Origin of the sequence: Nocardia kruczakiae NBRC 101016 (assembly GCF_001612965.1) — a bacterium.
Lineage (GTDB): Bacteria > Actinomycetota > Actinomycetes > Mycobacteriales > Mycobacteriaceae > Nocardia > Nocardia kruczakiae.
Genome location: NZ_BDBL01000043.1, coordinates 1 through 56,197, shown reverse-complemented (window position 1 = coordinate 56,197; position 56,197 = coordinate 1). Strand labels below are relative to the sequence as shown.

Below are 56,197 nucleotides of genomic sequence, written 5' to 3'. Positions count from 1 at the left end.
GAGCTGCGGATCACCGTCGAGGACATCGAACACGACTCCGCGCACGAGCTGGGCGTGGATCCCGGGCTCGTGAAAGACGGCGTGGAAGCGCATCTGCAGGAGCTGCTCGCCGAGCACATCGGCACCCTGGGCGACGGCTATACGCTGATCCGGCGCGAATACATGACGGCCATCGGCCCCGTGGACATCCTGTGCCGTGATGCCGGCGGCGCCACCGTGGCGGTGGAGATCAAACGCCGCGGCGAGATCGACGGGGTGGAGCAGCTCACCCGCTATCTGGAACTGCTCAACCGCGATCCGCTGCTGGCGCCGGTGACCGGTGTCTTCGCCGCACAACAGATCAAACCGCAGGCGCGGACCCTGGCCACCGATCGCGGGATCCGCTGCGTCACACTCGATTACGATGCTCTGCGCGGCACCGACAGCACCGAATTCCGGTTGTTCTGAGGGCGCTCGTGCCACGCCGGAAACCTCGTCCGAAATCGTCGCGGCTCCATCGGAATCCGCGACCGATCGGTGACGTCTTCGGGCGCACCGAGGACGGGCCCGGCGGCGCGGAAACCTTTGTGGTGCGCACGATTCCGGGTTCGCGTGCGGTGAAGACCTATCGGTGCCCCGGCTGCGATCACGAGATCCCGCCCGGTACAGCGCATATCGTGGCGTGGCCGGCCGAGGGCGGCGAAAACGACCGCCGGCATTGGCATTCCGGCTGCTGGCGCGGGCGGCACACCCGCACGATCACGCGGCGCTGGTCGTAACCCGCCGGGGGTAGAGAGAAGGCCGCCCCCGCGGTGCGGGAGCGGCCTCGAAACGGGTGGTGAATGTTGTCGCCCTGAGGGGGTGGCGCGTGTTGTCAGCTCGAGACTTCGGCGCTTTCGCGCTCTTCGTCGACGGACTCTTCGTCTTCCGCCTTGACCTCGGGGATGGCCTTCTGCCGGCCGGCTCCGGACTGCTTACCGGACAGCGAACGCTGCTCCGGTGCACCGTCGAGCAGTTCGCTCTCGCGGTTGACCGCGGCCAGCATGGCCGGGACCGAATCGAGCTGGCCGCGAATACCCAACAGCTGGGCCAGCACCCGGCCGCGCAGGACGCGCATTTCCTCTGCCAGTTCCTTGGCGTGCGCGATCTTGCGATCGGCGGACTGGGTGGCGGAGGTGACCAGGCGGTTGGCCTCGTCGGTGGCCTCCTTGATGCGCTGGGCGGCGTCGGAGCGGCTGGATGCCTCCAGCTCCTCCATGGCCTTGGTCAGCTTGGTCCGCTTCTCGGCCATCGTGGCCTCGAAGTCCTGCTGGGCGGCCTTGCGCTTGGCCTCGGCCTCCTTGGTGATGCGGGTGGCATCGGCCTGGGCGGCCTCGACGATCTTGGCCGATTCGGCGCGCGCGTTCGACAGCGTCTGCTCGAATTCGACCTCGAGCGCCTCGCGCTTCTCCTTGGTCTCGGCCAGCAGGGATTCGTACTTGCCACGCATCTCGGTGGCCTGCTGCTCCGCGATGGAGATCATCTCGGCGGCCTCCGCCTGCGCCTGCGCGCGGACCTCGGACGCCTCGTCGGATGCCAATCGCAGCATCCGGGAGATTCGGTCGCTCATGCCTTCCGCGGTGGTGGGCGGAACCGACAGGCGATCGACTTCCTTGCGAAGTTCATCGATCTCGTCGCGGGCGTCCTCCAGCTGGGCGGCCAGGTTACGGGCCTGAGCGGCGGCGGCATCGCGATCTGTTGCGGTGACCCTCAGCTCGGCATCGAAACGGTCGAAGTAATTGCGTACTTCGTCACGGTCGTAGCCTTTACGTACTACCGTGAAAGGCAACGCGACGAAGCGATTGCGATCGGGCTCAGTGGACGACATGCCCCACAAACTACAGCCTGTCGACCCACCATGGTGAGTCGACTGCGAATGTCGTTATGAACTGTTTCCGTGGCCCGATTGCGGTACTAGTGAGTAGGATTCGCGGCCGGTTCGACCAATTCGACGAGCACACCGCCAGCATCCTTGGGGTGGATGAAATTGATGCGCGAGTGGGCCGTTCCGGCGCGCGGAGCGTCGTACAGCAAACGGATGCCGCGGCCTCGCAGGAAGGTAGCTACCGCGTCGATATCGGTCACGCGGTAGGCCAGTTGCTGCAATCCCGGGCCGTTGCGGTCGATGAACTTGGCGATGGTGGATTCCTCGTTCAGCGGCGCCAGCAACTGCAGGGCAGTGGCGTCGTCGCCGGAACCGGGCAGTGACAGCATCGCCTCGTGCACGCCCTGGGCCTCGTTGACCTCACGGTGGGTTTCGACCATGCCGAGATTGTCCGAATACCACGCCACGGCGGTATCGAGATCGGGCACGGCGATGCCGACGTGGTCGACGGCGATGACGTAATCGGCGGGAATGAAAGCGGACGTATCGGTAGTGCTCACTCTACGAAGGTAGCGCGCACCTACCTGGAGCTGCCGGGACGGGAAGGGTTACCGTTGAGTACGAGCGCGGTCCGTCGTCGACTACGAGGGCGGCCCGCCACGTGTACGTGAGCGGATCGCCACCGAGTATGTGAGCGGCTCGCCACCGAATATGTCAGCGGCTCGCCGCTGCGTCCCCGAATGCGAGAAGCGAGGTTCATCGTGGCCACCACCTCTGTCATCGTCTCCGGCGCCCGTACCCCGGTCGGTCGGCTGCTCGGTGGGTTGTCCGGGTTTTCCGGGTCGGATCTGGGTGGTTTCGCCATCAAGGCGGCGCTCGAGCGTGGTGGGGTCGCGCCGGAGCAGGTCGACTACGTGATCATGGGTCAGGTGCTGACCGCGGGCGCGGGTCAGATTCCGGCGCGTCAGGCCGCGGTCGCGGGTGGTATCCCGATGGATGTGCCGGCGTTGACGGTGAACAAGGTGTGTTTGTCGGGTATCAACGCGATCGCGTTGGCGGATCAGCTGATTCGCGCCGGTGAGTACGAGATCGTGGTGGCCGGTGGTCAGGAGTCGATGAGCCGGGCCCCGCACATGCTGGAGAAGTCGCGTGAGGGCTTCAAGTACGGCGATGTCACGTTGCGTGACCACATGGCCTACGACGGGTTGCACGACATCTTCACCGACCAGGCGATGGGCGCGTTGACCGAGTCGCGCAATGCCGGTGACGGGATCGGCCGCGCCGAGCAGGACGCCTTCGCCGCCGCCTCGCATCAGAAGGCCGCCGCGGCGTGGAAGAACGGTGTGTTCACCGATGAGGTGGTGCCGGTGTCGGTGCCGCAGCGCAAGGGCGATCCGATCGTGGTGAGCGAGGACGAGGGCGTGCGCGCGGATACGACGGTGGAGTCGCTGGGCAAGTTGCGTCCGGCCTTCGCCAAGGACGGCACGATCACCGCGGGTTCGGCGTCGCAGATTTCCGACGGTGCGGCGGCGGTGGTGGTGATGAGCAAGGCGAAGGCTCAGGAGCTGGGGTTGAGCTGGATCGCGGAGATCGGGGCCGCGGGTGTGGTGGCCGGTCCGGATTCCACGCTGCAGGACCAGCCGGCGAACGCGATCGCGAAAGCGTGCGCGAAGGAAGGTATTTCGCCGGCGGATCTGGATCTGGTGGAGATCAACGAGGCGTTCGCGGCGGTCGGGATCGCCTCGACCCGCAAGCTGGGTATCGATCCGGAGAAGGTGAACGTCAATGGTGGTGCGATCGCGATCGGTCACCCGCTGGGGATGTCGGGCGCGCGGATCGTGCTGCATCTGGCGCTGGAGCTGAAGCGCCGTGGTGGCGGTGTCGGTGCGGCCGCGCTGTGTGGTGGCGGCGGACAAGGCGACGCCCTCATCGTCCGCGTCTGAGGCCGAATCTCGCTGTGGCATGACCCACACCTACTACGACGCTGCGTAGTCGTTGGGCACAATGGTGGCCATGGGCGAATTCTTCGACGTGAGCACCGTCGCCAAGCGGGTGCGTCTGTTCGGACTGCTGGAAGCGCCGTCGTGGGCGCTGTTGCTGCTCGGTTCGGTGCTCAAGCGGCTGCCCGAACCCATCACCTGGCCGGTGATGGTGTTCGGCATGCTGCACGGCATCATCTTCCTGCTGTACGCGGTGAGCCTGCTGCTGGCCTGGCGCGAATACGAATGGCCCGGCAAGACGATCCTGCTGGGTCTGGTGTCGACGGTAGTGCCGTTCACCTCGGTGTGGTTCGAGCGCTGGGCGATTCGGACCGGACAATTGGGAGAGCTGAGCCCGGCCGCGACCCCGGCGCCCGCCGCGTCGTGACAAACTGGATGTCGTGACTCGACCTGCTGCACGTCGTCCCTCGCCCGCCGCTGCCGCTGCCATGGCCGGAGCGGTGGATCTGTCCGCTCTGAAACAGCCGGCCGCCACGGATGTTCCGGGCGATCACGCTGTCACCGAGGCCGATTTCGAGACCAAGGTGCTGCGGCGATCGCTCGAGGTGCCGGTTGTCGTCGTCCTGTATTCGCAGCGCAGCCCGGGAAGTGTCGAACTGGTCAAGCTGTTCGAGCGGCTGGTCGGCAGCGCCGGGGGCAGCTGGGAACTGGCCACCATCGAGGCCGAGCCGAATATGCGGATCGCCCAGGCCTTCGGAGTGCAGGGCATTCCGACCGTGATCGCGGTGGCCGCCGGGCAGCCGCTGGCCGATTTCCAGGGCTCGCAGCCCGAGGAACAGGTCAAGCAGTGGCTTGCCGCGGTCGTCGACGCGGTGCGGGGCAAACTCCCCGGCGCCGGTGACGATCAAGGTGAGGCGCCCGCGCCGGAGGATCCGCGGTTCGTGGCCGCCGAAGAGGCACTCGATCGCGGTGACATCGCCGGGGCCGAGGCCGCGTACGAGGCGATTCTGGCCGCCGAACCGGGCAACGAGGAGGCCAAGGCGGCGCTGCGGCAGGTGCGATTCTTCGGTCGCGCCCGCGAGCTGCCGGCCGACGCGATCGCGGTGGCCGACGCTGATCCGGGCGATATCGACGCCGCCTTCACCGCCGCCGATGCCGAACTGTTCAACCAGCAGCCCGAGGCCGCCTTCGATCGGCTGATCGGGTTGATCAAGCGGACCGCGGGCGACGACCGCAACCGCGTGCGCACCCGGCTGGTCGAACTGTTCGAGCTGTTCGACACCGCCGATCCGGTGGTGGTCGCGGCCCGGCGCAAGCTGGCGACGGCACTGTACTGAGCCACGACCGATAATCGGCGCAGGCGCCGGCGGAATCCGCCGTCGGCGTGGGGACGGGAGGCCGGTGTGAAGACAACGACGCGTGGACTGATCGGTGCCGCATGCGCTGCGGCAGTGCTGATGCCGGCGAGCAGCGCCGCGGCCCACGATGCGGCCACCCAACTGATCTTCACCCGCACCGAACCCGACCGTTCGCCTCGCACCGTCACCTTGACCTGCGATCCGATCGGCGGCTCACATCCCGACGCCTCCTCGGCCTGCGCGTATCTGGCCGATGCCGAACTGGCGCTACCCGATTCGGATTCCGGAGTTCGCTGCTTCCGGTACTACCCGGTGGAGTTGCGTGCGCACGGTACGGTTCGCGGCACTGCGGTGTCGATCGAGCACACCTATGGGTGCGTGGTCCCGGACCTGCCGGCGCCGTGGAAGTTCTGAGCCCGGATGACCGTGCGAACCGAGCATCCGATCGTCACCGCGGTCCTCGATCGTCACCGCGACGACCTGGGTGACGATCTGACGACATACCGCAATCACGTGCTGCGCTGCCTCAATTACCACCGGGCGCTGCTCGATACCCCGCTGCCCGATGCGGCGGTGCTCGCGTGGGCGGTGCACGACCTCGGCATCTGGACCGCCGGGACTTTCGACTATCTCGCGCCCTCCGCCGCGCTGGCCGAGGAGTACGCGGCCGAGTTCGCAATCTCCGACCAGGAGGCGGTCCTGCGGATGGTGCTCGACCACCACCGGGTACGCGCGGTGGATGATCCGATCGCCGAGAGCTTCCGGATCGCGGACCGTATCGACGTCAGCGGCGGCCTCGTGCGTGGCGGTCTGCCCCGGGCCGAGGTACGTGCCGTCGTCGCCGCGCTGCCGTACCACGGATTTCATCGCTTCCTGGCCGAGAGCGCGGCGCGGTGGGCGCTGCGTCATCCGTTGCGGCCGTTGCCGATGCTGCGGTGGTGATCAGGTGTCAGCCAGACGGCGCTGTTGGGCGCGATGGTGACCTCCGCCGAGTACGGCCGGCCGTGCGCGGGACAGGCCGACGCCGATACCGCGCCGAGATTGCCGGTGCCGCTGCCGCCGTAGGAGGTGGCATCGGTGTTGAGGATTTCGTGCCAGGTGCCGGGAGCCGGCAGGCCGATGCGGTAGTCGCGGTGTTCGAGGCCGGAGAAATTGAAGACGCAGGCCACGACCGAGCCGTCGGTGCCGTAGCGCAGGAAGGCGAGCACGTTGTGCACGTGGTCGTCGGCCTCGATCCAGGCGTAACCGCCGGGCGCGGTGTCCTGCGTCCACAGCGCCGGGTGGGCGCGGTAGACGGCGTTGAGATCGGCGACGAGGGCGCGGATACCGTCGTGCAGCGGGTTGGCGAGTTCGTCCCAGTCCAGCCCGCGGTCGTGTGACCACTCGCGGAACTGGCCGAATTCCTGGCCCATGAACAGCAGTTGTTTGCCCGGATGTGCCCACATGTAGGCCAGGACCGCGCGGACGCCGCAGGCTTTGGCGTAGTCGTCGCCGGGCATGCGGGTCCACAGCGTGCCCTTGCCGTGCACCACCTCGTCGTGGCTGATCGGCAGCAGATAGTTCTCACTCCACGCGTAGACCGCCGAGAACGTGATCTCGTTGTGGTGCCAGCTGCGATGCACCTGATCGCGCCCGAGGTAGCCGAGCGTGTCGTGCATCCAGCCCATATTCCACTTCAGGGTGAAGCCCAGCCCGCCGACCTCCGTGGACCGGGTGACCCCCGGCCAGGTGGTGGATTCCTCGGCGATGGTCACCACGCCGGGATGATCGGCGTGGACGGCGGCGTTCAGTTCGCGCAGGAAGGCGACGGCCTCCAGATTCTCCCGTCCGCCGTGCACATTCGGCTCCCAGCCGCCGGGCGGACGTGAATAGTCGAGGTACAGCATCGAGGCGACGGCGTCGACGCGCAGCCCGTCGATATGGAATTCCTCGAGCCAGAACCGCGCGTTCGCGACCAGGAAGTTGCGCACCTCGTTGCGGCCGTAGTCGAAAATGTAGGTGCCCCACTCCAATTGCTCGCCGCGGCGGGGATCGGGATGTTCGTAGAGGGCGTTGCCGTCGAAGCGGGCCAGGGCCCATTCGTCGCGCGGGAAGTGGCCGGGCACCCAGTCGAGGACGACACCGATGCCGTGGGCATGCAGGTGGTCGACGAACGCGCGGAAATCGTCGGGGGAGCCGAAGCGGGCGGTCGGCGCGTAATAGGAGGTGACCTGGTACCCCCAGGAACCGCCGAAGGGGTGTTCCGCGACGGGCAGCAGTTCGACGTGCGTGAATCCCTGGGCCCGAACGTATTCCGCGAGCTGTTCGGCGGCGCTGCGATAGTCGAGTCCGGGCCGCCACGAGCCGAGATGAACCTCGTAGATGCTCATCGGCTCGCGCGTGGGGTCGCGCCGGGCGCGGGCGGCGCACCAGTCCTGATCCGACCACCGGTAGGTGGTGGCGGCGACGACCGAGGCCGTCGCGGGCGGGGTTTCGGCGGCGAAGGCCAGAGGGTCGGCGTGGTCGACGGTCCGTCCGTCGGCGCCGTGAACGCGATATTTGTATCGCGTGCCGGCCGCGACGCCGGGAACGAACACCTCCCACACCCCGGACGATCCGAGCCGGCGCATCGGCGTACTCGTTCCACCCCAGCTGTCGAAATCGCCGAAGACGGTGACACCGCGCGCATTCGGCGCCCAGACCGCGAACGACGTGCCGGTGACCTCGCCGTCGAGGGTGGTGTAGCGGCGCGGATGGGCGCCGAGTACCTCCCAGAGCCGTCGATGCCGTCCCTCGCCGAGCAGGTGCAGATCGAGTTCGCCGACGGTCGGCAGGAAGCGGTATCCGTCGGCGGTGAGTACGGTCCGGCTGCCCGGATACGCCACGATCAGGCGGTAGTCCCACAGATCCGGGAACCCGACCACGCCCTCGAAGACGCCGTGGCCGATGTGGTGCAGCGGATGATCGACGCCGCCGATGCGGGCCGACACCGAATCGGCGTGGGGCCGAAGGGTTCTGATCACCGTTCCGTCCGGATGTGGATGCGCGCCGAGGACCGTGTGCGGGTCGGTGTGGGTACCGGCGGCCAGCAGCATCAGATCGCGCCGATTCATCGGCGTGGCCGCCGGGCGGTGGTCCGGCCTGCGGTCACCGGAATGTCCTGCGGTAGGCCAATTCGGTGCGCGCGGCCGCGGAAACCGCCGGGAGCGCGAGGATGTGGGCGGGGGCGCGCACGGGATCCAGCCGCACGTAATTGGTTTGCGCCCAGTGATATTCCTCGCCGCTGATCTCGTCGTGGACCGTCGGATGGTCGTGCCATTCCCGCCCGATGGCCGGCATGTCGAGCGAGATCATCCCGTCCTCGGCGCCGAACGGGTTCAGGTTGACCACCACCAGCACCGCATCCCCGGAGCCCGGATCGACCTTCGAGTACGCCAGCAGCGCCTCGTTGTCGACGTGGTGAAAGGCGATGCAGCGCAACTGTTGTAGCGCGGGATGGGCTCGGCGGATCTCGTTCAGCCGGGTGATGAACGGTTCCAGCGATTCTCCGCGTGCCGCGGCCTCGGCGAATCGGCGCGGACGCAGTTGGTATTTCTCCGAATCGAGATATTCCTCGCTGCCGGGCTGCACGGCCTGATGTTCGAAAAGTTCGAAACCGGAATACATTCCCCAGCTCGGCCCCAGCGTGGCCGCGAGCACGGCGCGCACGGCGAACATGCCCGGACCGCCGTGCTGCAGGCTCTCGTGCAGGATGTCGGGGGTGTTGACGAACAGATTGGGCCGGGCCTCATCGGCCTTGGCGGCCAGTTCGCGACCGAATTCGGCCAGTTCGTAGGCCTCGGTGCGCCAGGTGAAATACGTGTAGGACTGGGAGAATCCGCGCCGGGCCAGGCCGTAGAGGCGGGCCGGGCGGGTGAATGCCTCGGACAGGAAGATCACATCGGGATCGGTCCGGCGCACCTGCGCGATCAGCCATTCCCAGAAGTCGGCCGGTTTGGTGTGCGGATTGTCGACCCGGAAAATCTTGACGCCCACAGCGATCCAGTGCCGCACGACGCCCAGGACGGCGGCATACAGCCCGTCCGGATCGTTGTCGAAATCCAGCGGGTAGATGTCCTGATATTTCTTCGGCGGATTCTCCGCGAACGCGATGGTGCCGTCGGGCAGCGTGGTGAACCATTCCGGATGACTGCGTACCCACGGATGATCGGGCGCGCACTGCAGCGCCAGGTCAAGTGCCACCTCGAGACCGAGTTCGCCTGCGGCACGGACGAATTCGGCGAAGTCGGCCTCGGTTCCCAGCAGCGGGTGGACGGCGTCGTGGCCGCCTTCGGCCGATCCGATCGCCCATGGGGAGCCGAAATCGTCGGGCCCGCACGTCAGAGAGTTGTTGGGGCCCTTGCGATTCACCGTGCCGATCGGGTGGATCGGCGGCAGGTAGACGACGTCGAAACCCATGGCCGCGATGCGTGGCAGTTCCTTCGTCGCGGTGGCGAAGGTGCCGTGCACCGGATTGCCGTCGGCGTCCCAGCCGCCGGTGGAGCGGGGGAAGAATTCGTACCACGAACCGACCAGCGCGCGCCGCCGCTCGACCAGCAGGGTGTGGGCCGGACCGCGGGTCACCAGGTCGCGCAGTGGCGTCTCGCGCAGGATCTCGGCCACCTCGGCGCTGAAGGCGGGTGCCACCCGCGCCGGCAGTTGCGCATCGCTGCGCAGCGCGGCCGCGGCGGCGCGTAGTTTCTCCCACTGGCGTTTCGGGACCGCTTGGGCGGCCCGTTCGAACAGCCGGGCGCCGATCTCGAGGTCGTTGGCCAGATCCGCCGCGCTCTGGCCGACGGCGAGTTTCGCCTCGACCGCGGCGCGCCAACCGGTGATCGGATCGCCCCAGCCTTCCACGCGAAAGGTCCACAGCCCCGGTGTATTCGGGGTGAACACCGCATTGAAGACATCGGGTTCGAACTCGGGCGCCATCCGGATCCGCTGGGTGCGGCCGCCGCCCGGTCCGCGCACGGCCAGGGTGGCCGCCACCGCGTCGTGCCCCTCGCGCCACACCACGGCCCGCACCGGGACCACCTCGCCGACGACGGCCTTGGCCGGATATCCGCCCGCGACGGCCGGGGCGGTGTCATCGATGGCGATGCGACCGGTCACGGCACCAACCGTACCGGTAGTTCGGGGGCGACCACGAACACGCGCGACGTGGGCCTGCGCGATTGCGGGCCGGAGAGGGCCGTGGCAAACTTTCCGGGGCGTTGGTTCCGTTTCTGGTGGACGCCGGTGCGGGGCGAACGGCCGGCACGAACGAATTCGCCGGGAGAGCCGAGAGAAAGGGAATCTCGCATGACAGCAGTGCAGGGGCAGACCGTGGAGATCGCGACGCCCGACGGTGTCGCCGACGGGTACGTCACCTATCCCGCGGCGGGTGGGAGATATCCCGGTGTGCTGCTGTACATGGATGCGTTCGGACTGCGTCCGAGTCTGCGCGCGCTGGCCGACGATTTCGCCGCGGCCGGATACACCGTGCTGGTCCCCAACGTCTTCTACCGGCACGGCCGGGCGCCACTGCTCGAGCTGCCGGATTTCATCGACCCCCAGCAGCGTCCGGACCTGTTCGCCACGATCGTCCCGATGCTGCGGGAGCTGACCCCGGATCTCGTGGTCCGCGATGCCGGCGCCTACCTGGACTGGCTCACCGCGTTCGAGCACACGGCCCACGGTCCGGTCGCCACCGCCGGCTACTGCATGGGTGGCCGGTTGGCGGTGTACACGGCCGGCGCGTTCGGTGACCGGATCGCGGCCGCGGCCGGATTCCACACCGGCGGCTTGGTGGTCGAGGGTCCCGACAGCCCGCATCTGGCCGTCGAGAACGCCACGGCCGAGATGTATTTCGGCCATGCCGACCAGGACCGCTCGCTGACGCCGGAACAGATCGAGACGTTCGACAAGGCTCTCGCCGCGGCCGGAGTGCGCTACCGCACCGAGGTCTACCCCGGCGCACACCACGGTTACACCCAGACCGACACGGCGGACTACGACCGCGAAGCCGACGAGCGGCACCGGCGCGAGCTGCTGGCCCTGCTCGATCGGACGCTGCGGGGATAAGACCTTTCGCAGCAGGTCAGCGCACTGGCTCGGCCTCGGCGTGCGGAGGACGGGCCGGTGCTGCCGTGTAGGGTCTACCCGGTGAAGGCATTGCGTCGTTTCACCGTCCGTGCCCATCTGCCGCAGCGGCTGGCCGCCCTCGGTGAGCTGGCCGCCAATCTGCGGTGGTCGTGGCACGGGCCCACTCAGGATGTGTTCGCGCAGCTGGATCCCGAGTTGTGGGTGCGGGTCGGGCGCGATCCGGTGCGGATGCTCGGCGAGGTGGACGCCGACCGGCTCGACGAGTGGGCCGCCGACCCCGATTATCAGGCGGCCGTCGACGCCGCGGAGGCCGACCTGCGGGACTATCTGACCAGACCCCGCTGGTTCGGCGAACATATCGCCGCGGAGCCGGAAAGCCCGGCGCCGCGCGGTATCGCCTATTTCTCCATGGAATTCGGTGTGACCGAGGTGCTGCCGAATTATTCGGGCGGGCTGGGGATTCTGGCCGGGGACCATCTCAAGGCGGCCTCGGATCTGGGGTTGCCGCTGATCGGCGTCGGCCTGCTGTATCGGTCCGGCTATTTCCGGCAGTCGCTCACCGCCGACGGCTGGCAGGCCGAACGCTATCCCGACCTCGATCCGCAAGGCCTGCCGCTGCGGCTACTGGCCGAGGAGGGCGCGCCGGTGCTCGTCCACGTGCCCATGCCCGAGGGCCGGGTCCTGCGCGCCCGGGTGTGGATCGCGCAGGTGGGACGAATTCCGTTGCTGCTGCTCGATTCCGATATCGCCGACAACGATCCGGAACTGCGCGCGGTGACCGACCGGCTCTACGGCGGCGACCAGGATCACCGCATCAAACAGGAGATTCTGGCCGGAATCGGCGGTGTGCGCGCGGTCCGCGCCTACACCCGGGCTCGCGGCCTCCCGGATCCGGATGTGTGGCATATGAACGAGGGCCACGCGGGATTTCTCGGGATCGAGCGGATTCGCGAATATATGTCGGGCGGAATGGATTTCGACTCCGCGCTGGCCGCGGTCCGGGCCGCGACCGTCTTCACCACGCATACTCCGGTGCCCGCGGGCATCGATCGGTTCGCCGCCGGATTGGTCCGCCGTTACTTCGGCGGTGCCCACGGGGAACGGGAATCGCCACTGCTGCCGGGGATTTCGGTGGATCGGATCCTGGCGCTGGGACGTGAGGCCGATCCTTCGGTGTTCAACATGGCCCACCTCGGATTACGACTCGCCCAGCGCGCCAACGGTGTTTCGCGATTGCACGGTGAGGTCAGCCGGGACATGTTCGCGCCGCTGTGGCCCGGATTCGACGCGGCCGAGGTGCCGATCGGTTCGGTGACCAACGGTGTGCACGCCCAGACCTGGGCGGCTCGCGAATGGATCGACACCGCGGCGCGAGCGACGGGCCCGGAGGAGGCAGCGCGCGTAACCACGGAGGGACCCGAACTCGTCGCCGAGGCGCGCGGCTGGGAACAGCTGCGGGCCGTGGATCCGCACGAGCTGTGGGAGACGCGGGCGACGCTGCGTGCGGAACTGGTCGCCGAGGTCCGTCGCCGGCTGCGGGAATCGTGGCTCGAACGCGGCGCGGCGCCGGCCGAATTGGGTTGGGTGGACGAGGTTTTCGATCCCGGTGTGCTGACCGTCGGCTTCGCCCGGCGGGTGCCCACCTACAAGCGGCTGACACTGATGCTGCGCGATCCGGACCGGCTGCGCGCGCTGCTGCTCGATCCGGAGCGACCGCTGCAACTGGTGGTCGCCGGTAAGAGCCATCCCGCCGACGACGGGGGGAAGGCGCTGATCCAGCAGGTGGTGCGGTTCGCCGACGATCCCGCGGTGCGGCACCGCATCGTGTTCCTGCCCGATTACGACATGTCGATGGCCCGGTACCTGTACTGGGGTTGCGATGTGTGGTTGAACAATCCGCTGCGTCCGCTGGAGGCCTGCGGGACCTCCGGGATGAAGGCCGCACTCAACGGCGGGCTCAATCTCTCCATCCGCGACGGCTGGTGGGACGAGATGTACGACGGTGACAACGGCTGGGCCATCCCGACCGCTGACGGCGTCCGCGACGAACATCGGCGCGACGATCTGGAGGCCGCCGCGCTGTACGAGATGCTGCAGCGCTCGGTGCTCCCGCGGTTCTACGAGCGCGACGAATCCGGCCTGCCGGTGCGCTGGATGGAAATGGTGCGCCATACGCTGCGCACCCTCGGTCCGAAGGTGCTCGCCTCGCGCATGGTCCGCGACTACACCATCGGCTACTACCTCCCGGCCGCCGGTTCCTACGCCGCGGTCGCGGCCGGCGACTTCGCCGGGGCGCGGGCACTGGCCGAATACCGCCGCCGCCTCGAGGGGGTGTGGTCGCAGGTGAAGGTCCTTCAGGTCGACAGCTCCGGCCTGCCCGATATTCCGGTGATCGGCGCGGAACTGTCGTTGCGGGCCCGCATCGATCTGGCCGGTCTGTCCACCGGCGACGTGGTGGTGCAGGCGGTTCTGGGCCGGGTCGGTTCCGACGACGAGCTGACCGATACGGAGGTCGTCGACATGGACCACCTCTCGACGGACGCCGGCACCGAGCAGTACGCGGTCACCACGCCGGTACCGCATTCCGGCGCCGTCGGCTACACCGTCCGCGTGCTGCCCAGACACCCGCTGCTGTCGGGCCCGGCGGAACTCGGTCTGGTCGCCGCGGCGCGGCCGTAGACCGTCTGGTCAGCGGGAATATCGGCGAGCGTGATTTGCCACATGTTCGCCGATCTGAATGGCATGGAACGGGCGGAGACGGATACGGTGCCCTCGGCACAGTCGGATCGGTCCGGGGCGAGGGTGGAGAGCAGCAGATGAGCAGTGTCGACGTCCTGTCGCGGTCCAAGGGACGCCTCGATTCCTACTTCGGAATCGCCCGGCTCGGCTCGACCATGAAGCGCGAGCTCATGGCGGGAACCGTCACCTTCCTGGCGATGTCCTATGTGCTCGCGGTCAACCCGGCGGTTCTCGGCGACCACGGTCAGCTCGGATCGCGCGGCATCCCGACCCAGGCGGTATTCACCGCGACCGCGGTGGCCGCGGTGGTGGGCACGCTGGTGATGGGAGTGTGGGCACGCTATCCGATCGCGCTCGCGCCCGGGATGGGGTTGAACGCCTTCTTCGCCTATTCGGTCGTGCTGGGGATGGGGATCGACTGGCAGGTGGCACTGTCGGGCACGCTGCTGTCGGGCATCATCTTCTTCATCCTCGCGGTGACCAAGATCCGCGAGAAGATCATCGACGCGATTCCGCTGCAACTGAAGCTGGCCGTCGGCGCGGGGATCGGCATGTTCGTCGCCTTCCTCGGTCTCAAGAACGCCGGGATCGTGGTCTCCGATGCGGCGACCTTCGTCCACCTGGGTGACTTCACCAAGGGGACCACACTGCTCGCGCTGTTCGGACTGCTGGTGACGGTCGTCTTCCTGGTGCTCGGCTGGCACGGCGCCGTGCTGTACGGCATCGTCTCCACGACGGTTGTCGGCATCGTCAGCGGGCTCGTGCATCTGCCGCATCAGGTGGTGGCGCTGCCGCACGGGCTGGATCAGACCTTCGGCCAGGCCATCGTGAATCTGCCGCACGCCTTCACCGGCCAGATGGCGATCGTCGTGCTGACCATGCTGTTCGTCGACTTCTTCGACGCCTCGGGCACGCTGATCGGCATCGCCAACCAAGCCGGGCTGCTCGGGCCCGACGGGAAACTGCCGCGCGCCGCGCAGGCGCTGGCCGCCGATTCGATCGGCACCGCCGCGGGCGCGATCATCGGAACCTCGACCACCACCGCCTATGTCGAATCCACCGCCGGCGTCAGCGCGGGCGGGCGCACCGGGCTCACCGCCGTCTCGACCGCCGGCTGGTTCCTGGCCGCGATGTTCTTCTTCCCGATCTTCGCGGTGGTCGCCGATGTCCCCGCGGTGACGGCGCCGGCGCTGATCGTGGTGGGCGTGCTGATGTCGCGGGCGCTCGGCGACATCGATTGGGGCAAGCTCGAATACGCGATTCCGGCGTTCATCACCGTGATCATGATGCCGCTGACCTATTCGATCGCCAACGGGATCGCGATGGGGCTGACCTTCTATCCCGTCGTCATGGTCGCGCGGCGGCGCGGGCGTGAGGTGCACCCGGTGATGTGGGTGCTGATGGCGGTATTCCTCGCGTACTTCTTCTTCCTCGCCGACTAGGTTCCTCGCCGATCGGCCGCCCGGCGGCGTTCCGCGAAGCCCTGCGCCGATGAGTTCGGCGCGCATTCCTCGTCTTACCGAACGAGGCCCTACCGAACCAGCGCCACGGAACACGCCGTACGGAATAAGTCGTGAACCGGGTTCGGTTGGTGACCGTGTTATCAATCGGACCGCGGTCCGTTTTGCTTTCGTCAACTAACGAGATGAGGAATCCGACGATCATGACCGCCAATACCGAGCCCCGGACCGCCGCCCGCCCGCTGGAATTCCGGACCGTGGCCGATCCGGCCGCCGCCGATATCGGCCTCCTGCTGTTGCGGCTGGTCTTCGGCGGCCTGCTGTTCGTGCACGGCACTCAGAAGCTCTTCGGCTGGTTCAACGGCCCCGGCCTGTCCGCGACCGCGGCCGGATTCCAGCACATGGATTACGACCCCGGAAAATTCTTCGCCACGCTCGCCGGATTGTGCGAGGCGGTCGGCGGCGGTCTGCTGTTCCTCGGGCTGGTGACGCCCCTGGCCGCCGCGATCGTGCTCGGTACCATGATCAACGCGATGCATGTGACCTGGCCGCACGGGCTAGAGGGATACGAGTCCGCGCTGTTGTTCGCGACGGTCGCGGTGGCGCTGGGCTTCACCGGCCCGGGCCGCTTCTCGGTCGATCACGGGCGGCCGTGGCAGCGGCACGGCATCGTGTGGGGAGTCGGCGCGGTCGTGATCGGTGTGGTGGCCGCGGTGATCACTTTGCTGGTGAAGTAGGTTCGCCGGCCGGGCGATATGAGTGTCCCCACGTCGCGTGCAGGGTTCGCGACGCGGGGACCTCGGATACTCCGATGTGGGAATTGGGGTGCACCGGAAGTATCGCCCGCCAACTTACTTCCGAATAGAAGTAGTTTCACAGCCAATGTGGCAGGTGTCACATAACGGTTCGGTTCAGTTCTCGGCGGCCACGGCCGGATCGGGGGCCGTGGCGGTCAATCGCCGCAGCGCCTTGGCGACGACCTCGGGGTCGGAGGTCTCCCAGTACGGGGGGAGAGAGGTGCGCAGATATCCGCCGTAGCGGGCGGTCACCAGCCGCGGATCCAGAATCGCCACCACGCCGCGGTCGTGCACGCTGCGCAGCAGCCGCCCGGTGCCCTGGGCCAGCAGCAGGGCGGCGTGGTTGGCCGCGATGGTCAGGAAGCCGTTGCCGCCGCGCGCCTGCACGGCCTGCTGCCGGGCGACGAGCAGCGGATCGTCGGGCCGGGGGAAGGGAATGCGGTCGAGAATGACCAGGCTCAGCGACGGTCCGGGAACGTCCACGCCCTGCCACAGCGAGAGCGTGCCGAACAACGAGGTCGCCGGATCTTCGGCGAAGCGCCGGACCAAGGTGCCGGTGGCGTCCTCGCCCTGGCACAGGATCGGCGTGTCCAGGCGTTCGCGCAGGATTTCGCTGGCGGCCTTGGCGGCGCGCATCGAGGAGAACAAACCCAGGGTGCGCCCACCGGCCGCCTCGATCAGCCGCTCGATCTCGTCCAGATAGGCCGGGGCCAGGCCGTCGCGGCCGGGAGCCGGAAGATGTTTGGCGACATAGAGGATGCCGGATTTCGCGTGATCGAACGGCGAGCCCACATCCAGGGAGTTCCAGCGCATGGCCGAGGTGTCGGCGGGAGCTTCGGCTCCGTTCGCCATCGCCGGGTCGATCCGGCGGCTGCCCTGATCCGCGCGCTCGGCGCCGGGGACGTCGGTCCCGGCGCGATCGGGCGTCTGCGGGGGCAGCCCCCACGTGACGGCCAGCCCGTCGAAGGAACCGCCGACCTGCAGCGTGGCCGAGGTGAGAACGACCGTCGCGGTGCCGAACAACCGGCTGCGCAGCAACCCGCCCACCGAGAGCGGTGCCATGTGCAGCGTGCGCCGGGCGACGCCGCGCACCTCGTCCACGGCCAGCCACAGCACATCGCGGCGGGCCGCCGGATCGGGTTCTTCGAACGCCGTCAGCGCGCGTACGGCGGTATCGTGCACCTCCTCGACCGCGGCCACCGCCATGTTGCGGGCGGCGGCGGCCTCCGGATCGCCCTGTGGCGCACCGGAACCGGGAGGCGCGAGGGCGGTGCGGACGGTCCAGGCGGCATCGCGCAGCAGAGCCAGCACCTGATCGCCGCCGGCGGGCAGTTCGTCCCAGCGGCCCGGCGGCAGATCCTCGAGCAGTTCGTGCCATGCCTCCGCCGCACCCTCGAGCCGGTCGAGGTCGGCCTCGTCGACGAGTTTGGTGCAGCGCTTGGCCGCCGCCGTGATGGTCGCGGTGGACAGTTCCGCGGTCGCCACCCCGGTGACCCGGTCCACCAGTTCGTGCGCCTCGTCGATGACGACCACATCGTGTTCGGGCAGCACCTGGATTCCGCTGATGGCATCGATGGCCAGCAGCGCATGGTTGGTGACCACCACATCGGCCTGCCCGGATTCCGCGCGGGCGCGTTCGGCGAAGCAGTCGGTGCCGAACGGGCAGCGCGATTTGCCCAGGCATTCTCGCGCCGAGACGCTGACCTGACGCCAGGCCCGGTCGCTGACGCCGGGGACCAGTTCGTCGCGGTCGCCGGTCTCGGTGTCGGAGGCCCAGTCGTTGAGGCGCTGCACCTCGCGTCCGAGCCGGGAGATCGCGAAGGCGTCGAACAGTTCGGTCTCCGGCGGTTCGTCCGGGATCGCGCTGTTGATCTTGTGCAGGCACAGATAGTTGTTGCGGCCCTTGAGGATCGCGAACCGGGCGCGCCGGCCCAGCGGTTTCTCCAGCGCCTGCGCCAGTCGCGGCAGATCGCGGTCGACCAACTGCCGCTGCAGCGCGATGGTGGCGGTGGACACCACGACCGTCCGCCCGCTCTGCACCGCGTGCCGCAGACTCGGCACCAGATAGGCCAGCGACTTACCGGTGCCGGTTCCGGCCTGGACGGCCAGGTGTTCCTTGGTGTCGATGGAGTGCGCGACCGCGGCCGACATGGTCTGCTGGCCGGTACGCGCCGTACCGCCGAGCGCTTCCACGGCGGTCGCCAGCAAAGTCGGTACGGGCGGGAGTTCGGGCACCCAGGAAGACTAGCGCCCCCTGCCGACAACCGGGACGACCGGCGGCGGTCGCCTGTGGTTGCCCGCGCCCGTCCGAGCGGAGTTGTGCACAGGCCGGCGGTTGTCCACAGGGTGCGTCGCGGGGACGCCGGATCCGGTGGCGGCGTCCGGGACGGTCAGTAGGGTTGGCGGTAATCCGCATCAGGGGGTGCGGTACGGGGAAGGAGACGCGCGTGGAGCCGGATTACCGCACCTGGATCGCCGGGGGATCGCACCTCGAGCTGAGTGGCCACCGGATCTTCCACCGGCAGGACGGCCCGATCGACGGGCGGCCGGTGACGCTGCTGCACGGATATCCGACGTCCTCGCACGATTGGGTCTCGATCCTGCCCGCCCTCACCGAATCCGGCTGCCGGGTAACGACTCTGGATTTCCTCGGCTTCGGCGCCAGCGACAAGCCACGCGGGCACGACTATCGGATGACCGAACAGGCCACGCTGGTCGAACAGCTCTGGCAGCGGCTCGGCATCACCGAGACCGCACTCGTGGCCCACGACTACGGGGTCAGCGTGGCGCAGGAGTTGCTGGCCCGCGACAGTGCTCGGGTGCGGCGGATGGCCTGGCTCAACGGCGGCCTGTACCCGGACCTGTACCGGCCCTTGCCGATTCAGCATCTGATGACCACCCCGATCGGCAAGATACTGAATCCGCTCATGTCGGAGACGACCTTCCGGATGACGTTGCGCCGCATCCTCGGGCGCCCGGTCTCCGACGCCGATCTGCACCAGATGTGGCTGGCGATGACCGACGGCGGCGGTAAGCGCGTGCAATGGGCGCTCAATCGCTACCACGCCGAGCGCCGGGCCAACGCGTCACGCTGGCAGCAGGCGCTCGAAAGTTATTCCGGGCCGGTACTTTTCGTGTGGGGTCCGGCCGATCCGATCAGCGGCGGGCACCTGCTGCCGCGGCTGCGGGAACGGCTGCCGCAGGCCCGGTTCGAGGTATTGGACGCGGCGCCCGCGACGGGGCACTACCCGCAGGTCGAGAACCCCGGGCCGGTAGCCTCCGCGCTCGTGGAATTCCTGGCCGCGGAGTCCTAGCCCGATCTCACGGTCATGGGTTCGTGGGCAGGCTGCCCGCCAACTCCACGCCGGCGGCACGCAGACCGTCCAGTGCGGTGGCGGTCGTCTCCGGTGACACCGCCGCGGTGAGGTTCAGCAGTACCCGGGTGGTCAGACCCGCCGCGCGGGCATCGGCGGCGGTGGCGCGGACGCAGTGGTCGGTGGCGATACCGCAGATGTCCACGGCGTCGACTCCCTTGTCGCGCAACCATGTCGCGAGTTCGACCGCATCATCGGTCGACCCCTCGAATCCGGAATAGGCGGCGCTGTAGGCGCCCTTGGAGAACACCGCGTCGAGAGTGGAGGTGTCGAGATTCGGATGGAAATCCGCACCCGGCGTGCCGGCGCGGCAGTGTGGCGGCCAACTGTCCACGTAATCGGGATGATCGGAGAAATGGGCACCCGGATCGATGTGGAAGTCCCGGGTGGCGGCAATCGCGGCATAGTCGCCGCGGTGTGCGGCCAGGTAGTCGCTGATCTGCCGGGCCACCGCGGCGCCGCCGGCGACGGCCAGCGAGCCGCCCTCGCAGAAATCGTTCTGCACATCGACGACGATGAGCGCTCTACCCATCTCCCGCACCTCGTTTCGCCGGTTGCCCCACGTTCATTGTAGGAACGTGGTCGGAACGGCCGGTTCGCCCGCGGAGAGTTTCAAGCCCTCCCAGGGCAAACTGATCAGACCGCGGGCGACCAGATCCCGGCTGTGCGCCAGATCCGGCGCGTCGGCCGCCGGCTCACCCTTGCGAATCAGCGGAACCAGCAGATCCCGCACGTCGTAACCGTTGCCGGTGGGGCGTTGCGCGGTGGCCGGATACACGATCTCCTCGACGATGGTGCCGGTATCGCGGGACAGTCGCACCGCGCGCTTGGTGCCGCCCCGCGACTGTTTGTGGCTACTGCGCTTGGCCACCGGTACGCCCTCGACCTCCACCAGTTTGTAGACCATTCCGGCGGTCGGCGCGCCCGACCCCGTGACCAGGGAGGTGCCCACGCCGTATACGTCGACAGGTTCGGCGCGCAGTGCGGCGATCGCGTACTCGTCCAGATCGCCGGACACCACGATGCGGGTTTTCTTCGCGCCGAGTGCGTCGAGCTGGTCGCGCACCTGCCGCGCCAGCACGCCCAGGTCGCCGGAATCGATACGCACACCCCCCAATTCGGGCCCGGCGACCTCGATGGCCCGGGCCACCCCGGCGGTGATGTCGAAGGTGTCCACCAGCAGTGTGGTGCCGATGCCGAGCGCGTCGACCTGACTGCGGAAGGCCGCCGCCTCGTGCTGCCCGTCCGGGCCGCTGTGCAGCAGCGTGAAGGCGTGCGCGCTGGTGCCCGCGCCGGGAATGCCGTAGCGCCGCACCGCCTCCAGATTCGAGGTGGCGTCGAACCCGGCGAGATACGCGGCGCGGGCGCAGGCGGGAGCGGCCAGTTCGTGGGTGCGGCGCGAACCCATCTCGATCATCCGGCGGCCCCCGGCCACGCTGACCATCCGCGCCGCCGCGGCGGCGATCGCGCTGTCGTGGTTGAGGATCGACAGAATCAGCGTTTCCAGCACCACGCACTCGGCGAAACTGCCGCGCACCGACAGGATGGGGGAGCCGGGGAAGTAGAGATCACCTTCCAGATAGCCGTCGATGTCGCCGGTGAAGCGGAAATCGCGCAGCCACTCCAGCGTGCGCGCGCCCAGGAATCGCGCCGCGACAGCGAGTTCGGCATCGCCGAAGCGGAAGTCCCGCAACGCGGTGAGCAACCGGTCGGTACCCGCGACGACGCCGTATCGGCGACCGTGTGGCAACCGGCGAGCGAATACCTCGAAGGTGCAGTGCCGCTGTGCCGAACCGTCGGCCAGGGCGGCCGCGAGCATGGTCAGCTCGTACTGGTCGGTCAGCAGGGCGGTGCTCGCGGCGGCGGCCGAAGTGTCCACGCGGCCACTGTAGACATACCGGACGGGCGGCGGGCGCCGCGGTGCGCGCGGCGTCGCGCAAGGCCCTCCGGAGGTGCTCGGCGCGGGTGTTGTTTATCCGGAGCCGCGTCGTACTCTGAGGGTATGGGTCTGTGCATGAGAGACGCCGTCCGGATCGCCGCCGGTCCGGCCGGCGCGAACCAGGCAGCGGCGCCAGCGACGGGCCCGCGGGACACGGCGTGGCGGGAAGGGCCGTGGGCGGGGCGAGACACCCGTGTAGGCGTCGTGGCCGGACGGTTGTCGGCGGCTCAGGCCACACCGGAGACCGTCGAGGTCACCGAGATCCTGGAGGCCGAGGACCGGCCGTGGGTCACGGTGGTCTGGGACGACCCGGTGAACCTGATGCACTACGTCACTTACATCTTCCAAAAGCTGTTCGGTTACAGCAAAGCCAAAGCAACCGAGCTGATGCTGCAGGTACACAACGAGGGCAAGGCGGTGGTGTCGTCGGGATCCCGGGACAGGATGGAGCACGACGTCCAGCGTCTGCACGCCGCCGGGCTCTGGGCGACCATGCAACGTGACCAGTGACCGCGACGGCTACGGTAGCCCCGTGCGCAAGTGGAGCAGGAAGAACTCGCTGAGCGGGCTCAAGCTGCGGTCGGAGATGGACCCCCGGGAGGCGGACGTCCTGCGTTCGCTGGTGGGGGCGGTAACCGGACTGCTCACCGATCGGGCTCGATCCACCCCCGAGGACGATCTCGCGGAGCTGACCGGACTTCGCACCGGCAACAGCGTTCCCCCGGACGATCCGCGGCTGGCGCGGCTGCTGCCCGACTTCCATCGCAAGGAACCCGGTTCTCCGGACGCCGACCGCGCCGATCTCAACAGCGCCCTGCGCAGTCTGCACGAACCCGAGATCATCGACGCGAAGGTGGCCGCGGGCACGGTGGTCCTGGAAACCCTGCCCGAGCGCGGCGGCAAGATCGTGCTCACTCCCGAACAGGCCGACGCCTGGCTGAACGCCCTCAACGACGTGCGGCTGGCGCTGGGCACCGCACTGGGCATCGACGCCGACACGCCCGACCAGCTCGATCCCGACGATCCGCGCGCCCCGCACCTGGACGTCTACCACTGGCTCACCTGGATGCAGGATTCGCTGCTGCACGCCCTCGCGCCCTGACTCCGCCCGCGCTTCGCGGATGCCCACGTCTGCAGGAGGACATGTGACTTCGGTGCCCGGACCTCGGGATTCGATCACGGACGTGGCGGGTGTACTCGTCGGTCACCACCACGAACTCGATCCGGACGCGACGCTCGGCTCCGGCGCCGCGACCGGCTGCACCGTGGTGCGGGTGCCGGGCGGAGCCACCGCGTCGGTCGACGTGCGGGGCGGGGGACCGGGCACCCGTGAGACCGATCTGCTCGATCCCGGCCAGACGGTGCGGCAGGTGAACGCGGTGCTGCTCACCGGCGGCAGCGCCTACGGGCTGGCGGCCGCCGACGGGGTGATGCGCCGGCTGGAGGAGGACGGCGAGGGCATTCCGATGGATCCGGCCGATCCCTCGCGGGTGGTGCCGATCGTTCCCGGTGCGGTGATCTTCGATCTCCCGGTGGGGGCGTGGGATATCCGGCCGACCGCGGAATTCGGTTATCGCGCAACGCAATCGGCGAGCGAGACGTTCGAACGCGGCAGTGTGGGTGCCGGCACCGGGGCGCGAGCCGGTTCCATCAAGGGCGGAATCGGCACGGCCAGTGTGCATTTCACCGCAGGCCCGGCCGCCGGCCACACCGTCGGGGCGCTGGTGGTCGCCAATCCGGTGGGTTCGGTGTTCGATCCGCGTACCGGCCTGCCCTGGGGCGCGGGTACCGACGGACCGGAGCATTTCGGTCTGGCACCCGCCACCGCCGAAGCCCTGGCCCGCGCCAATGCGCTGCCGGTGAAGGGGACGGTGCTCAACACCACCATCGGTGTCGTGGCCACCGATGCCGCGCTGGATCCGGCGGGATGTCGCCGGCTCGCGGTCACCGCGCACGACGGGCTGGCTCGCGCGATCCGGCCCGCCCATTCCCCGCTCGACGGCGACACGTTGTTCGCGCTGGCCACCGGTACGATCACCGCGGAATCGAATATTCCACTGCCACCCGCGTTTCCGGCGGATCTGCTGCTGCTCGACGAACTGTGCACCGCGGCCGCGGTGTGTGTGGAGCGGGCGATCGTGGACGCGATCCTGCGGGCGAACCCGGTGGCCGGCATCCCGGCCTACCGCGAGTTGTTCGGCTGAGCCCCGGCCTGTCCGGATCGAGGCATTCCACGCCGTGTGATGCGCTATATCAGGCCCGCCCGTGCGGTGGGTGGGAATAGCCGAATATCCTCGGCCGTTGACGGCAGCGATACGACCCGCGCGGGCCGGGCGCGTCGCGGGCGTGAGCGGAAGGATTCGAACTGTGCTGGTGATCAGGGCCGATCTCGTGGATGCGATGGTGGCGCACGCCCGCGCCGATCATCCCGACGAGGCCTGCGGTGTGATCGCCGGCGCCGAAGGCTCCGACCGACCGGAGCGATTCGTGGCCATGATCAATGCCGAGCGCTCGCCCACCTTCTACCGGTTCGACTCCGGCGAACAGTTGCGGGTCTGGCGGGAGATGGACGACCGGGACGAGGAGCCGGTGGTGATCTACCACTCGCACACCGCCACCGAGGCCTATCCCAGCCGGACGGACATCTCGTACGCCTCCGAGCCGAACGCCCACTACGTGCTGGTGTCCACCCGTGACCCGCAGCAGCACGAACTGCGCAGCTACCGGATCCTCGACGGTGTGGTCACCGAGGAACCGGTCAAGATCGTGACCGAGTACCCCCGGGCCTGAGCCCGACGCGTCCGCGAACCAGGCGACCAGAAGAAACAGGAGCACCCATGTCGGTAACCGTGTCCATCCCGACCATCATGCGCACCCTCACCGGAGGTGAGAAGCGGGTCCAGGCGACCGGTTCCACCCTCGCCGAGGTGATCGGGGACCTCGAGGCCAACTATCCCGGACTCGAGCAGCGCCTGCTGTCCGACGGCAAGCTCAACCGCTACGTCAACATCTACGTCGACGACGAGGACGTGCGCTTCGCCGGTGGGCTGGAGGCCGAGGTTCCGGCCAACGGCTCGGTCACCATCCTGCCTGCCGTCGCCGGCGGCGCGCTCGGCCGCTGATTTCCGTGGCACGCTACGAATCGCTGATCGAGACCCTCGGCAATACTCCGCTGGTGGGTCTGAAGACGCTGTCGCCCCGATGGGACGGTGACGACCACGTCCGGTTGTGGGCCAAGCTGGAGGACCGCAACCCGACCGGGTCGATCAAGGACCGTCCGGCCTTGCGCATGATCGAGCAGGCCGAGGCCGACGGCACGCTGCGGCCGGGCTGCACGATCCTGGAGCCGACCAGTGGCAACACCGGCATCTCGCTGGCCATGGCCGCCAAGCTCAAGGGGTATCGCCTGGTCTGTGTGATGCCGGAGAACACCTCGGTCGAGCGGCGGCAGTTGCTGACCATGTTCGGTGCCGAGATCATCGACTCTCCGGCCGCCGGTGGCTCCAACCAGGCCGTCGCGAAGGCCAAGCAGATCGCCGCCGAACATCCCGACTGGGTGATGCTGTACCAGTACGGGAATCCGGCCAATGCCGATGCGCACTATCAGGGCACCGGCCCGGAGATCCTGGCGGATCTGCCGGAGATCACCCACTTCGTCGCCGGGCTGGGCACCACCGGGACCCTGATGGGAACCGGCCGCTACCTGCGGGAGAACGTCGCGGAGATCGATATCGTGGCCGCCGAGCCGCGCTACGGCGAACTGGTCTACGGGCTGCGCAACATCGACGAGGGCTTCATCCCGGAGCTCTACGACGAATCGGTGCTGACCTCGCGGTTCTCGGTCGGGCCGTACGACGCGGTGCGGCGCACGCGGGAGCTGGTGCTGGAGGAGGGCATCTTCGCCGGCATCTCCACCGGCGCGATCCTGCACGCCGCCCTCGGCGTGGGCAACAAGGCGTTGCGCGCGGGTAAGCGGGCCGATATCGCGTTCGTGGTGGCCGACGGCGGCTGGAAATACCTGTCGACCGGCGCGTACGACGGCACGCTGGAGGAAGCCGAGGAACGTCTCGAAGGTCAGCTCTGGGCCTAGTAGTTCGGTGGACCGTCGCCTCGCGGCCGCACCGCCGGTCCTCGCCGCAGCGGTACCGTTGAGGGCGAGCGACCGGACGGCCGGTCTCGCGAGGAGGTGATGGCGGTGGCCGAGCAGATGGGTCCGTCGTTCGACCCGGATCGGATTGCCGCGCTGCGGGCCGAACTGCAGAAGTCCGCGGGAACGCCCGCCGGTTCCGTACCGTCCGGTTCGCAGTTTCCCTCGCCCCGGCCCGCCCCCGCAGCGCCGGCGTCGGAGCCCGGACGTACCGCCGCTCTGAAGTTGTTGTGGCAGCGGGCAATTGCGATGACTCTCACGTTCGTGGCGTTGTTGTACGCGGTCGAGGGCGTCGACACCGTCTCGCATCACGACCTCGACGGTGCGGGGGTGAGGCCCCGGACGGCCGAGGGTCTGGAGGGCATCGTCTTCGCCCCCGTACTGCACGCGAACTGGGCGCATCTGATCGGCAACACCCTGCCGGTGATCGTGCTGGGACTGCTGACGCTGCTCACCGGGATCGGTCGCGGACTGGCCGCCACCGCGATCGTCTGGGTCGTGGCCGGGGTCGGCACCTGGCTCACCGGGGCGAGTGGTTCGGTGCACATCGGCGCCTCGGTGCTGGTGTTCGGCTGGCTCACCTATCTGATCTCGCGCGGCCTGTTCACCCGCAACCTGTGGCAGATCCTGGTGGGTGTCGTCGTGGGTCTGTTGTACGGCTCGATTCTGTGGGGTGTGCTGCCCGGCCAGACCGGAATCTCTTGGCAAGGGCATCTTTTCGGTGCGTTGGGTGGACTGCTGGCCGGCTGGGTACTCTCATCGAATGAACGTCGTCATCGTCGCGGGGAGAGTGCCGGCCGCCTCGCATCGTCGGGGTGACTGCGGAACTCGGCCGGCGATTTGGGGGATCCCCAGTTGAGTGAGAATGCAGCGTGGCAGCATGGGGGAATGCGACTCACCGTCCTCGGGTGTTCGGGCAGTGTGTCCGGCCCGGATTCCCCTGCGTCGGGCTATCTGCTGACCGGTCCGGATATGACCCCCACCGTGATCGATTTCGGTCCCGGTGTGCTGGGCGCGTTGCAGCGCTACCTGGACCCCGGCGAGGTCGACATCTTCCTCACCCATCTGCACGCCGATCACTGCCTGGACCTGCCCGGACTGCTGGTGTGGCGGCGGTATCACCCGAACCCGCCGACCGGGAAGGCCATCGTGCAGGGTCCCTCGGATTCGGCGCTGCGGATCGGCAACGCCTCGGCCGAGATCGGCGGCGAATGCGACGACTGGTCCGACGTGATCGATATGCGCCCCTGGCAGGAGGGCGCCGAGGTGCGTTTCGGCCCGGGCCACACGGTGGTCGCCCGCCGGATGTACCACCCGCCGGAGTCCTACGGCCTGCGCATCACCACCGCCGCCGGCCGGACGTTGGTCTACACGGGTGATACCGCCTTGTGCCCCGCGGTGTTCGAACTCGCGGAGGGCGCCGACGTGCTGCTCTCGGAGGCTTCGTGGACCCACGATCCGGCCAATCGCCCACCGGGCATTCACCTTTCGGGTACCGAGGCCGGAATGATCGCCGCCCGTGCGGGTGTCGGCGAACTGCTGCTCACCCACATTCCGCCGTGGACCTCGCGCGAGGACGTCATCGCGGAGGCCAAGGAGCAGTTCAGCGGACCCGTGCACGCGGTCTCGCCGGGTGAGGTCATCGAAATCTGAGCACCTGCCCCGCCGGGTGGAGATGTCGGTCGCCCCGCCGAGGGAGGGGCGTCGTACCCATCCCTTAGGCTGGCGTTGTGTCTAGACGAGCCGATGGCAGAGCGGACGACGAACTCCGCGAGGTAAGGATCACCCGGGGATTCACCACGCATCCGGCGGGTTCGGTACTGGTCGAATTCGGTCAGACGCGGGTGATGTGCACCGCGAGCGTCACCGAGGGGGTGCCCCCGTGGCGGCGTGATTCCGGATTGGGCTGGCTCACAGCCGAATACGCGATGCTACCGGCCGCCACCCACACCCGCAGCGGGCGCGAGTCGGTGAAGGGCAGGGTCGGCGGGCGCACCCAGGAGATCAGCCGTCTGGTCGGCCGGTCCCTGCGCGCATGCATCGACCTGGCCGCGATCGGCGAGAACACCATCGCCCTCGACTGCGACGTCCTGCAGGCCGACGGCGGCACCCGCACCGCCGCGATCACCGGCGCCTATGTGGCGCTGTCGGACGCGATCACCTATCTGGGCGCCGCCGGCCGCCTGGCCGACCCGCAGCCGATCTCGTGCATGATCGCCGCGGTCAGCGTCGGCGTGGTCGACGGGCGGGTGCGCCTGGACCTGCCGTACGAGGAGGATTCGCGCGCCGAGGTCGATATGAACGTGGTCGCGACCGACACCGGCACCCTGGTCGAGATCCAAGGCACCGGCGAGGGCGCCACCTTCCCGCGCTCCACCCTGGACAAGCTGCTGGATTCCGCGCTGGCCGGCTGCGAGCAGCTGTTCGAGGTGCAGAAGCAGGCGCTCGCGCTGCCGTATCCGGGGCAGCTGCCCGAGCCGGGCGAGAAGAAAAAGTAATGGCGCGCCGGGTACTGGTGGCCAGCCGCAACGCCAAGAAGCTCGGCGAATTGCGCCGCATCCTCGACGAGGCGGGAGTCGCGGGTCTCGAGATCGTCGGCCTGGACGAGGTGCCGCCGTTCCCGGAGGCACCCGAAACGGGCGCGACGTTCGAGGAGAACGCTCTCGCCAAGGCGCGCGACGGCGCGGCGGCCACCGGATTGCCTTGTGTGGCAGACGATTCCGGCCTCGCCGTCGACGCGCTCAACGGTATGCCCGGTGTGCTGTCCGCGCGTTGGTCGGGCCGCCACGGTGACGACGCGGCGAACAACGACCTGCTGCTCGCCCAGCTGGGAGATGTCCCCGACGACCGCCGCGGCGCCCGCTTCGTCTCGGCCTGCGCCCTGGTCGCCGACGGCCGCGAGGTCGTTACGATCGGTGAATGGCCGGGCACGATCGCGCGAAAGCCGGTCGGCGACGGCGGTTTCGGCTACGACCCGCTGTTCGTCCCGGACGGCGGAACGGTCTCGGCGGCCCAGCTCACCCCGGCGGACAAGGACGCCGCCTCCCACCGCGGCCGGGCCCTGCGCGCCCTGCTCCCCGCACTGGCGAACCTGGCGAAGTCCTGAAAATGACTCCCGCGCACCCTTGACCGGGTGCGCGGGAATCCATCGAACAGATCTCGGTAACCGCTGATTACGCGAGCACATGGGTAACTCACCGGGTACGGGCTGACTGGCTACCGGACTGACCGCCGGCCGCCAACGCGCGTCTCTCCGCACCCGAGTCTGGCCTGAAGACCCGGAGAGGCGGCTCAGCCTCAGCTCGAGAATTCGGCGCGGACCTGCCGGGTGCGGTAGTGCTCGCAGACGAAGGACAGGAACGGGATGGTGCCGGCCAGGGCGGTGATCACCAGCGTGAGCGGCTTCCAGCGCGTCTTGATGCCCAGGTCGATGGTGAACACCAGGTACAGCATGTAGAAGATGCCGTGGATCTGGCCGACGTAGAACAGCCAGTGCGGCGCCTTGCTGCTGTCATCGAGCAGCAGGTACTTGTACACCATCTCCGCGCACAACAGCAGCAGCCAGACACCGGTGATGTAGGCGAGTACGCGGTAGCGGGTCAGCGCCGAGCGGATGCGGCCGGTGTCGCGGGCCGCGGGGGCCGGTGTGGCGGCCGGTGCCGGTGTGGTGGGGTGGTCGGCGCTCAACCGGCTCTCCTCTCGGTGTCGGGGCCGTCGAGCCCCACGGCGTGCATCCGCTCGCGCACATCCTGTGCGTGCAGATCGGCAAGATACTTGTTGTATTCGGCCAGCACCGGGTCATCGTCGCGTGCGGCGGTCGGCCGTTCCGGCAGGATCCCGGCCGGGATCTCGCGCGGAGCGGCTCGTTTGACCCTCCGCCGAGCCGGGGTCGCGGATTCGGCCGGGCTCGATGGCTCGGTGGTCTCCGGCGCCTCGGTGTGCTGGGCGGCGGTATCGCGCTCGAGCCGCACGAACCGGAAGTAGGCGAAGACCACGAATCCGGCGAACAGCGGCCATTGCAGCGCGTAGCCGAGGTTCTGCGCGGTTCCGGACGAGGATTCGAACCGTCCCCACTGCCACCAGCCCAGCCCCAGGCAGGCCAGCGCGGCCACGACCACCAAGATGATCAGAGCCGGGCGACGATGTGGTGCGGACACGCCTACCACGGTACCCGGTCTACTACACGGCCCGTAGTGTGAGGTGCCCGGCGATCTCCGCTGGTCAGAATTTGTAGGTGACGCCGGTCAGCCGTTCGGATTCCTCCCACAGCCGCCGCTGCAGATCGGTGTTCTTCGACAGCGAGCTCGACGGTGAGGGCCGGACCGGACCGCGGGAACCGAACAGCAGCGTCGGCCCCCAGTAGATGTTCGGATCGGCGTCCGGCACGGTGGCCGCGAAGAGGCTCGACTCGGCGGCCTTGCGCGGTGAGTGCCCGGCCAGGGCGATGAAGGGTTTGGCGACCTTGTCGAGCGGGGTCTCGGTGCGGGTGAACAGATCGGTGGGCGAGACGCCGGGGTGTACGGCGTAGGACCGGGTGGCGGATCCCGATTCGGCCAGGCGTCGCTGCAGTTCCCGGGCGAACATCAGATTCGACAACTTCGACTGGGCGTAGGCGAGGTTGCGCTGGTAGCGGCGGTTCTCGTAGTTGAGATCGTCGATCCACAGCTTCGGGGTCTGCCGATGCGCGATGCTGGCGAGGCTGATCACCCGGTCGCCGATGCGGTCCAGCAGCAGTCCGGTCAGCGCGAAGTGCCCGAGATGGTTGACCCCCCACTGGGTTTCGAATCCGTCCGCGGTGCGCGAGAAGGGGATGTTCATCAGGCCCGCGTTGTTGATCAGCACATCGAATTCCCCGGTGCGCTCGGCGAATTCGCGAATCGATGCGAGGTCGGCCAGATCCAGCGCCGATACCCGGACGTCCCCGTCGATACCGTCGGCGATCTGCTGGGCGGTCGAGGTATTGCGGCAGGCCATGATGACGGTCGCCCCCTTGGCGGCCAGGGCCCGGGTGGTGTGCTTGCCGATACCGCCGTTGGCCCCGGTGATCACGAACGTGCGTCCGTGCTGCGCCGGGATCTCGCTGGGATTCCACGCCATGGTGAGACCTCACTGTTTACCGTTGGGGAAAGGAGCCTCGTCGCATCCTCACCGCCCGACCTTACTCCAGAGTAAGTTCCGGCGGTAGGGTTCTGTCACAGTGTCCTCAGGGTATCGATCGTGGTCTCGGTGCACCCGATTTGAGTGCCGTAGATTTGCGGTGTCGGCGAGCGAGCTGGCGTATTGCCGTGTTGCGCCGACCGAATCGGGCTCAGGGCACATACTGAGCTAATGTCCGGTGTTGCCGCAGTCGCCGAATCGCCCGCACCCGTGAGTCATACCCGCGCCAACGTCGTCTTCATCACCGTGGTGCTGGGGATGTTGATGGCCGCGCTGGATCAGACCATCGTGTCGACCGCGTTGCCCACCATCGTCGCCGATCTGGGCGGCGCCGGGCACATGGCCTGGGTGGTGACGGCATATCTGCTGGCCGAGGCGGTCGCCACCGCGCTGGCCGGCAAATTCGGCGACCTGTTCGGCCGCAAACTGATCTTCCAGCTCAGTGGCCTGATCTTCATCATCGGCTCGATGGTGGCGGGACTCGCTCACGGCATGACGCTGCTGATCGTCGCGCGCGGTATCCAGGGCGTCGGCGCGGGCGGGTTGATGGTGACCTCGATGGCGCTGATCGCCGATGTGATCCCGCTGCGTGACCGGGGCAAATATCAGGGTGCGCTGGGCGCGGTCTTCGGCATCACCACCGTGGTCGGCCCCACGCTGGGCGGGCTGTTCACCGACCATGCCAGCTGGCGCTGGTGCTTCTACGTGAACGTGCCGCTGGCGATTCTGATGATCGTCGTTGCGGCGCGGGCGATTCCGTCGATCCGCGCGGCGGTGCGGCCGGTGGTCGACTATGCCGGCATCGCGCTGGTCGCGATCGGTGTCAGCTGTCTGATCCTGGGACTGGAATGGGGTGGTCAGGAATATCCGTGGGGTTCGGCGACGATCATCGGACTGTTCGCGGCCGCGGTGGTGCTGCTGGCCGCGTTCGTCGTCGTCGAGACGCGCGCGGCCGAGCCGATGCTGCCGATGCATCTGTTCCGCAGCAACGTCTTCACCGTCTGTTCGATCCTCAGCTTCATCGTGGGCTTCGCGATGCTCGGCGCGATGACCTATCTGCCGGCCTATCTGCAGTACGTCAACGGTGTTTCGGCCACCGCGTCCGGACTGCGCACGTTGCCGTTGGTGGTCGGCCTGTTCACCACCTCGATCATCTCCGGGCAGGTGGTCGGCCGGACCGGCTACTACAAGTATTTCCCGGTCGCCGGTACCGCGGTCATGGCGCTGGGGCTGTATCTGATGTCGACCATGGGCCGGACCACGGGCTTCTGGCTGCAATCGCTGTACATGCTGATCCTGGGTCTGGGCATCGGCCTGGCGATGCAGGTGCTGACGATCGTCGTGCAGAACACCGTCCCGTATCAGGACCTGGGCACCGCCACCTCGGGTGTCACCTTCTTCCGGACCGTCGGGTCGACCTTCGGCACCGCGATCTTCGGCACGCTCTACAGCAATCAGCTGGAACCGAATCTGCGTCAGGCGCTCACCGAGGTGCCAGGGGTGCCGCCCGCGGTGGCGCAGAGCCCGCAACTGCTGCACCAGCTTCCGTACGCGCAGGCGATTCCGATCATCGACGCCTATGCCGACACCATCGATTACGTCTTCCGCTGGGTGGTGCCGGTGGCGGTGGTCGGCTTCGTCGTGGCATGGTTTCTCAAACAGGTGCCGTTGCGCGACAGCGTCCGTGCGGAGGCGGCCGATGTGGGCGGCGGCTTCTCGGTGCCCGATTCTCCGGATCGTACTGTCCGCCTGGAACATTCGCTCGCGAACGTGCTACGCAAGTTGCGGGACGACGAGCTGCCCGATCCCCGGATCCTGGCGGCCGCCGACAGCCCGCTCGGCCGGGATCAGGCCTGGGCCATCGGGCAGGTGAAGATGTTGCAGCGCGCCCGCGGATCGGCAGATCTGGCAGCGGTGGCCCGTGCGCACTGGATGCCGCCGGAGGTGCTGGAACCGGTGTACGACAAGGCCATTCGATCCGGCTACATCGAAGTGGACGGCGACCGACTGGAATTGACCGCGAGCGGCCAGGCGGAGTACGACCGCATTCTCGCCGCGTGGCGCAAGTGGCTGTGCCGCTATCTCGACGATTGGGACTGCGCCGACCCGGACGATCGCGCCCTCTTCGACCGGGCGCTGGACAACATCGCGGCGAAACTGCTGGAGGAAGTGGAACGACCGGAGGCGCTGCGGCTGACGGTGTGATCACCGCCGACCGCAGCGCTGCGGCGAATTACCCTCGCTCCCGAACCGATTCGATCACGCGGCGGCGAGTTCGGCGCGCTCGTCGACCGGCGCGTCCCAGTCGATGGTGTAGCTCTGCTCGCGCGCCATGACCTCTTCCATCTTGAAGAGTTTGGTCGCCAGCGGCATGACCAGCGGCATCATCCGGCGCATCACCGGGCCGACGGTCTTCGACTGGTTGATCTTGGCACCGCGGGCCGCGACCTTCTCCACCCGGGGACGGCGGATCCGCTCGTAGGCGGCGAAAGCCGTTGCCGGCGAATCGAAATCGCGCAGACACCGAGCGAGCTGTATCGCGCTCTCGATGGCCAGTGACGCTCCCTGGCCGGTGCTGTTGGACGGCGCGTGCACCGCGTCGCCGACCAGGACCATACGATCGCGATACCAGTGCGGCACCGGCGGCATGATGTGCAGGCCGCCGGTGACGACCAGCTCTACCGGCGGCGTATTGCGTACCAGGTCGGCGCCGGGGGTGTCCTCGGCGTAGATCTCGCGCAGCGTCCGCAACCACTGTTCGGCCGGAACCTCCCGAGCCTCGGTCAGCGAAAGATATTGCTTCTGCGGCAGATTCGCGCCCCAGGCGATCCGGCCGTCGGGCATGGACCAGTACAGATAGTAGGCGTTGCGGCCGTAGGCGAACACCATGGTCTCCGGGGGGACCGGAGCCGAGCATTCGGTGTAGGCGCCGAATCCGAGCATGCCGGTGTAGTCGGCCCCCGGGGCGTTCGGATCGATGAGCGTGCGCACCCGCGATTTGATGCCGTCGGCGCCCACGATGATGTCGGCGGTGGCGGTGGATCCGTCGGCGAACCGAGCGGTCACGCCGTCGCGATGTTCCTCCACGCCGACCAGGCGCTTGGAATATTCGACGGCCACACCGGCATCGACGGCATGATCGTGTAGCACCTGGTGCAGATCGCTGCGATCGATCGCGTGCAGCGGTTCCAGGCCGGCGGCGGTGGGCAGCTCGATGTCCTTGTGCCCCAACGACATCACCATGTGACGGATCGGCAGTGCGACCGCGCGCACGGCATCGCCGGCGCCGATGACGTCCAGCGCGGCCAGGCCGTTGGGGGCGAACCCCAGGGCGCTGCCGATGTTGTAGGCCGGTCCCGGATAGGCCTCGTAGACGGTGGCCTCGATCCCGGCCGCGCGCAGGGCGGTGGCGGCGACGGGGCCGGCGACGCCGCCCCCGATGACGAGGGCGGATGTGACTGCGGACATGGGAATTCTCCTCGAGTGGATGAACCCGATCCGATCCGCGCACGCGCTGCCCAGTTATCCTGAAGTTGCCATACTCGGGCTGGGTTCGCCTGCGTGAATGCGGTTCGAGAGGTAGGTGGATCGGGCTCGGCGCGGTGTTGCCGCACTTCGCCGGGCCCGGTTCGTATCGCGGTTTTCGTCCTGGACTTCAGTCAGCGGTCGGCTGTCGGAACGTCCCTCCTTCCACCATCGCGGCGATCTCGGCGGGCGGAATCTGCTCCGAGTGGGCGCGCCGCCAGAAATCGATGTCGGGGAAGGTGCCGGAGGCGAGTTCGGTGCGCAGTCCGGCGACCCACGCCGCCTCGGCCTCGAGCATCGCCACGCCGAATTCGGCCTCGACCAGGAAGAGCCGGGGCAGAAATCGCGTCTGCTCCTCGATTTCGCGGCGCCGCACGGCGATCTCCGCGGCGAGCAGTCGGGTGCGTTCGTCGAGCAGCGGGATCACCTCGTCCGGCGGCAGCAGGGCCACCACGGACAGGCCCGCCACGAACCGATGGGGTTCGGGTTCCGGGGTCGAGATCAGTTCGCGGATCCAGTCCTCGGCCTCGGCGCGGCCGGCGTCGGTGAGCCGGTAGATCGTCCGCTCGGGCCGGGCGCCGTCGCGCTCGCTGCCGATGACCTCGACGAATCCGTGCTTCTCGAGGTTCTGCACGACGGTGTAGAGCGACCCCCATTTGATGTCCATATCGCGGTCCTTGCCGCGTTCGCGCATCTGGGCCGCGATCTCGTAGCGGTGCATGGGACGTTCGATCAGCGTCGCCAGGACCGCCAGGGCCAGCAGATTGGCGACTTTTCGCTTCGTGGGCATCGCCCGCACCTCCTTACTCGTCTACGAATATACGTCTACGAGTATCGCTGCGGCAAGAGTCTCCGTTGCGTGATGGGGCGTGGGGTGTATACGACGAGCGCCCCGGGAGGTGGCGTGCCGGCGCCGTCCCGGGGCGGTCAAGAGTGTCGAACCGGCCGACCGGCGCCGGGCGGTTATCGTGATCCGTCGTGCGGATCTTTGTGGCGGGCGCTACCGGAGTACTGGGCGCCAGACTGACACCCCTGCTGGTCTCGGCCGGCTTCGAGGTCGCCGGGCTCACGCGCTCGGAGTCGAAGGCGGCGATGCTGACCGAGTTCGGCGCCCGGCCCGTCGTCTGCGATGTCTACGACGCGGCGGCGCTGGAACAGGCGGTGCGCGATTTCGCGCCCGATCTGGTGATGCATCAGCTCACCGACCTGCCCGACGATCCCGCCGATCTGCCCGCCGGCCGGGCGGCGAATTCGCGGATGCGCCGCGAGGGCACCGCCAACCTGCTCGCCGCCGCACAGGCGGCCGGCGCGAAACGTTTTCTCGCCCAGAGCGTGGCGTGGGAGATGACCGGGGAGGGGCAGGCCGCCAAGCAGTTCCTGGAGGATGCGGTGCTCGGCGTCCGCGGCGTCGTCCTGCGCTACGGCCAGTTCTACGGTCCCGGAACCTACTATCCCGAGAACGCGGACCGGCCCGATCCGCCGCGCATCCATATCGCCGAGGCCGCGGCGCGGACCGTGGTCGCGCTGGACCTGGCCTCTGGCATCTATGCGGTGACCGAAGACGGCCGCGTGGATTTCGAACCGGTGCACTAACTTCCGAAGCCCGCCGATCGTCGGCGCCGGATCATCCGGCGCGCTGCCGGAGCACTTCGGCGGTGGACTCGTCGGCGGGCAGGAAGGCCTCGAGGTGCAGTTCCGCCAGCGAGACGTCGGTGGCGGTGGCGAACGAGGTGAGCGTGGTGATCAATCGCAATTCACCGGCCTCGCTGCGCAGTCGCAGCGGCACCGCGAAGCCGAGGTAGCCGGGTCCGGGGTCGGTCTCCGGGAGATAGCTCTCGAATTCGGCGACCAGTTCCTCGGCGCGCGGGTCCGGTGATGTGCGGTTGCGTGTCCGCATGGATTCGGTGACATGCCGGCCCCATTCGGCGAAGTTGACCACTCGCGGCGCCAGACCGTCCGGATGTAATGCCAAGCGGCGCACATTGATCGGCGCGGTGAGCAGTTCGGGCGCACAGCCGTCGGTGAAGACGTCGAATGCGGCGTTCGCCTCGATCAGGTTTCCGTAGCGGTCGGCGATCAGCGCCGGATAGGGCATATGCCCGGACAGGATCGTGCGCAGGGCCTCGCGTACGGGAGCCAACTGCGGTGCGTCGACACCGGATTCGTCGTAGGCGGGGGTGTAGCCCGCCGTCGCCAGCAGCGCATTGCGTTCGCGCAGCGACAGTTCCAGCGACTCGGCCAGCCGCAGCACGATGGCGCGACCCGGCCGGGAACGGCCCTGTTCGAGATAACTGAGATGGCGTTGCGTGGTGTCGGCGCGGATGGCCAGATCGAGCTGGCTCCACCGCCGCAGCCCCCGCCAGCGTCGCAGTTCCTGCGCGAAGGGGCCCGGTTGCGCGACTGTCGTCATGGGATCATCGTCGGCTTCGGAGCGGCGCTCCGCCATACCCTGCGGGGAATCGCGTGAGTGCGCGCCGGCCGACAGACTCGGCGGCATGAGCTACGAACCCACCGATATCGAACTGAAGAATCTGCTCGACCGTTGGATCGGCCAGTGGAACGAGCCCGATGCCGACCGGCGCCGCGAGCTGATCCGCGAGGTCTGGGCAGAGGACGGCTATCAGATCCTGGTCAACCCGCCCGAGGGCATCCGCGGTACCGCCCGCCAGTACGGGGTGTCCGCCCCGGCGATCGAGGTCCGCGGCTACGACGCGATGTTCGCCCGCGTCACCCGGGCGTACGAGATGTTCGTCGCCGATGGTGAGCACTTCTTCGAGGCCGAGGGCGAGCCGGTGCGGCATGCCGGCGCCGCCGTGGCGCTGACCTGGGTGATGCGCTCGCGTGCGGACGGCACGGTCGCCGGCTCCGGACTCGAGGTGCTGACCTTCGATCCCGACGGGAGGGTGCGCACCGACCACGAGTTCGTGAACTGAGCCGGCGTGGACCTGTCGGTGCGCATGTCTAGGGTGCAGGAATGCCTCGCGACCTCGCCGACCTGCCCTATGCCCGGAATCTGACGCCGCTGCTGGAACCGCTCGCCCCCGATACCGAGTACGAGCGGGTTCACCTCGACGCCACCTCCGTCGACGAGGTGTCGGCCGGCGGCTCCTGGTTCAGTGAGTCGGCGCTGACCGGTGTGGTGCTCGGCGGCGGCAGTCTGAACCACTGCCGGTTCGACGACGTCTGGCTGCGCGGGGTGCGGTGGATCGGGATCGATGCCTGCGAAACCCGTTGGCTGGATGCCGAATTCGTCGACTCGGCGTGGTCCGGGGTGATCGCCGTCGACGCGCAGCTGCGCCGCATCCGTTTCGAGGGCTGCAAATTCGAATCGGTGAACTTCCGTGCGGCCACACTGCAGAACGTGACCTTCGCCGAATGCGTCTTCCGCGATACCGACTTCTCCGCCGCCACACTCCGGAAGGTCGATTTCCCCGGATCGCGGCTCGAAGGCGTCGCCCTGCACGGCGCCACCTTCACAGATGTCGATCTGCGGGGTGCGGCGGCGCTGGACCTCGTCGCCGATATCGGAACGCTGAAGGGCACGATCATCACCACACCCCAGCTGATGGAGATGGCGCCCGCCTTCGCGCGAGCGGCGGGAATCATCGTGCGCGACAACTGAATTCGCGACTAGCCGGTGGAAACCCCGGGAATCCGGCCGATACCGTAGGTCACCGCCATGGCCAGCGCGCCACCGATCACCACCCGCAGCACGGCCCGGCGCGGATTGCCACCGCCCAGGCGCGCGCTCACCGACCCGGTCGCGGCCAGCGCCACCAGCACCGCGGCGAAGGTCACCGGGATGCGCCAGGTCGGTGGCGGCAGCAGAATCGCGAGCAGCGGCAGCAGAGCGCCGCAGGTGAACGACACCGCGGAGGAGAACGCGGCCTGCCACGGGTTGGTCAGCTCGTTCGGGTCCAGGCCCAATTCCGCCTCGGCGTGCGCGGCGAAGGCATCGTGGGCGGTCAATTCCCGCGCGACCTGCCGCGCGGTCGCCTCCGTGAGCCCCTTGTGTCGATAGATCTGGGTCAACTCGGCGAGTTCGTAATCGGGGTCTTCGGCGAGCTCCCGCTTCTCCAGCGACAGCAGGGCACGTTCGCTGTCGCGCTGCGTGCTCACCGAGACGTATTCGCCGACCGCCATCGACAGCGCACCCGCGACCAGCCCGGCCACACCCGCGGTGAGGATGGGTGTGGTGGCCGCGGTGGCCGAGGCGACGCCCACCACCAGGCCCGCAGTCGACACGATGCCGTCGTTGGCGCCCAGCACCCCGGCGCGCAACCAGTTCAGCCGGGACGCGAAACCTCCGCCGTGCGGTTCGTGCGGATGTTTCCAGCTCCCGGTGTCGCGCACATTGTCGGAGTCGGCCACGGATGCAGAGTAGGCCGCCGACCGGGCCGGGCGGTGGATCCGCGCCGCAGGCGAGCCGCGCGCGCCGGTGCGGCGTACTCCGGATCGGTAGCATGCGTGGCATGAATTCCCTTGTCACGCGCGCTATGTCCACGGTCGCCGCGCAGCTGGGCAATCCACACGGGGTCCTGGGCAAGGTGGTCGCGCGGATGCTGAACCGGGCCAACCGCTTCGCCATCGACGCCGCGGTCGACGCGGCCGAAGTGCGCGCGGGACAGGCCGCGGCCGATGTCGGTTTCGGCGGCGGTGTGGGACTGTCGATCCTGCTGCGCGAGGTCGGCGAGGCCGGGACCGTGCACGGTGTGGAGATCTCTCCGGATATGTCGGCCCGGGCCCGTGCTCGCTTCGCCCGGGACATCGGCACCGGCCGGCTGCGGATCGTCGAGGGCGGACTCACCGAGTTGCCGCTCGCCTCGGCGAGCCTGGACGCGGTGATCACGGTGAATACCGTCTATTTCGTCGATGATCTGGACCGGGCCTGCGTGGAGCTGGCGCGCGTGCTGCGCCCGGGCGGCCGGGTGGTGGTCGGTATCGGGGATCCGGCGGCGATGACGAGGATGCCGTTCACCGCGCACGGGTTCCGGTTGCGGCCGGTCGACGACGTATCGGAGGCGCTGGAACGAGCCGGGCTGGCGGTCGAACACCGGCGGATCGATCGGCAGCCCATTCCGGCTCATCTGCTCATCGGCCGCCGGGGGAGCGAGGACTGAGCACCGGCAGGGCGACCACGTCGATCGCGCGACTCACGGCGCCGATCTCGTCGGGCACCGAGGCCAGGGCGATATCGACGGTGAAGCCCATCGGCGCGTCGAGGGGCCGGAGGAAATCGTCGTAGTGCATGGGCACCACGGTGGCGGGACGCAGCCGGGTCAGGATCCGGCGCCAGTAGTCCGGTGTCACCGACCGTCCGGCCACCCCGGCGAGGAAGATGTCGACGTCGCGATGCCGGATCGCCTCGTCGACGAGGTCGGCGCTGCCCTGGTGATAGATCTCGACACCGGCGACCGCGATGTGGATGCCCCAGGTCTGTCCGCAGCCGTAGGCCATCGGCGCCAGCGCGGCCAGGGATTCGCAACTGGTGTCGCCGGGGGACGGGATCCGGGTGCCGAAGGGGATCTTCGAATGCACGCTCGGCACGAAGGTCACCGTGAACGGTCCGAGTTCGTAGCGGCGGTAGGGTTCCACCTCCACACCGCGCTCGCCGAGCCCGTGCAGATCCATGAGATTGCGCACCGATCGTGAGCCGTAGACCGCGCAGCCGAAGCGGCGCGCGAGCTCGGGCGCGTCCAAGGCGTGATCCCAATGACCGTGTCCGACAACGATTCCCGCCACTTGATCGAGGGACGGCAGGAAGCGATCGATCGATGCGGGATCGGGAAGTGCGGTGCGGCGGCGTACCACCGTCGACAGTGGCACCCGGGTGAGGAACGGATCGACGAGCAGCGTCACGCCCTCGTAGGTCATCCGGTATCCGGCGGTGCCCAGCCATTCGATCTCCAGACCGGCCGGCAGCGTGAGCGGCCGGGCCTCGAGCTCGCGCAACGCCTGCGCGTCCTCGCGGTCGCGTGCGCTCTTGTTCAGGAAGTAGCGGGCATAGCCGGCGGTGTGCCGAAGCGGATCGAGGACCGTCGAGAGAGCGGACATCGGTCCATTGTGCGCGAGCGGGTCAAGGCCGGTCGTCGGTGATCACCTTGTGCAGGGCGGTGGCGAGGGCGCCGAGTTCGTCGGCCGCCAGACCGGCGAAATGCTGATCGACGACCGCATGGTGATGCGGGGTGGCCTCGTGCAACCGCTGCCGCCCGGCCGCGGTGATGGCGACATAGGCCGATCGGCCGTCCGCGGGATTGGTTTCGCGGGTGACCAGGCCGCGCCCCTCCAATTCGGTGACCAGCCGGCTCACCCGGGTGCGGCTGAGCACCATGGTCTCGCCGAGGTCGCTCATCCGCAGACGGGTGGTGCCCGCGAGTTCTGCGAGCATGTCGTACCAGCTGGCGGGCATGCCGTGGCCCCGGCGCAGTGCGGCATCCAGTTCCGGGCGCAGGTCGACGTACACCCGCTGCAGCGCCCGCCACACCTGGACCGAGGCGGGTACTGAGCTCCCGGATTCCGGCACGCCGCCGATCTTAGACCGCCGCCACCCCGCCCGCCCGGCCGCGCGGATCGCCGGGCGGCGATAACCGCTGGACACCGGTTCTACGATGCGGACATGGATATGCGCGCGAGCGTGGAACTTCCTCCCGATTGGCAGGCCCGGGTGCGCGGCGCTCTCGCGGACTCACCCCGGCCGGAGTTGGCGGACGGTTCACTGCGGCTGCTGGGCGCGGGTTTGGACAGCGTTGCGCTTCAGCTGGATTCGGCGGGGGATGCCTATGTGCTGCGCCTGCCGCAGGATCCGCACGGAGCGGAAGGGATCGCCCGCGAGGCCGGGCTGCTTCCTGAGTTGGCCCCGCTGCTGCCGGTGCCGATTCCGCGGTTCCTGTTCACCGCGCCGAATCCGTTGGGGCCGGGGGAGTTCTGCGTGTATCCGCTCGTGCCGGGCGAATCGCTCGACGAAGCGGACTGGGCCGAGCGGGGACTGCTGTGCGCCGATACGGCACACACGATCGCGGAATTGATCGAACGGATCCACTCGTTTCCGGTGGACCGCGCCCGGGACTTCGGTGTCGAGGTCACCGATCTGCGGGGTGATTTCGCCGCGGATCTGAAGTCCGTTCGTACCGAGGTGCTTCCGTTGCTGGACACGGCCGAGGCCGCGGAGCTGTCCGGGGCGTGGCAGCGATATCTCGACGACGACGCCAACTTCGACTTCGAACCGACGCTCATCCATGCCGATATGAGCCTGGATCATCTGTTGATCAGCGACGGCAGGATCAGCGGACTGATCGACTTCGGCGATGTGGAGATCGGTGATCCCGACTACGACCTCTGCTACCTGTACCCGGAGGCGGGGCACGAGTTCGTGCGCGAGATCCAGCGGTGTCGCGCACGGGATCTCGGGCCCGTCGTCGAGAACAAGCTGCGCTTCTGGGCGTGTGCCGATCCCGCGCTCGACGTGCTGGACGCTGTCGAACAGGGCCGGACGGACTTTCGCGAACAGCGCCTGACGGTCCTGCGGCAGGCGCTGCGCAGCTATCGGCCGAACGGCATGCCCTGAGCCGCTGAGCTTCTGAGCCTCAGGAGCGTTCGTAGAATCCGTCGATCCGCGCCCGGCCCACCGCCTGTGCGGCCGCCAGCACCTCACGGGGTTTCGCACTCTCGACGGGTTTGCCCGCGGCCGTGGTGAGGGGTGCGCCCAGGGCGAACAGCTCGAAGACGTACCGGTGCGGTCCGTGCCCCTTGATCGGGGCGGGGCCCAGGTATCCGCGGCCGAATCCGGACCGCAGTACCCGCACACCCGCTTCGTCGGTATCGGCGCGTAACGCGTTGCGGGACAGGCTCCGCACCGCAGGATCGAGGAGCGCGACGCAATGTACGAACGGCTTCCGCATCGGAGCATCGGGATCCTCGACCACCAGCAGATAGCCCGCCGAGGTGCCGGGCGCGCCGCTCCAGCTCAAGGCGGGAGACTCGTCGGCGCCACCGATCCGGCGGGAGGCATGCCGGATGTCGAGCGCGGCTTCCGGCTCGAAGTCCGGACTCGTGAGTCGAAAGACGGTGTCGCCGAGCAGGTTCGGCTGATTCCACGCCAGTCCCGATTCACCGGCGCGGCGATGGGCGAGCAGCTTGCCGAGAATACTCATCGGTTCTCCTTCTCCGACCGGGGTGGAAGTAGCCGCCGCGCCGCCGGTCGCAGGAGCGGGCGGGCGAAGTGATGGATTTCTACCGTGGCGTCGAATTCCAGGGTGGATGCCGCGCCGGGAGTGCCGGCCAATTCCTCCGGCACGGCGACACCCGGCCAGGTGTGGCCCCCGCCGAACACCGTCCATGCCGTGACGGCGGTATCGGCGATGCCGTGTGCGGCGGTGACGCGGCGCGAGCCGGCGGTCGTGACGGTGGTTCGGTCGCCGGTGCACCGGTCGAGCCTCGCCCAGTGGTCGGCGGTCGCGGCGGCGCCGAGAATCCGCCCGCGCGCTTCACCGTTCGGCCCGCGGTGGCGGGAGTGTCCGCCCGCGAGCGGGACCAGGGGATCGGCATCGCCGTTGATCAGCATCGCCGACACCGCATGGGTCGGGCGCGCCGCGGTCAGGTCGGCGGGCAGCGTCCCGGCCACCGCGGCGAACACGGCGACCCGTTCGCTGCATTCGAGCGCGAGCCGATGAGACATGAAGGCGCCGTTGGATATTCCGGCCACCAGCGTCCGATCGGCCGCGGTCCCGTGCATCTGCGCGCACCAGTCGATCAGACTGCGCAGGAATCCCACATCATCGACCCCGTTCTCCTCCGCGGCGGTGACGCCGCGCCCGTCGGCCCAACTGCCGTAGCAACCGTCGGGATAGACGACACCGACGCCCCAGTCCTCGGCGTGATCGGCGAATCGGGTCCAGTCGTCCATGAGCAGGCCGCCGCCCGCGGTATCCGGCCCCATATTCCCGTGCAACGCCACGATCAGCGGACTGCCCGGTTCCCGGGGTGGCCGCAGGTGAAAGCTGCGCGGCCGGCCGTCGTGGGTCAGCTCGCCCGGAATCAATGCGGCAGTCATCGGCTCCCCTCTGTGTGGCGTGCCCGTGCGCCGTCGAATCAATACAGTAACCGGCGGCGTCGCGTCCGATTCCGGGTGAACTCCTGGACCGAATCGGGTGAGATCTCCGGGACCGGCGTTGACCGTCGGCGCGGGTGTGCTGACAGTTGTCCCGGGCCGCGCCACTCCCTTGCAAAGCGGTGTTCACCTGGTGTTGCCGGCCGGATTCGTCTTCCTCACGGCAAGTCCTCGAGGGCGAATCGTTGTGGCCGGTCACACGTGACGTGGATCATAGCGATAGCAGATCCGTGCTGATAACACGTTGCAGAACGCGCGTTCACTTAGAAAAACATGCATGTGAGCTGGATTTATCGCTGCCCTTCACGCAGGTCTCGGAGCGGTCACCCTCACACCGTGACCAGCTTTACTGTAACTAGTTGTAACCGATAGCTTCGTGTTGGCAGTGTTGCCGATCACGGAGAGACGATTGTGAAATTCGAGCCACACCGCCCGGACCCGGCCCGCCGCCCATGGCGCCGGTGACCCGGGCCTCCTCGGGCGCGTCCGCTGTTCGTATCGTTCGCAAGAATTTCTCGGACACCGTCGTGTCCGCACTGCGAACCTTCGGCAGGGCAGTGGATATCGCCCGGGAATCGGTGACCGGCACGACCACCGACATCGTCCGGCGCGAATTCCAGTGGCGGGAAGCGATTCTGCAGGCGTGGCGGCTGGTGACGGTGACCGCGATCCCCGCGATCCTGATCGCCATCCCGTTCGGCGTGATCGTCTCGGTGCAGGTCGGCAACCTCATCCACACCCTGGGCGCGGATTCGCTGCTCGGCGCGACCGGTGGGCTCGGGGTGATCAAACAGGGCGCGCCGCTGGCCACCGGCTTCCTGCTCGGCGGCGCGGGCGCGGCCGCGATCGCCGCCGATCTGGGCGCCCGCACTATCCGCGAGGAAATCGACGCGCTCAATACGATGGGCATCTCGCCGATCCACCGGCTGGTGATCCCGCGGCTGGTGGCGATGATCCTCGTCGCGCCGCTGCTGAACATCCTCATCATCTTCGTCGGCATCGTCGCCGGCTATGCCGTGGCCGTCGGCGGGCAGAACGTCACCCCCGGAAGTTATTGGGCCACTTTCGGATCCTTCACCACCGTCGCCGACGTGTGGGTGTCGCTGCTCAAGGCGGTGCTGTTCGGATTCCTGGTGGTGATCATCGCCTGTCAGCGCGGACTGGAGGCCAAGGGCGGCCCGCGCGGGGTGGCCGACGCCGTGAACGCGGCCGTGGTGCTGTCGGTGGTGTCGATCGCGATCGTCAATCTCGGCGTGACCCAGGTGGTCGAGATGTTCCTGCCGACGAGGCTGGTCTGAGGTGGCGATTTCGACCTATATGCCCAAGGGGCTCAGCCACTTCGTGCGCTTCTATCGCCGCCGCGGTCTGCTCCTGGCGCGCGTCGAGGGACTGGGTTTCGTCCTGGCCTTCATCTGGCAGGTGCTGTCGTCGATTCCCTTGACGCTCAGGCGGTATCGGGACGAGACGCTGCGCATCATCTCCGATATGACCTGGGGGCGCGGGTCGGTGATCGTCGGCGGCGGCACGGTGCCGATGATGATCGTGCTGGGCCTGGTGATGGGCGCCTCGGTGGCCGTCGAATCCTTCACCATGCTGAACATCCTGGGCATGGGCCCGGTGTCGGGCATCGTCTCGGCCTACGCCACCACCCGCGAGCTGGCCCCGATCGTGGCCGCCATCGGATTCGCCGCCCAGGCCGGCTGCCGCATGACCGCCGAGATCGGCTCGATGCGCATCTCGGAGGAGATCGACGCGATCGAGGCGCTGGGCCTGCGGTCGGTCCCGTTCGTGGTGACCACCCGGGTGATCGCCGGGGCCATCTCGATCGTGCCGACCTTCCTGATCGGGCTGATCCTGTCGTATCTGGCCTGCCGCGGGCTCATCACACTGGTCCACGGCCAGTCCGCCGGTGTCTACGACCACTACTTCTTCCAGTTCGTTTCCGGATTCGACGTGATCGCCGCGGTGATCAAGGTGGCGATCTTCGCGACCGTCGTGATCCTCATCCACAGCTATTACGGCTTCTTCGCCACCGGTGGGCCCGAGGGTGTCGGCATCGCGTCCGGCCGCGCGGTGCGTGCGTCGTCGGTCGCGATCGTGGCCATCGACATGGTGCTGACGCTGATGCTGTGGGGTTTCAACGCGTCGATCGACTTCACGGGGTAGTACAGGTGCCGAATTACGGAATGCCCGGAGTGGCGGTGGACAAGCGGCGCTCGCTGCTGGTCGGCGGGGTCGCGATCGCGGTCGTGGCCGCCGTCGCGATCGCCTCGCTGGCCTATCGCGGCCTGCGCTCCGACGACAGTCTGCACATCGCCCTGCACACCGAGCAGATCGGTGACGGCGTGCTGGCCGGCACACCGGTGCGGGTGGACGGTGTGCAAGTCGGCGAGGTCGCGGCGATCGTGCCCGCCGACGGGGGCACCCAGCGAATCAGTCTGCGGCTGGACCGATCTCAGCTGCACGGCATCGACGACAGCCTCCGGGTGGACTACGCGCCGGCGAACCTGTTCGGTATCAGTGAGATCGAACTGCGGCCCGGTTCCGGCGGCGCCCCGTTGCGCGGCGGGTCGACGATCGACCTGACCGGACAGCGCGCCGACGCGGTCTACGACGCGACCATGGGGGGTCTGCTGCGCGGGCTGTCGCAGACCGGCAACGCTCTGCTGACTCCGCAGATGGCCACGGTGATCGCCCAGGTCTCCAACGATGTGCGTGGTTTCACGCCGCTGGCCCAGGCGTTGATCTCGGTAGCGCAGACCATCACCGACAACCAGACGATGCCCAGTTCCGAACTGGTCGGACGGCTCGGCCCGGCCTTCGACGGCGGCGGGCGCTTCGCGGGCGCGACCATCCAGGTGCTCGATCTGCTGCGCAATATTCCACGGTTGCAGGATCATCGGGGCTCCTACGACGCCGGAACCACGGCGCTGACCGGTTCCGTGCTGCCCGCGCTGGCCGGCCTCGGCACGCGTGCCGGTTCCGAATTGTCCGGCGCCACAGACACTCTGGCGCCGATGCTCGCGGTCCTGGCGCAGCTGGTTCCGCATCCGCAGCAATCCGGCGCCGATCTCACCGAACTCGTGCGCCGCCTGCGCGCCGGACTGCACGACACCCCGGACGGCCCGGTGCTCGACACGGAAGTCGACGTGCGCGGCGTGCCGGTGCTGGCACCACTGCTGGGAGGAATCCGATGAAGGTCGGCGCCGCCGCCTGGCGGCTGGGTCTGTTCGCGGTGGTGATGATCGTCGTGCTGTCGGTGGTGTTCACCGCGATCAAGCGGCCCGTCGCCGGCGACACCGACACGCATCAGGCGCTGTTCACCGATGCCAACGGGCTCAAGGTGGGCGACGACGTGCGCCAGTTCGGGGTGCAGGTCGGCAAGGTCGAGGACATCTCGCTCGACGGGGCACTGGCGCGAGTCCGGTTGTCGCTGAAGACCGATGCGCCGATCTTCGACAATTCGAAGCTCGCGATCCGCTATCAGAATCTCACCGGTCAGCGCTATATCGATCTGCAGCAGCAGCCGAAGCCGGGAACGCGGCTGCCGGCCGGCCGCACCATCGGCGTCGACCACACCGTGCCGTCGTTCGATGTCACGAGCATGTTCAACGGCCTGAAACCGGTGCTGGCCACCATTTCCCCGGAGGCGATCAACCAGTTCAGCGCCAGCATGGTCGCGCTGATAGAGGGCGACGGCACCAACGTCGAACCGGTGCTGGCCGCGATCGGCCGGCTCGCCTCCTACGTGGACAACCGCCAGCAGGTTATCGGCGCCCTCATCCACAACATGTCCGATCTGTCGCAGCGCGTCGGCGGGCGGGTGCACTACCTGGTGCCGCTGCTGGCCCGGCTGACCGACATCTTCGAGGCCCTGCAGACCAATATCGGCGGGCTGGCGCAGTTCGCGATGGCCGCGCCGTCGGTGCTGGGACCGTTGGACAGCCTGTTCGACGCCCTCGGCCTGCAGTCCGGCACCGATGTCGACGCGCTCATCCGGCGGCTGTTCCCCGACCCGAAAGAGGCCGTGGACGTCTTCGGCAAGTTGCCGGCCCTGCTCGGCGGACTGGACGCGGCCACACCGAAGCCGGTGGCGGGCTGGAAACCGCAGTGCTCCAAGGGAAATGCCGAACTACCGCAGGTGGTGCAGGTGCTCGTCGCGGGACAGCAGGTGGCGATATGCAACGGCTGAATCGGCGCGTCGCGGACGCGGCCACCACCCGCCGCCGGGAAATCCGGCTCGGTATCGTCGGCGTCGCGCTGGTCGTGGTCTGCGTGGCGGCCGCCGGCATCCTGTATGTGGTGCCGTTCGGCAAGAAGACCTACAGCGCCGAACTGTCCGAAGCGCAGTCGGTGAAGGTCGGCGACGATATTCGCGTCGCCGGTATCCCGGTCGGCAAGGTGGAATCGCTCGAGCTGCATCCGGATCGGGTGCGGATGCGGTTCACCGTCGATTCGGACGTCTTCGTCGGCGACCGGTCCACGTTGGACATCCGGATGCTGACCATCGTCGGCGGCAACTACGTCGCGCTGTTTCCCGCGGGCGATGAACCGCTGGGCGACAAGGCGATTCCGATGGATCGCGTGCGGCTTCCCTACAGTCTCGTGCAGACCTTCCAGGACGCGGCGCAACCGTTGCGGCAGATCGACGGCGACACGCTGCGCCGCAATCTCGCGGCCATGGACACCTCGATCGAGTCCGCACCGGATGCGCTGCGCACCACCCTGAACACGCTCGGCACCTACGTCGACGCGCTCAACCGGCAGCGCACCCAGGTCACCGACGCGATCGCGGTGGCCGACGAATACGTCACCATGTACGACGGGGCAAAACACGATCTCGGCCGCTTGATGGTCAACGTCGACCAGATGGAGACGTTGCTGGTCGACAAGCGCGCCGAACTGCGCGAGGGCGTGCGGTTGCTGCGCGCGGTGATCGAGCGGGTCGCGGCGCTGGCGCCCACCTACGATTCGGCACTGAAACCGAAACTCCAGCAGTTGAGTGACGCGCTGCCGCAGTTGGAAAAGCTCGGTGGCGAACTCGAGCCGGTGATCGGCACGGTGCAGAGCCTGCAGCAGAAGTTCGCGCAACTCAGCGGTGTGGACGACGCGGTGACCGTCGATCAGTCGGCGCAGACGGTCGGCGCACCGGCCGCCCACCGGTGTATTCCGGTGCCGGGGAAGGACTGCTGATGCTGCACAAGCTGCTCGGTTCGCGGGCCTTCATGTCGATCGCCGGGACGGTGGCCGTCGTCGCGGTCGCGGTGGTGGGCTATCTCGTCGCGTTCCAGCCACTGAAGGCGACCACGGCCTACTGCGCGATCATGCCCGACAGCGTCGGGCTCTACCCCGGCAACCAGGTCACCATGCGCGGCATCACCGTCGGTACGGTGAAATCCGTTGCCGTGCAAGGTAACGCGGTCAAGGTCGAATTCGATGTCGACACCGGTCATCCGGTCCTCGCCGACGCCGGTGCCACGACCCTGTCGGACAGCATCGTGGCCTCCCGCGAACTCGCGGTGGTGTCCGGCGGCAAGGACACCGCGCGCTGGGATCCCGCCCACTGCCTCACCAAGACTCTGACCCCCAAGAGCATCAGCGACACCCTGAACGCGCTGGCCCAGCTGTCGTCGCAGATCCAGGGCCCCGACGCCGCGCACCACGATGCGCTCGCCCGCGGACTCACCTCGCTGGACAACGCCACGGCGGGCACGGGGCCGCAAATCAACGCGCTGGTGCAGAAGCTCGGCGCCGCACTCTCCGCGCCGGACGCCGATATCGCCCATCTGGCAGGCATTTTCGATGCGTTCGCCTCGGTGTCCAAGGATGTGGAGGCGCACTGGGGTGAGCTGAAGACGATGCTCACCCGCCTGGGCCCGGTCCTGGACCAGGCCACCGAGGATCTGCTGCAGCCCGGCGCGGCGCTGTTCGACGGCCTCGGTCAGGTGCTGCCGATGCTCAACGACATCACCACCCTGTTCGGCGATCCGATCATGCGCGCCCTCGACGACACGGTCCCGCTGGTGAAATTCCTGCGCGCGAACGTGGGCTCACTGGCCCAGATGATCTCGCTGACACCGGTTCTGGCCCAGGTCGTGCACACGGTCGGCGACTCCGGCATCGGTTATGCCCCGCCGAAGGTGGCGATTCCGCAGGACCACGCCGACCAGGTGTGCGCGGCGGTCGACGCCCTCGCCCCCGGACGCTGCACCGCGGCCGACGGTCTGGCGAAGGTGGACATGGCGGCCCTGATATTCGGATTGGCAGGTGCGCGATGAGATTTCGGCGATTCACGCTCGGCTCGGCGATCGTCGTGGCGGCCGCGCTGTCGGCCGCCGGATGCGCGTTCGACCCGTCGTCGGTACCGGTGCCGGGAACCACGGTGTCCGGTCCGACCTACCACGTGCGCATCGAGTTCTCGAATGTGCTGAACCTGCCCGCGCGCGCCAAGATCATGGCCAACGGAGCGCAGGTCGGCACGGTCTCCGGGGTGACCGTCGTGAAACCCGGCGCCGCGGGCGGACACGGCGGCTACGTCGTGGTCGACGCCGACATCTCGAAGTCGGTGCGCCTTCCCGCGACCACCGTCGCGGAGCTACGGCAGAACACGGTGCTCGGCGATATCCACGTCGCGCTGACCACACCGCCGAAGGGTTTCGGCACGCTGCTGCACGACGGATCCACGATCCCGATGGCACAGACGAAACCGCCTGTGCAACTAGAGGATACGATGGCTCTGGTCGCCGCGTTCACCCAGGGCGGTGCGGTCACCCAGCTGCAGGACGTCATCGAGCAGTTCAATCGCACGCTGCCGCAGGATCCGGCGCAGACCGCCCGGATCTCGCACACCATGGCCACCGATGCCACGGATCTGGCCGACAACCTGGACAGCGTCGACGCGCTGCTCAACGGTCTGGGCACGAATGCGCAAGTGCTGCACGATATTCAGCCGGAGCTCGACGACATCCTCGGCCGTACCTCGGTCGATCAGATGAACGGCATCACCGACTCCATCGTGGGCGTGACGAAGATCTTCGGTGGGCTGGGGCCGGTGGGTGCGTCGCTGACCTGGCTCGGGCCGGTGCTGCGTGATGCCGACGGGGCGGCCCGGGCGTTCGCGCCGCTGCTGCTCTCGGCCGGCCCGGTGGACCTGAGCCGTCCGTCGAATCTGCAGGCCGTCGTGGAACTGTTGCGCGACAAGGTGATTCCGTTCGTCGAACGCGGGCCGAAGGTGAACATCGTCGGTGTGCGCTCGGATGCGTCCGCGAACGTGCCGCCCGATCAGCAGACCGACCGCATCCTGGCGACCCTGCGGATGATCGGAGTGGTGCGATGAGATGGGGTGTGCTGACCTCGCTGGGCGGCATCGTCGCGATCACCGTGCTGGGAGCGAGCTATCTGACCTTCGGCGTCGTCCGCGCCGATCCGTTCGCCGACTACCACCGAACCACCATGGTGCTGACCGATTCCGGTGGTCTGGGCGTGGGATCGCCGGTGCTGCTCACCGGACTCGAGGTCGGCCGCGTGACCGCCGTGCGGCATACCGCCGCGGGTGTCGAGGTCGGGATGCGGCTGGCGGCGGACAAACGCGTGCCGGCCGACAGCACGGTGACCATCGAACATCTGTCGGCCCTCGGCGAACCGTATGTCGAATTCCGGCCCGTCTCGGGCAACGGGCCGTACCTGCACGACGGCCAGCGCCTGGAAACGTCGAATGTGCGCATGCCGCTGTCCATTCCGGACGTCGCGCGGCTGGTCACCAAGACCATGAACCAGCTCGATCCCGAGGTGGTGGGCTCGCTGGTCGCCACCGCGAGCTCCGCGCTGAACGGCACCGATGCCGCGATTCCGAATCTGACGCGATCCGGAGATCTGCTGGCCGCCGCGATCATGAGCCGCAGCCCGCGAATCGCGGATCTGCTCAACAGCTTTCAGGCCGCGGCGGCCGACATCGAGTGGGCCGGTCCGGCCACCAGTACGGCCGCGCCGGCGTTCGTGCGGTTCACCCACGCCCTGAACGTTCTGGTCGCGGCGGTGGGCCGGATGGTGGACGCGCGTCCCGCCGGAAGCTACACCGAGGGCAACGGTCTGGCGCCGTTCCTGGCGAAGCTGACCGACCGGCTCGCGGAACTCGGCCCGGAGTTGAAGTCGCTGGGGCCGGCGCTCGCGCCGCTCGCGGAGGCGACCACGAATGCCGCGCCGCGCATCGACATCTCCAGTCTGATCACGCAGGCCCTCGACGATGTGGGCACCGACGGAACCGTGCGGGTGCGGATCAATGTCAAGTAGTACCACCGAGAAGGAGGACACCGTGTCGAACGACACTGGTACCGAACCGAAGCGGGCAGTCGACGCGGAGGCCGAGTCCTCCGTGCCCACCACCACAGAGTCCACCACCGCCGAGTCCACCGCCGCCGAGACCGGGGCGAAACCCGCGAAATCGCCTCGCACACTGTCGATCCGGCTCTCCACCGTGGTCACGGCGGCGGCCGCAGTGGCCTTGATCGCGTTGGCCGCGGTCTTCGGATCGCTGTGGCTGTCGGCGCGCGGCGATCTGCACGACCGCGACGACCGGGCGGCGGCGCAGCAGCATGCCGAACAGGTCGCCACGGATTACGCGGTCGGCGCCTCGAATATCGACTACCAGAACGTCGGCGCGTGGATCGGCAAACTGAAGGCCGGCACCTCGTCGCAACTGGCGCAGAAGTTCGACGCCACCGCGCCGAAGCTGCAGGAGATCCTGGTCCCGCTGAAGTGGACCTCGTCGGCGACCCCGATCGCCGCCAAGGTGATGAGCAACGAGAACGGCGTCTACAAGGTCGACGTGTTCCTCGACGTCAACTCCACCAGCGCGCAGACGCCCCAGGGGGCGCAGACCACCGTCACCTACACGGTCGACATCGATCCGGGCAGCGGCTGGAAGGTGACCGACGTCGGCGGGATGGCCGGGGCCCTGCCCAAGCAGTGACGCGCCTGCGGAGCAGTAGCAGCGGTCAGTGGCCGGGCAGGACGCACACGGTGTCGAGTCCGAGCACGCGGTTGAGCCGGCCGAACGCCAGCCACGAGCCGATGCACATACTCAACTCGACGATTTCGGCCTGACTGTAGTGCGCCCGCATCCGGGTCCAGAACTCGTCGTCGAGGTTGTGGTGATCGAGTGCGTAGCGTTCGGCGTATTCGGCGGCCAGCCGGGTCCGGTCGTCGAAGGAATCGGTGGTTCGCCATTCGGTGACGGCCTGGTCGAACCCGATCTCCACCTTCTGTCCGTCGCGTTCGGTGCGCCAGTCCTGACAGAACAGGCAGCCGTTGATCTGGGCGATCCGCAACCGCGCCGCCTCGAATTCCCGCAGTCCGAGGGTGCTGTGCGAGTAGACCGCCAGCGACAACTTCGAGGCGGCGGGTCCGATGCCCGGCACCATCTCACCCCAGACGTAGCCGATCGGATCCTTCCCCTCGGGGATATCGATGTTCATTGCGGTGTCCTTTCGGATGGGGCGCTCGCGAATCTGCCGACGGCGGGGCGCAAGGGAACGTCGAGGGCGTCGTAGAGACCGGGCTCGGCCGCGGCCAGCCAGTCGATGGCGTTGACCAATCTGCCGACGGCAGTGGCATTTCCGCCGGCGGCGCGGTTACCGCCCTCGGTCTCGGCCTCGACGGTCACCTCGATGCGCGGATCGCCCTCCACGATGATGCGATGCGCGCCCGCACCGTCGGGCGGGCGCGGCCAGTCCGGTGCGCAGCCGGGATGGATGCGGGTGACGTGTTCGATCACGATGCGCGGCCGGCCGCCGACCATGCCCTGCACCTCGAACCGCACCGCGCCCTGGGTGCCCGCCTCGAAGTCACCCATCGCCGCGGTGGTCACCGTGGTGTCGAGGGCGCGGCGGTCCAGCGTCTCGCGGATACCGTCGAGTTCGGCGCCCAGGGCGCGTGCCATCAGCCGAATCTGCCCGCCCCACACCATGGTCGGGACGCCGGGCGCGGTCATCGGCGGTTCGTAGTCCATCGGCTGGCCCATCCCGACCAGGTAACGCACCGAATCCGGCTGGTCGTAGGTGGAATAGTCGAAGATCTCCTGGCAGCGGATCGTGTCCACCCGGTGCCCCAGCCCGCTCACCAGCAACGGCAGCACGTCGTTACCCCACCCGGGGTCGATACCGGAGACGAACAGCGAACCGCCGCCCGCCGCGATCGCCGCCCGCACCGGCTCGCGCACCTCGGCGGGGGCGTTGCGCGGATCGTAGAGCGCGTAGAGCGCGGGCGTGACGACCACCGCGCCGGCGCGGATGGCGGTGACGATATCGCGCAGTGCGTCGTCGGGCCGGATATCGCCGGACGCGGCGTACACGACCGCCCGGGGATGGCGCGCCAGCAGGGCGTCGACATCGGCCGAGGCCGTGACGCCGAGGTCGTGGTCGAGACCGGCCAGCCGGCCCGCATCGCGCCCGACCTTGGCCGGATCGTGCACCAGCACCCCGGTCAATTCCAGGTCGGGATGCGCGTGCACGGCCCGGATCGCGGCACGGCCGACATTGCCCGTACCCCAGACGATCGTCGAGATCATCCCACCGACACTAGCAAGCGCTTGGTTCGCTGTGGGCGTTTTGCGTGGGTCGGTCCGCGGTCCCGTATCGGACATGAGGTCGTCGGCTGAGCTCGGCGTGCGGGGACGTTCGGTACTCTGATCGGCATGGCGATGCGGATCCGTTCGACGGCGCTGATGTTGTGCGCCGTCGTGCTGTCCATCGTCGCCGTCACGGTTGTGCCTGCGGGCGAACCGAATTCGCTGCTGGCGGTCGGAGCCGCGGCGATTCTCGCCTTGGCGGTGGTCGCCGCCTGTTCCGGCCGAATGCGGCCGGTGCCGGTCGCGGTCCACAGTGGACCTCCCGGTTCCGCGCAGCAGCGGCGACGGGGTTCCTTTCTCCGACAGAGCAATCCGGATACGGCGGGCCGGGTGCGGCCCAGGGCACCGGGTCACCGGAGCTGATCGCGCGTCACCATGCCGGTGCTCTCACCGGCCGCAGTGAACGCGCGGCTGCTCGGCCGACCCTGTTCACTCGCCCGTACCTTCACGGGTGCCTCGAAGTGAGGTGATATCCCATGCTCGATTTCGTGTACTACCCGGTCGCCGCCGTTCTCTGGCTCTGGCACACCGGATTCGCCGTTCCGTTCGGCGCCGCGAGCGGCCTGTCCTGGGCCCTGGCGATCGTCATGCTGGTGGTGACCCTGCGCGCCGTCCTGTATCGGCCGTACCTGGCTCAGGTCCGCTTCTCACGCACCATGGCGGTGCTGCAACCGAAGATGCGGCAGCTGCGCGCCGAATGCGGTGACGACCGCGAGCGGCTCGCCGTCGAAACCCGGAAACTGCAGCAGCAGCACAACTTCAACGTGCTCAGCGGCTGTCTGCCGGTGCTCGCGCAATTGCTGATGTTCGTGGGACTGCTGCATGTGCTGCATTCCTTCGACCGCACCGCGGTCTCGCATGTGCCGTTCCTCGGCAGTTCCACCGCGATGACGGCGGCACAGAACGCCGACACCGCGAATTACGTGTTCGCACCGGAACAGGTGCGGTCGTTCGTGCACGCCGATCTGTTCGGCGCGCCGCTGTCGGCGACACTCACCTCCACCGATTCGGTCGCGTCGGTGGCCGTGGTGGCGATCCCGCTGGTGCTGATCGCGGCCGTCGCGACCCACTGCACCGCGCGGGCGTCGATCGCCCGCCAGCTCGAGACCACTGCGCAGATGCGGCTGATCAACGCGATGACGCTGTGGCTGTTCCCGCTCGGCACACTGGTCGCCGGACTGGTGATGCCGATCGGCATTCTGGTCTACTTCGCGGCCGGCAACACCTGGACCTTCGTGCAGCAGCATGTGGTCCATCGCAGGCTCGGCCCTGTGGAACCCTCACCGCCACCGGCAGTTCCGACGATCTAGGTCCGTTCCGGTTCGGCCGCCGCGGTCTCGTGGACGTCCGTATGCGGGGCGCCCCAGCCGATATGCGATTCGGCGCGCAGGCGATCGATCATATGCGGATAGTGCAACTCGAATGCCGGTCGTTCCGAACGGATCCGGGGCAGTTCGTAGAAGTTGTGCCGCGGCGGCGGGCAGGTCGTTGCCCATTCCAGCGAATTGCCGTACCCCCACGGGTCGTCCACCGTGACCACCTCGCCGTAGCGGTAGCTGCGGAACACATTCCAGACGAAGGTGATCATCGAGAAGCCGAGGATGAACGAGCCGATGGTGGACACGGTATTGAGCGTGGTGAATCCGTCGGAGGGCAGATAGTCGGCGTAGCGGCGCGGCATACCTTCGTTGCCCAGCCAGTGCTGGACCAGGAAGGTGGTGTGGAAACCCAGGAAGGTGGTCCAGAAGTGGATCTTGCCGAGCCGCTCGTCGAGCAGCCGGCCGGTCATCTTCGGGAACCAGAAGTAGATCCCGCCGAAGGTCGCGAACACGATCGTCCCGAACAACACGTAATGGAAGTGCGCCACAACGAAATACGTGTCGGTGACGTGGAAATCCAGCGGCGGGCTGGCGAGGATGACACCCGACAGGCCGCCGAACAGGAAGGTGACCAGGAATCCCAGCGCCCACAGCATCGGCGTTTCGAACGTCAGCTGCCCCTTCCACATCGTGCCGATCCAGTTGAAGAACTTCACCCCGGTCGGCACGGCGATCATGAAGGTCATGAACGAGAAGTACGGCAGCAG

At 68.2% G+C, this 56,197-nt stretch carries 60 protein-coding genes (1 of these 60 cut by a window edge); 39 read left to right on the top strand and 21 right to left on the bottom strand.

What is annotated here, in order from left to right:
- Together nucS and NK1_RS35855 are read left to right on the top strand one after the other, a co-directional pair.
- On the top strand, positions 1-447 hold the 3' portion of the coding sequence (nucS, locus tag NK1_RS27035) for an endonuclease NucS (RefSeq protein WP_036498613.1). The gene continues 243 nt to the left of window position 1, outside the view; the window shows 447 of its 690 coding nt (coding positions 244-690); its start codon lies beyond the left edge, outside the window; it ends in the stop codon at positions 445-447.
- An 8-nt stretch (positions 448-455) separates the two neighbouring features.
- The gene (locus NK1_RS35855) at positions 456-758 is read left to right on the top strand and encodes an Rv1322 family protein (protein ID WP_063013155.1); all 303 of its coding nucleotides are present in this window, start codon (positions 456-458) and stop codon (positions 756-758) included.
- Positions 759-853: 95 nt separating this feature from the next.
- Here NK1_RS35855 and NK1_RS27025 read toward each other — a convergent pair whose 3' ends face one another.
- Both NK1_RS27025 and mce read right to left on the bottom strand, forming a co-directional pair.
- Positions 854-1,846 (bottom strand): coiled-coil domain-containing protein, encoded by a 993-nt coding sequence (locus tag NK1_RS27025; RefSeq protein ID WP_051024364.1) that lies wholly within the window; start codon positions 1,844-1,846, stop codon positions 854-856.
- Between the two features lie 86 nt (positions 1,847-1,932).
- Positions 1,933-2,403: a methylmalonyl-CoA epimerase gene (mce, locus tag NK1_RS27020; protein WP_063013153.1), complete on the bottom strand. Its 471-nt coding sequence runs from the start codon at positions 2,401-2,403 to the stop codon at positions 1,933-1,935.
- A 201-nt stretch (positions 2,404-2,604) separates the two neighbouring features.
- Between mce and NK1_RS27015 the strand changes: the two genes are divergently transcribed.
- The 5 genes from NK1_RS27015 to NK1_RS26995 all read left to right on the top strand — a co-directional run bounded on the left by NK1_RS27015 (position 2,605) and on the right by NK1_RS26995 (position 6,083).
- Positions 2,605-3,786, top strand: a complete 1,182-nt coding sequence (locus NK1_RS27015; RefSeq protein WP_245660843.1) for an acetyl-CoA C-acetyltransferase — start codon at positions 2,605-2,607, stop codon at positions 3,784-3,786.
- A 70-nt stretch (positions 3,787-3,856) separates the two neighbouring features.
- Positions 3,857-4,210: a DUF3817 domain-containing protein gene (locus NK1_RS27010; RefSeq protein WP_036498619.1), complete on the top strand. Its 354-nt coding sequence runs from the start codon at positions 3,857-3,859 to the stop codon at positions 4,208-4,210.
- Between the two features lie 61 nt (positions 4,211-4,271).
- Positions 4,272-5,120, top strand: coding sequence for a tetratricopeptide repeat protein (locus NK1_RS27005; RefSeq protein WP_063013149.1), 849 nt, complete (start codon positions 4,272-4,274; stop codon positions 5,118-5,120).
- Positions 5,121-5,186: 66 nt separating this feature from the next.
- Entirely contained in the window at positions 5,187-5,555 is a 369-nt protein-coding gene (locus tag NK1_RS27000) for an SSI family serine proteinase inhibitor (RefSeq protein WP_157104457.1), read from the top strand.
- A gap of 6 nt (positions 5,556-5,561) precedes the next feature.
- The gene (locus NK1_RS26995) at positions 5,562-6,083 is read left to right on the top strand and encodes a hypothetical protein (protein WP_063013145.1); all 522 of its coding nucleotides are present in this window, start codon (positions 5,562-5,564) and stop codon (positions 6,081-6,083) included.
- Here NK1_RS26995 and glgB read toward each other — a convergent pair.
- Together glgB and NK1_RS26985 are read right to left on the bottom strand one after the other, a co-directional pair.
- Complete coding sequence (gene glgB, locus NK1_RS26990) at positions 6,047-8,233, bottom strand: 1,4-alpha-glucan branching protein GlgB (RefSeq protein ID WP_063013143.1); 2,187 nt, start codon at positions 8,231-8,233, stop codon at positions 6,047-6,049. The genes NK1_RS26995 and glgB overlap by 37 nt on opposite strands.
- A gap of 34 nt (positions 8,234-8,267) precedes the next feature.
- Positions 8,268-10,271, bottom strand: a complete 2,004-nt coding sequence (locus NK1_RS26985) for an alpha-1,4-glucan--maltose-1-phosphate maltosyltransferase (protein WP_063013141.1) — start codon at positions 10,269-10,271, stop codon at positions 8,268-8,270.
- Positions 10,272-10,460: 189 nt separating this feature from the next.
- Here NK1_RS26985 and NK1_RS26980 point away from each other — a divergent pair, with 189 nt between their 5' ends.
- The 4 genes from NK1_RS26980 to NK1_RS26965 all read left to right on the top strand — a co-directional run bounded on the left by NK1_RS26980 (position 10,461) and on the right by NK1_RS26965 (position 16,179).
- The gene (locus NK1_RS26980; RefSeq protein WP_063013139.1) at positions 10,461-11,222 is read left to right on the top strand and encodes a dienelactone hydrolase family protein; all 762 of its coding nucleotides are present in this window, start codon (positions 10,461-10,463) and stop codon (positions 11,220-11,222) included.
- A gap of 81 nt (positions 11,223-11,303) precedes the next feature.
- Positions 11,304-13,922: an alpha-glucan family phosphorylase gene (gene glgP / locus NK1_RS26975; RefSeq protein WP_063013137.1), complete on the top strand. Its 2,619-nt coding sequence runs from the start codon at positions 11,304-11,306 to the stop codon at positions 13,920-13,922.
- Positions 13,923-14,059: 137 nt separating this feature from the next.
- Positions 14,060-15,424, top strand: coding sequence for an NCS2 family permease (locus tag NK1_RS26970; RefSeq protein WP_063013134.1), 1,365 nt, complete (start codon positions 14,060-14,062; stop codon positions 15,422-15,424).
- Between the two features lie 203 nt (positions 15,425-15,627).
- Positions 15,628-16,179 (top strand): DoxX family protein, encoded by a 552-nt coding sequence (locus tag NK1_RS26965; RefSeq protein WP_245660841.1) that lies wholly within the window; start codon positions 15,628-15,630, stop codon positions 16,177-16,179.
- Between the two features lie 174 nt (positions 16,180-16,353).
- Here NK1_RS26965 and NK1_RS26960 read toward each other — a convergent pair whose 3' ends face one another.
- Positions 16,354-18,474: an ATP-dependent DNA helicase gene (locus NK1_RS26960; protein WP_063013132.1), complete on the bottom strand. Its 2,121-nt coding sequence runs from the start codon at positions 18,472-18,474 to the stop codon at positions 16,354-16,356.
- 212 nt (positions 18,475-18,686) lie between these two features.
- On the opposite strand from NK1_RS26960, the gene NK1_RS26955 reads away from it, so the two are divergent.
- On the top strand, positions 18,687-19,553 hold the full coding sequence (locus NK1_RS26955) for an alpha/beta fold hydrolase (protein ID WP_063013130.1): 867 nt from the start codon (positions 18,687-18,689) through the stop codon (positions 19,551-19,553).
- A gap of 13 nt (positions 19,554-19,566) precedes the next feature.
- Here the strand turns inward: NK1_RS26955 and NK1_RS26950 are convergent, their stop codons facing one another.
- Positions 19,567-20,145, bottom strand: a complete 579-nt coding sequence (locus NK1_RS26950) for an isochorismatase family protein (RefSeq protein WP_063013128.1) — start codon at positions 20,143-20,145, stop codon at positions 19,567-19,569.
- A gap of 33 nt (positions 20,146-20,178) precedes the next feature.
- Positions 20,179-21,492: a nicotinate phosphoribosyltransferase gene (locus NK1_RS26945; RefSeq protein WP_063013126.1), complete on the bottom strand. Its 1,314-nt coding sequence runs from the start codon at positions 21,490-21,492 to the stop codon at positions 20,179-20,181.
- Positions 21,493-21,756: 264 nt separating this feature from the next.
- On the opposite strand from NK1_RS26945, the gene clpS reads away from it, so the two are divergent.
- The 10 genes from clpS to NK1_RS26895 all read left to right on the top strand — a co-directional run bounded on the left by clpS (position 21,757) and on the right by NK1_RS26895 (position 28,805).
- Positions 21,757-22,062 (top strand): ATP-dependent Clp protease adapter ClpS, encoded by a 306-nt coding sequence (gene clpS / locus NK1_RS26940; protein WP_036498646.1) that lies wholly within the window; start codon positions 21,757-21,759, stop codon positions 22,060-22,062.
- A gap of 22 nt (positions 22,063-22,084) precedes the next feature.
- Complete coding sequence (gene aosR, locus NK1_RS26935; protein ID WP_063013169.1) at positions 22,085-22,654, top strand: oxidative stress transcriptional regulator AosR; 570 nt, start codon at positions 22,085-22,087, stop codon at positions 22,652-22,654.
- Positions 22,655-22,697: 43 nt separating this feature from the next.
- The gene (locus tag NK1_RS26930; RefSeq protein WP_245660839.1) at positions 22,698-23,756 is read left to right on the top strand and encodes a P1 family peptidase; all 1,059 of its coding nucleotides are present in this window, start codon (positions 22,698-22,700) and stop codon (positions 23,754-23,756) included.
- Between the two features lie 163 nt (positions 23,757-23,919).
- Positions 23,920-24,342 carry a M67 family metallopeptidase gene (locus NK1_RS26925; protein WP_063013122.1) on the top strand — a complete coding sequence of 141 codons (423 nt, stop codon included), beginning with the start codon at positions 23,920-23,922 and terminating at the stop codon, positions 24,340-24,342.
- 47 nt (positions 24,343-24,389) lie between these two features.
- Positions 24,390-24,674 (top strand): MoaD/ThiS family protein, encoded by a 285-nt coding sequence (locus NK1_RS26920; protein WP_039776839.1) that lies wholly within the window; start codon positions 24,390-24,392, stop codon positions 24,672-24,674.
- Positions 24,675-24,679: 5 nt separating this feature from the next.
- Positions 24,680-25,642, top strand: a complete 963-nt coding sequence (locus NK1_RS26915; RefSeq protein WP_063013120.1) for a cysteine synthase — start codon at positions 24,680-24,682, stop codon at positions 25,640-25,642.
- 306 nt (positions 25,643-25,948) lie between these two features.
- The gene (locus tag NK1_RS26910) at positions 25,949-26,518 is read left to right on the top strand and encodes a rhomboid family intramembrane serine protease (protein WP_245660846.1); all 570 of its coding nucleotides are present in this window, start codon (positions 25,949-25,951) and stop codon (positions 26,516-26,518) included.
- 69 nt (positions 26,519-26,587) lie between these two features.
- On the top strand, positions 26,588-27,352 hold the full coding sequence (locus NK1_RS26905; RefSeq protein ID WP_036498675.1) for a cyclic nucleotide-degrading phosphodiesterase: 765 nt from the start codon (positions 26,588-26,590) through the stop codon (positions 27,350-27,352).
- 77 nt (positions 27,353-27,429) lie between these two features.
- Positions 27,430-28,197 (top strand): ribonuclease PH, encoded by a 768-nt coding sequence (rph, locus tag NK1_RS26900; RefSeq protein WP_063013118.1) that lies wholly within the window; start codon positions 27,430-27,432, stop codon positions 28,195-28,197.
- Complete coding sequence (locus tag NK1_RS26895; RefSeq protein WP_063013116.1) at positions 28,197-28,805, top strand: non-canonical purine NTP pyrophosphatase; 609 nt, start codon at positions 28,197-28,199, stop codon at positions 28,803-28,805. Before rph ends, NK1_RS26895 begins: the two co-directional genes overlap by 1 nt.
- A gap of 191 nt (positions 28,806-28,996) precedes the next feature.
- Here the strand turns inward: NK1_RS26895 and NK1_RS26890 are convergent, their stop codons facing one another.
- From NK1_RS26890 to NK1_RS26880, 3 genes are all read right to left on the bottom strand, one after another.
- Positions 28,997-29,386 (bottom strand): DUF3817 domain-containing protein, encoded by a 390-nt coding sequence (locus NK1_RS26890; RefSeq protein ID WP_063013114.1) that lies wholly within the window; start codon positions 29,384-29,386, stop codon positions 28,997-28,999.
- Positions 29,383-29,856, bottom strand: coding sequence for a transcriptional regulator (locus tag NK1_RS26885; RefSeq protein WP_084461595.1), 474 nt, complete (start codon positions 29,854-29,856; stop codon positions 29,383-29,385). The genes NK1_RS26890 and NK1_RS26885 overlap by 4 nt, the downstream gene beginning before the upstream one ends.
- A 64-nt stretch (positions 29,857-29,920) precedes the next feature.
- Positions 29,921-30,796: an oxidoreductase gene (locus NK1_RS26880; protein ID WP_063013110.1), complete on the bottom strand. Its 876-nt coding sequence runs from the start codon at positions 30,794-30,796 to the stop codon at positions 29,921-29,923.
- Between the two features lie 231 nt (positions 30,797-31,027).
- On the opposite strand from NK1_RS26880, the gene NK1_RS26875 reads away from it, so the two are divergent.
- Positions 31,028-33,061 carry an MDR family MFS transporter gene (locus NK1_RS26875; protein WP_063013108.1) on the top strand — a complete coding sequence of 678 codons (2,034 nt, stop codon included), beginning with the start codon at positions 31,028-31,030 and terminating at the stop codon, positions 33,059-33,061.
- A gap of 54 nt (positions 33,062-33,115) precedes the next feature.
- On the opposite strand, the gene NK1_RS26870 is transcribed toward NK1_RS26875, so the two are convergent.
- Positions 33,116-34,324 (bottom strand): FAD-dependent oxidoreductase, encoded by a 1,209-nt coding sequence (locus NK1_RS26870; RefSeq protein ID WP_063013106.1) that lies wholly within the window; start codon positions 34,322-34,324, stop codon positions 33,116-33,118.
- Positions 34,325-34,511: 187 nt separating this feature from the next.
- A complete protein-coding gene (locus tag NK1_RS26865; RefSeq protein ID WP_063013104.1) occupies positions 34,512-35,171 on the bottom strand; it encodes a PadR family transcriptional regulator in 660 nt (219 codons plus the stop codon).
- A gap of 188 nt (positions 35,172-35,359) precedes the next feature.
- Between NK1_RS26865 and NK1_RS26860 the strand changes: the two genes are divergently transcribed.
- Positions 35,360-35,974, top strand: coding sequence for an NAD-dependent epimerase/dehydratase family protein (locus NK1_RS26860; protein WP_063013101.1), 615 nt, complete (start codon positions 35,360-35,362; stop codon positions 35,972-35,974).
- Between the two features lie 31 nt (positions 35,975-36,005).
- On the opposite strand, the gene NK1_RS26855 is transcribed toward NK1_RS26860, so the two are convergent.
- A complete protein-coding gene (locus tag NK1_RS26855; protein ID WP_063013165.1) occupies positions 36,006-36,791 on the bottom strand; it encodes a helix-turn-helix domain-containing protein in 786 nt (261 codons plus the stop codon).
- 85 nt (positions 36,792-36,876) lie between these two features.
- Between NK1_RS26855 and NK1_RS26850 the strand changes: the two genes are divergently transcribed.
- The gene (locus NK1_RS26850; protein WP_063013100.1) at positions 36,877-37,314 is read left to right on the top strand and encodes a hypothetical protein; all 438 of its coding nucleotides are present in this window, start codon (positions 36,877-36,879) and stop codon (positions 37,312-37,314) included.
- 41 nt (positions 37,315-37,355) lie between these two features.
- Complete coding sequence (locus NK1_RS26845; RefSeq protein ID WP_063013098.1) at positions 37,356-38,003, top strand: pentapeptide repeat-containing protein; 648 nt, start codon at positions 37,356-37,358, stop codon at positions 38,001-38,003.
- A gap of 8 nt (positions 38,004-38,011) precedes the next feature.
- Here the strand turns inward: NK1_RS26845 and NK1_RS26840 are convergent, their stop codons facing one another.
- Entirely contained in the window at positions 38,012-38,752 is a 741-nt protein-coding gene (locus NK1_RS26840; protein ID WP_063013096.1) for a VIT1/CCC1 transporter family protein, read from the bottom strand.
- Between the two features lie 101 nt (positions 38,753-38,853).
- Here NK1_RS26840 and NK1_RS26835 point away from each other — a divergent pair, with 101 nt between their 5' ends.
- Entirely contained in the window at positions 38,854-39,501 is a 648-nt protein-coding gene (locus NK1_RS26835; protein WP_063013094.1) for a class I SAM-dependent methyltransferase, read from the top strand.
- Here the strand turns inward: NK1_RS26835 and NK1_RS26830 are convergent.
- Positions 39,473-40,435, bottom strand: coding sequence for an MBL fold metallo-hydrolase (locus NK1_RS26830; protein ID WP_063013092.1), 963 nt, complete (start codon positions 40,433-40,435; stop codon positions 39,473-39,475). The genes NK1_RS26835 and NK1_RS26830 overlap by 29 nt on opposite strands.
- A gap of 22 nt (positions 40,436-40,457) precedes the next feature.
- The gene (locus NK1_RS26825; RefSeq protein WP_063906119.1) at positions 40,458-40,904 is read right to left on the bottom strand and encodes a MarR family winged helix-turn-helix transcriptional regulator; all 447 of its coding nucleotides are present in this window, start codon (positions 40,902-40,904) and stop codon (positions 40,458-40,460) included.
- Between the two features lie 93 nt (positions 40,905-40,997).
- Between NK1_RS26825 and NK1_RS26820 the strand changes: the two genes are divergently transcribed.
- A complete protein-coding gene (locus NK1_RS26820) occupies positions 40,998-41,945 on the top strand; it encodes a phosphotransferase (protein ID WP_063013090.1) in 948 nt (315 codons plus the stop codon).
- A 19-nt stretch (positions 41,946-41,964) separates the two neighbouring features.
- Here the strand turns inward: NK1_RS26820 and NK1_RS26815 are convergent, their stop codons facing one another.
- A complete protein-coding gene (locus NK1_RS26815; RefSeq protein WP_063013088.1) occupies positions 41,965-42,531 on the bottom strand; it encodes a YbhB/YbcL family Raf kinase inhibitor-like protein in 567 nt (188 codons plus the stop codon).
- On the bottom strand, positions 42,528-43,430 hold the full coding sequence (locus NK1_RS26810) for a CE1 family esterase (protein ID WP_063013086.1): 903 nt from the start codon (positions 43,428-43,430) through the stop codon (positions 42,528-42,530). Before NK1_RS26810 ends, NK1_RS26815 begins: the two co-directional genes overlap by 4 nt.
- A 509-nt stretch (positions 43,431-43,939) precedes the next feature.
- Between NK1_RS26810 and NK1_RS26805 the strand changes: the two genes are divergently transcribed.
- Genes NK1_RS26805 through NK1_RS26765 form a run of 9 tightly spaced genes read left to right on the top strand, consistent with a single transcriptional unit; the run spans position 43,940 to position 52,455 of the window.
- Positions 43,940-44,785, top strand: a complete 846-nt coding sequence (locus NK1_RS26805; RefSeq protein WP_039776857.1) for an ABC transporter permease — start codon at positions 43,940-43,942, stop codon at positions 44,783-44,785.
- Position 44,786: 1 nt separating this feature from the next.
- The gene (locus NK1_RS26800) at positions 44,787-45,653 is read left to right on the top strand and encodes an MlaE family ABC transporter permease (protein ID WP_063013084.1); all 867 of its coding nucleotides are present in this window, start codon (positions 44,787-44,789) and stop codon (positions 45,651-45,653) included.
- Positions 45,654-45,658: 5 nt separating this feature from the next.
- Complete coding sequence (locus NK1_RS26795) at positions 45,659-46,684, top strand: MlaD family protein (RefSeq protein ID WP_084461594.1); 1,026 nt, start codon at positions 45,659-45,661, stop codon at positions 46,682-46,684.
- Positions 46,681-47,679 (top strand): MlaD family protein, encoded by a 999-nt coding sequence (locus tag NK1_RS26790; protein WP_063013082.1) that lies wholly within the window; start codon positions 46,681-46,683, stop codon positions 47,677-47,679. Before NK1_RS26795 ends, NK1_RS26790 begins: the two co-directional genes overlap by 4 nt.
- Entirely contained in the window at positions 47,667-48,680 is a 1,014-nt protein-coding gene (locus NK1_RS26785; protein WP_063013080.1) for an MCE family protein, read from the top strand. Before NK1_RS26790 ends, NK1_RS26785 begins: the two co-directional genes overlap by 13 nt.
- Positions 48,680-49,765 (top strand): MlaD family protein, encoded by a 1,086-nt coding sequence (locus NK1_RS26780; protein ID WP_063013161.1) that lies wholly within the window; start codon positions 48,680-48,682, stop codon positions 49,763-49,765. Before NK1_RS26785 ends, NK1_RS26780 begins: the two co-directional genes overlap by 1 nt.
- Positions 49,762-50,823 carry an MlaD family protein gene (locus tag NK1_RS26775; RefSeq protein WP_063013078.1) on the top strand — a complete coding sequence of 354 codons (1,062 nt, stop codon included), beginning with the start codon at positions 49,762-49,764 and terminating at the stop codon, positions 50,821-50,823. The genes NK1_RS26780 and NK1_RS26775 overlap by 4 nt, the downstream gene beginning before the upstream one ends.
- Complete coding sequence (locus NK1_RS26770; protein ID WP_063013076.1) at positions 50,820-51,776, top strand: MlaD family protein; 957 nt, start codon at positions 50,820-50,822, stop codon at positions 51,774-51,776. Before NK1_RS26775 ends, NK1_RS26770 begins: the two co-directional genes overlap by 4 nt.
- Before the next feature lie 22 nt (positions 51,777-51,798).
- Positions 51,799-52,455 carry a hypothetical protein gene (locus NK1_RS26765; RefSeq protein ID WP_084461592.1) on the top strand — a complete coding sequence of 219 codons (657 nt, stop codon included), beginning with the start codon at positions 51,799-51,801 and terminating at the stop codon, positions 52,453-52,455.
- 25 nt (positions 52,456-52,480) lie between these two features.
- Here NK1_RS26765 and NK1_RS26760 read toward each other — a convergent pair whose 3' ends face one another.
- Positions 52,481-52,960 (bottom strand): carboxymuconolactone decarboxylase family protein, encoded by a 480-nt coding sequence (locus tag NK1_RS26760; protein WP_063013074.1) that lies wholly within the window; start codon positions 52,958-52,960, stop codon positions 52,481-52,483.
- Positions 52,957-54,051 carry an NAD(P)H-dependent amine dehydrogenase family protein gene (locus NK1_RS26755; protein ID WP_063013072.1) on the bottom strand — a complete coding sequence of 365 codons (1,095 nt, stop codon included), beginning with the start codon at positions 54,049-54,051 and terminating at the stop codon, positions 52,957-52,959. Before NK1_RS26755 ends, NK1_RS26760 begins: the two co-directional genes overlap by 4 nt.
- A 126-nt stretch (positions 54,052-54,177) precedes the next feature.
- Between NK1_RS26755 and NK1_RS26750 the strand changes: the two genes are divergently transcribed.
- Together NK1_RS26750 and yidC are read left to right on the top strand one after the other, a co-directional pair.
- On the top strand, positions 54,178-54,474 hold the full coding sequence (locus NK1_RS26750) for a DUF6412 domain-containing protein (protein WP_063013070.1): 297 nt from the start codon (positions 54,178-54,180) through the stop codon (positions 54,472-54,474).
- Between the two features lie 113 nt (positions 54,475-54,587).
- Positions 54,588-55,421, top strand: coding sequence for a membrane protein insertase YidC (gene yidC / locus NK1_RS26745; RefSeq protein ID WP_063013068.1), 834 nt, complete (start codon positions 54,588-54,590; stop codon positions 55,419-55,421).
- Here the strand turns inward: yidC and NK1_RS26740 are convergent.
- Positions 55,418-56,197: cytochrome c oxidase subunit I (locus tag NK1_RS26740; protein WP_174552756.1), on the bottom strand; the 780-nt coding region annotated here is incomplete at its 5' end. The genes yidC and NK1_RS26740 overlap by 4 nt on opposite strands.

Coding starts and splice junctions, on each gene's coding strand:
- NK1_RS26875 (WP_063013108.1), top strand. CDS start 31,028: ATGTCCGGTGTTGCCGCAGTCGCCGAATCGCCCGCACCCGTGAGTCAT.
- NK1_RS26970 (WP_063013134.1), top strand. CDS start 14,060: ATGAGCAGTGTCGACGTCCTGTCGCGGTCCAAGGGACGCCTCGATTCC.
- NK1_RS26905 (WP_036498675.1), top strand. CDS start 26,588: ATGCGACTCACCGTCCTCGGGTGTTCGGGCAGTGTGTCCGGCCCGGAT.
- NK1_RS26850 (WP_063013100.1), top strand. CDS start 36,877: ATGAGCTACGAACCCACCGATATCGAACTGAAGAATCTGCTCGACCGT.
- NK1_RS26835 (WP_063013094.1), top strand. CDS start 38,854: ATGAATTCCCTTGTCACGCGCGCTATGTCCACGGTCGCCGCGCAGCTG.
- NK1_RS26770 (WP_063013076.1), top strand. CDS start 50,820: ATGAGATGGGGTGTGCTGACCTCGCTGGGCGGCATCGTCGCGATCACC.
- NK1_RS26815 (WP_063013088.1), bottom strand. CDS start 42,531: ATGAGTATTCTCGGCAAGCTGCTCGCCCATCGCCGCGCCGGTGAATCG.
- NK1_RS26895 (WP_063013116.1), top strand. CDS start 28,197: ATGGCGCGCCGGGTACTGGTGGCCAGCCGCAACGCCAAGAAGCTCGGC.
- NK1_RS26950 (WP_063013128.1), bottom strand. CDS start 20,145: ATGGGTAGAGCGCTCATCGTCGTCGATGTGCAGAACGATTTCTGCGAG.
- yidC (WP_063013068.1), top strand. CDS start 54,588: ATGCTCGATTTCGTGTACTACCCGGTCGCCGCCGTTCTCTGGCTCTGG.
- NK1_RS26855 (WP_063013165.1), bottom strand. CDS start 36,791: ATGACGACAGTCGCGCAACCGGGCCCCTTCGCGCAGGAACTGCGACGC.
- NK1_RS26980 (WP_063013139.1), top strand. CDS start 10,461: ATGACAGCAGTGCAGGGGCAGACCGTGGAGATCGCGACGCCCGACGGT.
- NK1_RS26995 (WP_063013145.1), top strand. CDS start 5,562: ATGACCGTGCGAACCGAGCATCCGATCGTCACCGCGGTCCTCGATCGT.
- NK1_RS26830 (WP_063013092.1), bottom strand. CDS start 40,435: ATGTCCGCTCTCTCGACGGTCCTCGATCCGCTTCGGCACACCGCCGGC.
- NK1_RS26845 (WP_063013098.1), top strand. CDS start 37,356: ATGCCTCGCGACCTCGCCGACCTGCCCTATGCCCGGAATCTGACGCCG.
- NK1_RS26755 (WP_063013072.1), bottom strand. CDS start 54,051: ATGATCTCGACGATCGTCTGGGGTACGGGCAATGTCGGCCGTGCCGCG.
- NK1_RS26920 (WP_039776839.1), top strand. CDS start 24,390: ATGTCGGTAACCGTGTCCATCCCGACCATCATGCGCACCCTCACCGGA.
- NK1_RS26790 (WP_063013082.1), top strand. CDS start 46,681: ATGAAGGTCGGCGCCGCCGCCTGGCGGCTGGGTCTGTTCGCGGTGGTG.
- NK1_RS26785 (WP_063013080.1), top strand. CDS start 47,667: ATGCAACGGCTGAATCGGCGCGTCGCGGACGCGGCCACCACCCGCCGC.
- NK1_RS26910 (WP_245660846.1), top strand. CDS start 25,949: ATGACTCTCACGTTCGTGGCGTTGTTGTACGCGGTCGAGGGCGTCGAC.
- NK1_RS26965 (WP_245660841.1), top strand. CDS start 15,628: ATGAGGAATCCGACGATCATGACCGCCAATACCGAGCCCCGGACCGCC.
- NK1_RS26820 (WP_063013090.1), top strand. CDS start 40,998: ATGGATATGCGCGCGAGCGTGGAACTTCCTCCCGATTGGCAGGCCCGG.
- NK1_RS26760 (WP_063013074.1), bottom strand. CDS start 52,960: ATGAACATCGATATCCCCGAGGGGAAGGATCCGATCGGCTACGTCTGG.
- NK1_RS26750 (WP_063013070.1), top strand. CDS start 54,178: ATGGCGATGCGGATCCGTTCGACGGCGCTGATGTTGTGCGCCGTCGTG.
- NK1_RS27005 (WP_063013149.1), top strand. CDS start 4,272: ATGGCCGGAGCGGTGGATCTGTCCGCTCTGAAACAGCCGGCCGCCACG.
- NK1_RS27010 (WP_036498619.1), top strand. CDS start 3,857: ATGGGCGAATTCTTCGACGTGAGCACCGTCGCCAAGCGGGTGCGTCTG.
- NK1_RS26805 (WP_039776857.1), top strand. CDS start 43,940: ATGGCGCCGGTGACCCGGGCCTCCTCGGGCGCGTCCGCTGTTCGTATC.
- NK1_RS26870 (WP_063013106.1), bottom strand. CDS start 34,324: ATGTCCGCAGTCACATCCGCCCTCGTCATCGGGGGCGGCGTCGCCGGC.
- NK1_RS26775 (WP_063013078.1), top strand. CDS start 49,762: ATGAGATTTCGGCGATTCACGCTCGGCTCGGCGATCGTCGTGGCGGCC.
- NK1_RS26880 (WP_063013110.1), bottom strand. CDS start 30,796: ATGGCGTGGAATCCCAGCGAGATCCCGGCGCAGCACGGACGCACGTTC.
- NK1_RS27025 (WP_051024364.1), bottom strand. CDS start 1,846: ATGTCGTCCACTGAGCCCGATCGCAATCGCTTCGTCGCGTTGCCTTTC.
- NK1_RS26810 (WP_063013086.1), bottom strand. CDS start 43,430: ATGACTGCCGCATTGATTCCGGGCGAGCTGACCCACGACGGCCGGCCG.
- NK1_RS26865 (WP_063013104.1), bottom strand. CDS start 35,171: ATGCCCACGAAGCGAAAAGTCGCCAATCTGCTGGCCCTGGCGGTCCTG.
- NK1_RS26780 (WP_063013161.1), top strand. CDS start 48,680: ATGCTGCACAAGCTGCTCGGTTCGCGGGCCTTCATGTCGATCGCCGGG.
- glgB (WP_063013143.1), bottom strand. CDS start 8,233: ATGAATCGGCGCGATCTGATGCTGCTGGCCGCCGGTACCCACACCGAC.